45 protein-coding genes (1 of these 45 cut by a window edge) are annotated in these 44,723 nt (G+C 61.6%); 18 read left to right on the forward strand and 27 right to left on the reverse strand.

All coding sequences use genetic code 11. The annotated features are described in order from the left end of the window. From NKJ13_RS06170 to NKJ13_RS06185, 4 genes are all read left to right on the forward strand, one after another. Positions 1–1,241, forward strand: partial view of a peptide ABC transporter substrate-binding protein gene (locus tag NKJ13_RS06170; protein WP_352478671.1) — the 3' portion only. 430 nt of this gene lie to the left of the window's left edge; 1,241 of the gene's 1,671 nt are visible here — the last part of the coding sequence; its start codon lies off the left edge, out of view; it ends in the stop codon at positions 1,239–1,241. 82 nt (positions 1,242–1,323) lie between these two features. Then, positions 1,324–2,274, forward strand: a complete 951-nt coding sequence (locus NKJ13_RS06175) for an ABC transporter permease (protein WP_352777392.1) — start codon at positions 1,324–1,326, stop codon at positions 2,272–2,274. Positions 2,275–2,305: 31 nt separating this feature from the next. Further along, on the forward strand, positions 2,306–3,184 hold the full coding sequence (locus NKJ13_RS06180; RefSeq protein WP_352777394.1) for an ABC transporter permease: 879 nt from the start codon (positions 2,306–2,308) through the stop codon (positions 3,182–3,184). A 102-nt stretch (positions 3,185–3,286) separates the two neighbouring features. Then, on the forward strand, positions 3,287–4,537 hold the full coding sequence (locus tag NKJ13_RS06185) for an NAD(P)/FAD-dependent oxidoreductase (protein ID WP_502900457.1): 1,251 nt from the start codon (positions 3,287–3,289) through the stop codon (positions 4,535–4,537). A 143-nt stretch (positions 4,538–4,680) separates the two neighbouring features. Here NKJ13_RS06185 and NKJ13_RS06190 read toward each other — a convergent pair whose 3' ends face one another. Beyond that, on the reverse strand, positions 4,681–5,619 hold the full coding sequence (locus NKJ13_RS06190; RefSeq protein ID WP_352777397.1) for an ornithine cyclodeaminase family protein: 939 nt from the start codon (positions 5,617–5,619) through the stop codon (positions 4,681–4,683). Between the two features lie 54 nt (positions 5,620–5,673). Between NKJ13_RS06190 and NKJ13_RS06195 the strand changes: the two genes are divergently transcribed. The 6 genes from NKJ13_RS06195 (at position 5,674) to fghA (ending at position 12,402) form a co-directional block, all read left to right on the forward strand. Then, complete coding sequence (locus tag NKJ13_RS06195) at positions 5,674–6,711, forward strand: GNAT family N-acetyltransferase (protein WP_352507729.1); 1,038 nt, start codon at positions 5,674–5,676, stop codon at positions 6,709–6,711. A gap of 11 nt (positions 6,712–6,722) precedes the next feature. Further along, positions 6,723–7,901 carry an alanine racemase gene (locus NKJ13_RS06200; RefSeq protein WP_352507730.1) on the forward strand — a complete coding sequence of 393 codons (1,179 nt, stop codon included), beginning with the start codon at positions 6,723–6,725 and terminating at the stop codon, positions 7,899–7,901. A gap of 56 nt (positions 7,902–7,957) precedes the next feature. Beyond that, on the forward strand, positions 7,958–9,232 hold the full coding sequence (locus NKJ13_RS06205; RefSeq protein WP_352507731.1) for an NAD(P)/FAD-dependent oxidoreductase: 1,275 nt from the start codon (positions 7,958–7,960) through the stop codon (positions 9,230–9,232). Then, positions 9,229–10,683, forward strand: a complete 1,455-nt coding sequence (locus NKJ13_RS06210; RefSeq protein WP_352507732.1) for an aldehyde dehydrogenase family protein — start codon at positions 9,229–9,231, stop codon at positions 10,681–10,683. Before NKJ13_RS06205 ends, NKJ13_RS06210 begins: the two co-directional genes overlap by 4 nt. 279 nt (positions 10,684–10,962) lie before the next feature. Beyond that, positions 10,963–11,181 carry a hypothetical protein gene (locus NKJ13_RS06215; RefSeq protein WP_352507733.1) on the forward strand — a complete coding sequence of 73 codons (219 nt, stop codon included), beginning with the start codon at positions 10,963–10,965 and terminating at the stop codon, positions 11,179–11,181. A gap of 369 nt (positions 11,182–11,550) precedes the next feature. Further along, a complete protein-coding gene (gene fghA / locus NKJ13_RS06220) occupies positions 11,551–12,402 on the forward strand; it encodes an S-formylglutathione hydrolase (protein ID WP_352507768.1) in 852 nt (283 codons plus the stop codon). A gap of 22 nt (positions 12,403–12,424) precedes the next feature. On the opposite strand, the gene pqqE is transcribed toward fghA, so the two are convergent. The 7 genes from pqqE to NKJ13_RS06255 all read right to left on the reverse strand — a co-directional run bounded on the left by pqqE (position 12,425) and on the right by NKJ13_RS06255 (position 19,435). Next, positions 12,425–13,546: a pyrroloquinoline quinone biosynthesis protein PqqE gene (gene pqqE, locus NKJ13_RS06225; protein ID WP_352507735.1), complete on the reverse strand. Its 1,122-nt coding sequence runs from the start codon at positions 13,544–13,546 to the stop codon at positions 12,425–12,427. Next, a complete protein-coding gene (gene pqqD, locus NKJ13_RS06230; protein WP_352507736.1) occupies positions 13,543–13,839 on the reverse strand; it encodes a pyrroloquinoline quinone biosynthesis peptide chaperone PqqD in 297 nt (98 codons plus the stop codon). Before pqqD ends, pqqE begins: the two co-directional genes overlap by 4 nt. Beyond that, positions 13,836–14,591, reverse strand: coding sequence for a pyrroloquinoline-quinone synthase PqqC (pqqC, locus tag NKJ13_RS06235; RefSeq protein ID WP_352507737.1), 756 nt, complete (start codon positions 14,589–14,591; stop codon positions 13,836–13,838). The genes pqqD and pqqC overlap by 4 nt, the downstream gene beginning before the upstream one ends. Beyond that, positions 14,588–15,526 carry a pyrroloquinoline quinone biosynthesis protein PqqB gene (gene pqqB, locus NKJ13_RS06240; RefSeq protein ID WP_352507738.1) on the reverse strand — a complete coding sequence of 313 codons (939 nt, stop codon included), beginning with the start codon at positions 15,524–15,526 and terminating at the stop codon, positions 14,588–14,590. The genes pqqC and pqqB overlap by 4 nt, the downstream gene beginning before the upstream one ends. A gap of 463 nt (positions 15,527–15,989) precedes the next feature. Continuing rightward, positions 15,990–16,853 carry a substrate-binding domain-containing protein gene (locus NKJ13_RS06245; protein WP_352507739.1) on the reverse strand — a complete coding sequence of 288 codons (864 nt, stop codon included), beginning with the start codon at positions 16,851–16,853 and terminating at the stop codon, positions 15,990–15,992. A gap of 1 nt (position 16,854) precedes the next feature. Continuing rightward, positions 16,855–17,379, reverse strand: coding sequence for a c-type cytochrome, methanol metabolism-related (locus NKJ13_RS06250; RefSeq protein ID WP_352507740.1), 525 nt, complete (start codon positions 17,377–17,379; stop codon positions 16,855–16,857). Between the two features lie 154 nt (positions 17,380–17,533). Next, a complete protein-coding gene (locus tag NKJ13_RS06255) occupies positions 17,534–19,435 on the reverse strand; it encodes a methanol/ethanol family PQQ-dependent dehydrogenase (RefSeq protein WP_352507741.1) in 1,902 nt (633 codons plus the stop codon). A gap of 673 nt (positions 19,436–20,108) precedes the next feature. On the opposite strand from NKJ13_RS06255, the gene NKJ13_RS06260 reads away from it, so the two are divergent. After that, entirely contained in the window at positions 20,109–20,462 is a 354-nt protein-coding gene (locus NKJ13_RS06260; protein WP_352777398.1) for a hypothetical protein, read from the forward strand. Positions 20,463–20,564: 102 nt separating this feature from the next. On the opposite strand, the gene NKJ13_RS06265 is transcribed toward NKJ13_RS06260, so the two are convergent. The 3 genes from NKJ13_RS06265 to NKJ13_RS06275 are packed head-to-tail and all read right to left on the reverse strand — an operon-like array spanning position 20,565 to position 23,060. Next, positions 20,565–21,305: an ABC transporter ATP-binding protein gene (locus NKJ13_RS06265; protein ID WP_352777440.1), complete on the reverse strand. Its 741-nt coding sequence runs from the start codon at positions 21,303–21,305 to the stop codon at positions 20,565–20,567. Continuing rightward, entirely contained in the window at positions 21,274–22,071 is a 798-nt protein-coding gene (locus NKJ13_RS06270) for an ABC transporter permease (RefSeq protein WP_352777400.1), read from the reverse strand. Before NKJ13_RS06270 ends, NKJ13_RS06265 begins: the two co-directional genes overlap by 32 nt. Beyond that, positions 22,068–23,060: an ABC transporter substrate-binding protein gene (locus NKJ13_RS06275; RefSeq protein WP_352777402.1), complete on the reverse strand. Its 993-nt coding sequence runs from the start codon at positions 23,058–23,060 to the stop codon at positions 22,068–22,070. Before NKJ13_RS06275 ends, NKJ13_RS06270 begins: the two co-directional genes overlap by 4 nt. 619 nt (positions 23,061–23,679) lie before the next feature. On the opposite strand from NKJ13_RS06275, the gene NKJ13_RS06280 reads away from it, so the two are divergent. Then, positions 23,680–24,060, forward strand: a complete 381-nt coding sequence (locus NKJ13_RS06280; protein WP_352507745.1) for a c-type cytochrome — start codon at positions 23,680–23,682, stop codon at positions 24,058–24,060. 63 nt (positions 24,061–24,123) lie between these two features. On the opposite strand, the gene gph is transcribed toward NKJ13_RS06280, so the two are convergent. The 10 genes from gph to NKJ13_RS06330 form a co-directional block, all read right to left on the reverse strand. After that, positions 24,124–24,825 (reverse strand): phosphoglycolate phosphatase, encoded by a 702-nt coding sequence (gph, locus tag NKJ13_RS06285; protein WP_352777404.1) that lies wholly within the window; start codon positions 24,823–24,825, stop codon positions 24,124–24,126. Further along, positions 24,822–25,379, reverse strand: coding sequence for a thioredoxin family protein (locus tag NKJ13_RS06290; protein WP_352777405.1), 558 nt, complete (start codon positions 25,377–25,379; stop codon positions 24,822–24,824). Before NKJ13_RS06290 ends, gph begins: the two co-directional genes overlap by 4 nt. A gap of 22 nt (positions 25,380–25,401) precedes the next feature. Next, a complete protein-coding gene (rpe, locus tag NKJ13_RS06295) occupies positions 25,402–26,088 on the reverse strand; it encodes a ribulose-phosphate 3-epimerase (protein ID WP_352777407.1) in 687 nt (228 codons plus the stop codon). Positions 26,089–26,150: 62 nt separating this feature from the next. Further along, on the reverse strand, positions 26,151–27,089 hold the full coding sequence (cbbX, locus tag NKJ13_RS06300) for a CbbX protein (RefSeq protein WP_352777408.1): 939 nt from the start codon (positions 27,087–27,089) through the stop codon (positions 26,151–26,153). Positions 27,090–27,097: 8 nt separating this feature from the next. After that, on the reverse strand, positions 27,098–27,532 hold the full coding sequence (locus NKJ13_RS06305) for a ribulose bisphosphate carboxylase small subunit (RefSeq protein WP_254819809.1): 435 nt from the start codon (positions 27,530–27,532) through the stop codon (positions 27,098–27,100). 18 nt (positions 27,533–27,550) lie between these two features. Further along, a complete protein-coding gene (locus tag NKJ13_RS06310) occupies positions 27,551–29,044 on the reverse strand; it encodes a ribulose-bisphosphate carboxylase large subunit (RefSeq protein WP_502901885.1) in 1,494 nt (497 codons plus the stop codon). A 21-nt stretch (positions 29,045–29,065) separates the two neighbouring features. Then, positions 29,066–30,145: a class II fructose-bisphosphate aldolase gene (gene fba / locus NKJ13_RS06315; RefSeq protein ID WP_352701442.1), complete on the reverse strand. Its 1,080-nt coding sequence runs from the start codon at positions 30,143–30,145 to the stop codon at positions 29,066–29,068. An 11-nt stretch (positions 30,146–30,156) separates the two neighbouring features. Next, positions 30,157–32,163, reverse strand: a complete 2,007-nt coding sequence (gene tkt, locus NKJ13_RS06320) for a transketolase (protein ID WP_352777410.1) — start codon at positions 32,161–32,163, stop codon at positions 30,157–30,159. A 10-nt stretch (positions 32,164–32,173) separates the two neighbouring features. Continuing rightward, positions 32,174–33,046: a phosphoribulokinase gene (locus NKJ13_RS06325; RefSeq protein ID WP_352777411.1), complete on the reverse strand. Its 873-nt coding sequence runs from the start codon at positions 33,044–33,046 to the stop codon at positions 32,174–32,176. Positions 33,047–33,051: 5 nt separating this feature from the next. Then, positions 33,052–34,098, reverse strand: a complete 1,047-nt coding sequence (locus NKJ13_RS06330) for a class 1 fructose-bisphosphatase (protein ID WP_352777412.1) — start codon at positions 34,096–34,098, stop codon at positions 33,052–33,054. Positions 34,099–34,221: 123 nt separating this feature from the next. On the opposite strand from NKJ13_RS06330, the gene NKJ13_RS06335 reads away from it, so the two are divergent. Beyond that, complete coding sequence (locus NKJ13_RS06335) at positions 34,222–35,181, forward strand: LysR family transcriptional regulator (RefSeq protein WP_352690137.1); 960 nt, start codon at positions 34,222–34,224, stop codon at positions 35,179–35,181. A 128-nt stretch (positions 35,182–35,309) separates the two neighbouring features. On the opposite strand, the gene NKJ13_RS06340 is transcribed toward NKJ13_RS06335, so the two are convergent. After that, positions 35,310–35,672, reverse strand: a complete 363-nt coding sequence (locus NKJ13_RS06340) for a hypothetical protein (RefSeq protein ID WP_352701439.1) — start codon at positions 35,670–35,672, stop codon at positions 35,310–35,312. Between the two features lie 80 nt (positions 35,673–35,752). On the opposite strand from NKJ13_RS06340, the gene NKJ13_RS06345 reads away from it, so the two are divergent. The 4 genes from NKJ13_RS06345 to NKJ13_RS06360 all read left to right on the forward strand — a co-directional run bounded on the left by NKJ13_RS06345 (position 35,753) and on the right by NKJ13_RS06360 (position 39,034). Continuing rightward, positions 35,753–36,331, forward strand: coding sequence for a TetR/AcrR family transcriptional regulator (locus tag NKJ13_RS06345; RefSeq protein ID WP_352701438.1), 579 nt, complete (start codon positions 35,753–35,755; stop codon positions 36,329–36,331). 46 nt (positions 36,332–36,377) lie between these two features. Next, complete coding sequence (gene fabF, locus NKJ13_RS06350; protein ID WP_352777415.1) at positions 36,378–37,682, forward strand: beta-ketoacyl-ACP synthase II; 1,305 nt, start codon at positions 36,378–36,380, stop codon at positions 37,680–37,682. 67 nt (positions 37,683–37,749) lie between these two features. After that, positions 37,750–38,565 carry an oxidoreductase gene (locus tag NKJ13_RS06355; RefSeq protein ID WP_352702048.1) on the forward strand — a complete coding sequence of 272 codons (816 nt, stop codon included), beginning with the start codon at positions 37,750–37,752 and terminating at the stop codon, positions 38,563–38,565. Between the two features lie 268 nt (positions 38,566–38,833). Next, a complete protein-coding gene (locus NKJ13_RS06360) occupies positions 38,834–39,034 on the forward strand; it encodes a hypothetical protein (RefSeq protein WP_352507759.1) in 201 nt (66 codons plus the stop codon). A gap of 27 nt (positions 39,035–39,061) precedes the next feature. On the opposite strand, the gene NKJ13_RS06365 is transcribed toward NKJ13_RS06360, so the two are convergent. From NKJ13_RS06365 to NKJ13_RS06385, 5 genes are all read right to left on the reverse strand, one after another. Beyond that, positions 39,062–39,691: a hypothetical protein gene (locus tag NKJ13_RS06365; protein WP_352690143.1), complete on the reverse strand. Its 630-nt coding sequence runs from the start codon at positions 39,689–39,691 to the stop codon at positions 39,062–39,064. Then, positions 39,691–40,551 (reverse strand): lanthanide ABC transporter permease protein PedC, encoded by an 861-nt coding sequence (locus NKJ13_RS06370; protein WP_352690156.1) that lies wholly within the window; start codon positions 40,549–40,551, stop codon positions 39,691–39,693. The genes NKJ13_RS06365 and NKJ13_RS06370 overlap by 1 nt, the downstream gene beginning before the upstream one ends. 11 nt (positions 40,552–40,562) lie before the next feature. Then, complete coding sequence (locus NKJ13_RS06375) at positions 40,563–41,351, reverse strand: lanthanide ABC transporter ATP-binding protein PedB/LutE (RefSeq protein ID WP_352690145.1); 789 nt, start codon at positions 41,349–41,351, stop codon at positions 40,563–40,565. Positions 41,352–41,449: 98 nt separating this feature from the next. Beyond that, complete coding sequence (locus tag NKJ13_RS06380) at positions 41,450–42,421, reverse strand: YVTN family beta-propeller repeat protein (protein ID WP_352690147.1); 972 nt, start codon at positions 42,419–42,421, stop codon at positions 41,450–41,452. A 21-nt stretch (positions 42,422–42,442) separates the two neighbouring features. After that, positions 42,443–43,603, reverse strand: coding sequence for an ABC transporter substrate-binding protein (locus tag NKJ13_RS06385; protein ID WP_502899791.1), 1,161 nt, complete (start codon positions 43,601–43,603; stop codon positions 42,443–42,445). 344 nt (positions 43,604–43,947) lie between these two features. On the opposite strand from NKJ13_RS06385, the gene NKJ13_RS06390 reads away from it, so the two are divergent. Next, positions 43,948–44,723, forward strand: a 776-nt coding sequence (locus tag NKJ13_RS06390) for an alcohol dehydrogenase catalytic domain-containing protein (protein ID WP_352777417.1), incomplete at its 3' end; no start/stop codon positions are given.

Below are 44,723 nucleotides of genomic sequence, written 5' to 3' on the forward strand. Positions count from 1 at the left end.
CGAACCCGAAGTTTCGGGCTTGGCGCACGAGCGGCCATTCGCTCGTGCAGGACATCACAGTGGTTTCGCCCACCGAGATCACATGGCGGATGAAGGAGGCCTTCGCGCCCTATCTTTCGTTCTTGGCCGAAACCTTCATCGTGCCGAAGCACATTCTGGGGAAAGAAGCCGATCCGAACACAGCCGCGTTCAATCAGGCGCCGGTCGGCACCGGAGCATTCAAATGGGGCCAGCGTGTTGCGGGCGATCATATCGAGCTCGTCGCCAATCCTGAGTACGCCGGCGAAGGTCCCTATGTCGAGCAGCTCATCTTCAAATACATCCCCGACATGACCGTGCTCTACACTCAGTTCAAGAGCGGCGACGTGGACCTGGTCGATCAGTCGTTCATCACCGCCGACCATTATACTGAAGCCCGCGAACTACCGGACCGCGTGGTGACACTGGAGACAGGGGCATCCCTGGAGTCGATCTACCTCAATTTGGGCCGCCCGCAGTTCAAGGACCTGGCAGTGCGCCAGGCGCTCTACGCCGCGTTGGACAGGAAGGCGATTGTCGACACGATCTATTACGGCGTGGGTACCCTCACCGAGACCTTCATGCCGAAGGAGTCCTACTACTATGACCCGAACCTGCCGGTTCAGGAGTTCAATCTGGACCGGGCGCGCCAAATCCTCGATGAGGCCGGGTGGGTGCCGGGACCGGATGGAATCCGCGCCAAGGATGGGGTGCGACTGTCCTTCTCCAACTCGACAACTTCCGGCAACAACCTGCGGGAGCAGACGCAGCAGTTCCTGCAGCAGACGTTTGCCGAGATCGGCGTCGAGATGACGATCTCGAATTTGCCGGCTGCAGTCATGTGGGGCGAGTTCTGGCTGAAATCGCAATTCGACACCGCCATGGTGGGCGTCACCTATCTGATTGCCGCGGACCCCGACGCCACAAACCGGCTCCATACGAAGGCAATCGCCGCTCAAGGCGGACACGGTTCGAACACCGGGCAATATTCCAATCCTGAGGTCGATGCCCTGCTCGAAAAGGGTGCTCGCAGCTTCGATCCGGAAGAACGGCGCGCGATCTATAATCGTGTGCAGGAAGTCGTGCGCCACGATCTGCCCTTCCTGCCGCTGTTCGCGTACACAATCGTCCTCGGGCGCAAGAAGGGGCTGGACGGCTTCGAGCCCAACGCCAACACCCGCACCGCGTCGTGGAATGCCGCCGCCTGGAAGTGGAAGGCCTAGACGCAGTTGCCGCCGCCCAGCCCGATTCCGCCGCGGCGGCGGCAACAGACTAAAATCATCAACCCACAATGGAGGGACTCGAATGCGCGGCTTCCTGCTCAATCGCCTCTTGCAGAGCCTGGTGCTGCTTGTGATCGTTTCGATCATCGGCTTCGGCATTCTGAACCTCCTTCCCGGCGGCCCGCTGGCCCAATTCGGGCTTGATCCCGGAATGACCCAGCAGGATATCGAGCGTCTCAAGGGGCTGCTGGGCCTCGATCGCCCTATATGGATCCAATATCTGGACTGGGCATGGCGGCTGCTGCGGGGCGACTGGGGTCACTCCTTCCGCGACGGAGCGCCGGTCTTGGAGGTCATCGGCAGCCATCTCTTTGCCACGCTGCTGCTGATGGGTTCCTCAACCGTGATTGCAATCTCCATTGGCGCCTGGATTGGAATCCGAGGCGCCACGCGCCGCTACTCGCTGTTCGACTATGTCGCAACCGTCGGGGCCATGGTCGCATTGTCGGTCCCCACCTTCTGGTTCGGACTCGTCGGCATCTACGTCTTTTCCCTGAAGCTGGGCTGGCTGCCCGCGGGCAATATGTCCGAGATCGGCGATGCCTCGATCCTGGGCTATCTCCACCATCTGATCCTGCCAAGTATCGTGCTGTCGCTGGTCCATGTCGCGATCTGGAGCCGCTACATGCGGACGGCGACTCTCGACGCCATTAGCCAGGACTTCGTCAAGACGGCCCGGGCCAAAGGGTTGAGTGAACGCCGGATTCTGATGAAGCATGTCGTCGGCAACGCACTTTTGCCGATGATTACCTTGGCCGGGGTGCAGCTTCCCAGCGTCCTCACCGGCGCGCTCGTGACCGAAACCGTCTTTACCTGGCCAGGAATGGGACGGTTGTTCCTCGATAGCCTTGGTTACAGCGACTATCCGGTTGTGATGGGGCTGCTGATGTTCTCCGCCATCCTCGTTCTGCTTGGAAACCTGATCGCCGACATTGTCGTCGCTATTGTCGATCCGCGCATTCGCCTGGCGTGAGCGCGCAACTTCCCGACAGGAGACAGCCGATATGACCGCTCTCACCGCAAATGCAGCTCCAAGCCGATGGAGTAACAAGCGCGCGGCACGTCGTTTCATGCGTCATCGCTTGGCCCTGCTTGGGTTGGCGATGATCATCTTCCTGAGCCTCGCTTGCGTCCTCGGCCCCCATCTCCTGCCTTATGACTCACTGTATATCGATCTGCGGGCCCGCTTTGCCCCTCCGCTGACGGGCTACCACTTTCTAGGTACCGATCCGCTTGGCCGCGACGTGGCGGCAAGGCTTTTGATGGCGGGACGAATCTCGCTGCTGGTGGGTTTCTTTGCCATGGTTTTGTCGACGCTCATCGGCACGCTGGTCGGCGTAATTGCCGGCTATCGCGGGGGCTGGGTCGGGGCCACGCTGATGCGCACGGTCGATGGTTTCCTGTCATTCCCATCGATCTTTCTGCTGCTGGCGCTGGCTGCCGCACTGAAGCCCAGTCCTGTGATGATCACCGTCATTATCGCCCTCACCAGTTGGATGGAGGTTGCCCGCATAGTCGAAGCGGAAGTCCGCTCCTTACGCGAACGCGAGTTCGTCCTGGCCGGGCGAATGCTGGGATTGAGTGGCACCCACATCATGTTTCGCGAGATACTGCCCAACGCCATGGGGCCGATTATCGTTGCTTCCACCTTGACGGTCGCGCGCGCCATTCTCATGGAAGCCTACATCAGTTTCCTCGGCTACGGGATCCAGCCGCCACTGCCCAGCTGGGGCAACATGCTCAATGGCGCCCAGCAATATCTGGGCAGCGCACCCTGGCTGGCAATCATTCCCGGAGCTGCAATCACGATCGCGGTAACCAGTTTCAACTTCATCGGTGACGGGCTGCGTGATGCGCTCGACGTCCGAGACGACCACATCTGAAGTTTCACCGACCGTAGATCACCCCAGCGAGAAGTCAGCCCCGTGCAAGAGCCTCATATCGCCGACAAGAACACGCCCTACTGGTGGGAAGCAGCGCCCGTCATGCCGCTGCCGCGGCAGCCCCTCGCAAAGAAGCTTGACGTGGCAATCGTCGGCGCCGGTTATGCCGGTCTTTCGGCCGGGCTTTTGCTGGCGCGCGAAGGACGCTCGGTCGCAGCTTTTGATGCAATGAATCCGGGCGAGGGTGCTTCCACCCGCAACGGCGGGATTACGAGCGCGAGCATCCGGCCCGACTATGCCACGATCACCCGGCGCTTCGGGGAAGAGAAAGCCATGGCGATCGAGGCCGAGGGAAAGGTCGCACGCGAATTCCTCTACGACTTCATCAAGACCGAAGGGCTCGACTGCGACTTCCGACTGGTTGGCCAATTCAAGGGCGCTTTCGGATATGAACAGTATGAGAAGATGGCGCGCGGCGCCGAGACGCTGGCGAAGAAACTGGGGATCGAGTCCTACGCGGTTCCGCATGCCGAGCAGCGAAATTATATCGGCACCGACTTCTACCGCGGCGGAACCGTTCGGATGGACATTGGCGGGCTGCACCCCGCAAAATTCCATGCTGAGCTCCTGCGGGTGGCGCTCGCATCCGGGTTGACGGTCCATTCGCATACAGTGGTCAAGTCGATCGAGAGGAACGGTTCGGGGTTCCGCGTCGCGACTTCGGCGGGGACGGTGGACGCACGGCAGGTTCTGGTCTGTACCAACGGCTATACCGACGGCGCTGCTCCCTTCCTGCGCCGCCGCCTGGTTCCGGTCCGCAGCCGGATCATCGTCACCGAGGAACTTGCGCCCGATGTCATGGCGCAACTGATGCCGAAGCTGATGACGGTCACCGAGAACCGGCAACTCGGTTTCTATTATCGTCCCTCGCCCGACGGAAAACGTATCCTGCTGGGGGGCCGTGACAGTTCCCGCGTCGGCGATCCGGCGGCGCCGAAACTTCTCCTTCGCAAGGGCCTGGTGAACCTTTTCCCGGAGTTGGAGAACGTGCGCCTTTCGCATTGCTGGTTCGGCAATGTGGCGATGAACCGAGACATGCTGCCCCGCATCTTCGAGACGGACGGCGTGGTCTATGCAACGGGCTTCTGCGGTTCGGGCGTGGTCTGGGCGCCATGGATTGGCATGCGTGCGGCCCACAAGTTGATGGGGCATGGCGAGCAGTCGCGCACTGCGTTCGACTTTCGACCGCCTTCGGCCGTCCCCCTCTATCGTGGCAATCCGTGGTTCATGCCGGCGATTATCCAGGGCTATCGGTTGCAGGACCGCCTCGCCTTCTGGCGCGCCAGACGCTAGTCGCCGACATCGGGGGCGATCCGTGGTTCATGCGGGCAACTCTTTGGCGCGCCCGCCGCTGATACGACTGCAGGATCGCGCGCGGCCACCTTGTTGCCGTGTCGAAAAATCTGTCGGGACTGGGGCCTTGGTGCGAAAACTGATCAGCGGTGGGACGCCTTTGCGCGGATCAGCGCGTCGGCCATGTAGAGGTCCTGCAGGGAGATGCCGGAACTGTCGAAGACGGTGATCTCATTGTCGAAGTGGCGTCCGAGCGCACGCCTTTCAATAACGTCGCCGATTGGTGTTACCGCAAGCACGCCGGCGTCGATTTCGTCGCGCACGTGTTGGAACTCGCCGATCTGGACGGACTGGGAAAGCAGATCACAAAACAGACGTGCCTTGGGAAACAATTCGCTCGGCAATTCGCGTTTGCCCGGAGCATCCGACCCGATGCTGACGATATGGGTTCCGGGTCCCACCCAAGCGGCATCGAACAGCGGTTCGCGTGCGGGTGTCGCCGTCACCACGATGTCGGCCGTGCGCACGGCTTCTTCCGGCAAGGCAGCGCGCGCCTTCAGTCCCCTTTCGCCGATCTGATCGACAAAAGCGTCGCGCCGCGGCGAAGGCCGGGCCACGACCAGCACTGTTTCGATTGGGCGGATGCGTGCCAGCGCCATCACTTCGAAGCTCGCCTGGTTGCCGGCCCCGAAGATCGCCAGCACCTTGGCTTGCTTGCGCGCAAGAAGATCGGCCGCAACCGCGTCGGCGGCGGCCGTCCTGTAGGCGTTGACCTTCCCGGCCTCGACTACGGCACCGAGCCGACCTGTATGCTGATCGAGCAGCACGATGCTCGAGTTGTGGCGGGGAAGGCCACGTGCCGGGTTGCCCGACCAGAAGGAGCCAATTTTCACGCCGGTCAGCTCGCCCGACGAACCGGATTTGATTGAGAAGGTATTGGTCACCTCCTGTGTGCGCCCGAGAACAGCCGGAAAGACCCAGCTCTGCCGCGATGCTGCCGCCACGAGAGCCTCGCGCGCCGCCTCGAAAGCAAGTTCATGTGTGACGAGGGCGGCTGACTCCTCTTCGCTGATGTAGATCATCCAAAATTCCTCCTGGGCATCGCCGATCGGGCAACCACGAAGCTGCGATTCAAGGTGCCAGGTATTCCTCGCCCGATTTGCGCGATTTGGCATGCCGAGGAACTGCATAAAACGAATAATACCGCTGATTTGAAGGGGCAAAACAGCAGCGAAATCTGTCCGCCGGGCGCGACCCTAAGATCCGACGTCAATCCGACTCTGGATCAACTGACAGCGTTGCACCTTATGGCCTTTGAGCATGACAGAGATATCGTCAGCGCCCCGATCGAGCTGATGGAATTGGAAACCCGCCATTTGCCGGGCGCACTGAAGCTGTCGCAGGAGATGGCCTGGCCCTACCGTCAGGAGGATTGGGAATTTGCCCTGATGGTCGGCAATGGCCTGGTCCTTGAGCGGGCAGGACAGGTGATTGGCACGGCCATGTCCTGGAATTACGGACAGTCCTATGCCTCGGTCGGGATGATCATAGTTACTGGCTCCGCGCAAGGCGGTGGCAACGGCGCCCGGCTCTTTGATGGATTGCTTGAGGCGACACTCGGTCGCAACCTGCTGCTCAACTCAACCGAAGAGGGGCTGGCGCTCTACAAGCGACGCGGCTTCACTGCCTGGGGCACGGTGCTTCAGCACCAGGGCTCGCTGGCTGTCACCGTGACGCGGAGTACCCGCGACGACGTCCGTCAAGCGACAGCCTCTGACCTAGCGGCGATCCAGGCCTTCGACGAACGGGCCACAGGCATGCCCCGGCTGGCGATGGTGGCTGCGCTCGCCGATGTGGGCAACGCATTGGTCATCGAGCGTAGGGGACGGATTGCAGGCTACGCTGTCGCGAGGAGGTTTGGCCGCGGCTATGTCGTCGGCCCTTGTGCAGCCGAGAGCGACCACGACGCGCGGCTTCTGATCCTGGCCCAGCTTTCGAAGCTTCACAATCAATTCGTTCGCATCGACGTCTATGCCGAGGATGGATTGGGCGACTGGCTTGCGAGCCTTGGCCTGCAGCGGTCCGGCACTGCGACCGCCATGGTCAAAGGACAACGACCCGTCGCCGAGGGGCCAGCCCATATGTATGCGTTGGCAAACCAGTCGTTCACTTAGGAAACGAGATTATGAACAAGGTGGCCGCAAACCTGGCAGTGAGCGAGACGGCTAGGACGATCGACGCCTTGGTCACGCCGGCGCTGCTTCTCGACCGTGGGCGGCTCGGACGCAACATTCAGCGCTTGGCTGAGCGCGCCAGGAAGCTTGGCGTGGTGCTGCGCCCGCATATGAAGACGGCCAAGAGCATCGATGTCGCCCGATACCCGCTTCACCGCGAACCCGGACCGATCACGGTCTCGACCATCGCCGAGGCGGAGTATTTCGCGGGCCATGGCTTTCGAGACATGACCTATGCGGTCGGCATCTCGCCGGCCTCGGCCAAGCGGGCCATGGAGCTTTGTCGCCGCACCGGCGCTGGTGTGAAGCTGTTGCTCGATTCGGTCGAGCAGGCCGATGCCCTAGCCAGCGTCCGCGAAGCCACCGGTATGACCCCATCTGTTTTCATCGAACTGGACTGCGATGACCATCGCGGTGGCTTGAGGCCGGACGACCCGAAGTTGCTCGACGTGGCCGGCAGTGTCGTCGCGGCCAGTGCCAAACTCGTCGGCGTTCTCGCCCATGCAGGCGAATCCTATGGCTTGAACACGCCCGATGCGCTGGTCAAGGCAGGCGAGAACGAGCGTTCAGCCACGGTGCGCGCCGCTGAAATCCTGCGCGCCCATGGCCATGCCTGCCCGATCGTCAGCGTCGGCTCGACGCCGACAGCGCATTTCGCCAGCAATCTTGAGGGGGTCACGGAGCTGCGCGCCGGGGTCTACATGTTCTTCGACCTGGTCCAGCACGGCGTTGGGGTGTGCGAACTCGACGACATCGCGATTTCCGTATTGGCCACGGTGATCGGGTCCAAGCCGGAAAAGGGATGGGTGCTGGTCGACGCTGGATGGATGGCGCTTTCGCGCGACCGGGGAACCGCAAACCAGCAGATCGACCAGGGTTACGGCGTGGTCTGCGACGAAAAGGGGCGGGTGCTTGAAGATGTGATCGTGGCCCAGGCCAGCCAGGAACACGGTATCCTCGCCATTCGTGCCGGTTCTGGAAAGTCCATGCCCGAGCTGCCGCTCGGGACTCGGGTCCGGATTCTGCCCAACCATGCGTGTGCGACGGCCGCCCAGCATGATTTCTACAGCGTCGTCAACGGGGCCAGCCCCAAGATTGAAGCACGTTGGGAGCGGATGCGCGGCTGGTAGGCGCGCGACTAGGCTCGGATGTCGCCCCACTCAAATCAACACCGGTGGTCAAGAAAATGAAGTTTACCTCTTACTGGCTGGATACGTCTCAGCCGTTCAATGAAGGGTCGTCCAAACCGCTCGAAGGCCACTACGACGTGGCCATTGTGGGCGGCGGCTTGACCGGCTCCTCCGCCGCGCTGGCCCTTGCCAAAAAGGGCGCCCGGGTTGCCCTGTTGGAGGCCGAAACGATCGGCAATGCCGCGTCCGGCCGCAATGGCGGCATGTGCAACAACGGCTTTGCCCAGAACTATGCAATCATGGCTGGCAAGCACGGCAAGCCTGCCGCAAATGCGCTCTATAAGGCTTTCGACGCCGGCGTCGATATGGTCGAGCGGTTGGTGCAGGAAGAGAAGATCGACTGCAGCTTCTCCCGCGTCGGTAAGCTCAAGCTTGCCGCCAAGCCCGAGCACTACGACATGCTGGCGCGCAGCCAGGAACTACTGGCTGCCAATGTCGATCCCGACACCAGGATGATCGCGCGCGAGGACCTGCGAACCGAAGTCAGCACCAACCGCTACCATGGCGGGCTGCTCTTTCCCAAGAGCGCGGCCATGCATGTCGGCCGGTTCGTCCGGGGCCTCGCGACCGCCGCTGCCCGGCGTGGCGCAGAGGTCCATGAACGCTCGCCCGTCACTGCGATGCGAAAGGTTTCAGGCGGGCATGAGGTAACGACGCCAAAGGGCAAGATCGTCGCGCGGCAGGTCCTGTTGGCAAGCGGCATTTCCCAGGTTGGCCCGCTCGGCTGGATCCGCCGGCGCATGATCCCGGTCGGCGCATTTCTGATCGTGACCGAGCCGCTGTCGCCTTCGCAACTCGAGCGCCTCATGCCGACCCGTCGCAATGTCGTCGACACGCGCAATCTCGTTGTCTACTGGCGGCTCACGCCGGACAATCGCCTTCTGTTCGGCGGGAGGGCGCGCTTTGCCGTGTCCAACCCTCAATCCGACGAAAAAAGCGGCCGGATACTCAAGGCGGCGATGGTCGAGGTCTTTCCGGAACTGGCCGGCACCCGCATCGACTACTGCTGGGGCGGCATGGTCGATATGACCCGCGATCGTCTGCCGCGCGCCGGAGAGCGCGATGGCATCTATTACTCGATGGGCTATAGCGGACACGGGACCCAGATGTCGACGTTGATGGGCACCATCATGGCCGACGTCATGGACGGGCGCCCCGAGCTCAATCCCTGGAAGGATTTCGACTGGCCAGCGATCCCCGGTTATTTCGGGCGCCCCTGGTTCCTGCCGATTGTTGGCGCCTATTACCGCATGAAGGACCTTGTAGGGTGATGACGCCTCTCGAACACCTGGCCCGCAACGGCCACCTGGAGAAGTTCTTCATCGACGGTCAATGGGTTGAGCCGAGCGGCACCGCGACGGGCGTCGTCGTCAATCCCGCCACAGAAGAGGTTGTGAGCCAGTTTCCGCTTGGAAATGGCAAGGACGTTGACGCGGCCGTTGCAGCGGCCCGCCGGGCATTCGCCACCTGGAGTCGGACCACGCCAGAAGACCGCGCGGGTCTGCTCGGTCGCCTGCAAGCGCTGCTCGAGGCGCGCGGCGAACTGCTGGCTCAATGCCTGAGCCTCGAAATGGGCGCGGCGATCGGCTATGCGCGCAGCGCCCAGGTGCCGCTGGCGATCACGCATGTTAAGGTCGCTCGCGATGTGCTGACAGACTTTTGCTTCGTCAAGCAACGGGGGCAAACCGCCGTCACCCACGAACCGATCGGTGTCTGCGCCCTGATCACTCCGTGGAACTGGCCACTTTACCAGATCACCGCCAAGGTTTCGCCGGCGCTCGCTGCAGGCTGCACGATCGTGCTGAAGCCGAGTGAGCTTTCTCCCTTGGACGCCCTGCTATTCGCCGAGGCAATCGAGGAAGCCGGCTTCCCTGCCGGGGTTTTCAACCTCGTGCAAGGTGATGGTCCAGGCGTGGGTATGGGTCTCGCCTCCCATCCGGATGTCGACATGATCTCCATTACCGGGTCCACCCGCGCGGGCATTGCGGTGGCCCAGGCGGCAGCGACGACTGTCAAGCGCGTCGCGCAGGAGCTGGGCGGCAAGTCGCCCAACGTGATCCTGCCGGACGCAGATCTCGATCGCGCCGTTTCTCTGGGCGTATCCGCCGCCTTCCGCAATCTCGGCCAGTCATGCAGCGCCCCGACGCGCATGATCGTGCCACGCCCGCGGCTCTCCGAGATCGAGGCAATCGCCAAAAGGGCCGCAGCCCAGATTGTCATTGGCGATCCTCTTTGCGAAGCCACTACTCATGGTGCAATCGCAAACCGTGCCCAATTCGACCGCATCCAAACCATGATCGGCGTCGGCATTTCTGAGGGCGCCAGGCTCCTCACCGGTGGACCGGGCCGTGCGCACGATCTGAACGTCGGGTTCTATGTGAGGCCGACCATCTTTTCCGACGTGCGCACGACCATGCGCATTGCCCAGGACGAGGTCTTCGGGCCAGTTCTCTGCATCATCCCTTACGACACAATCGAGGAAGCCGTCACCATCGCCAACGACACGGTCTACGGTCTGGGGGCTCATGTGCAGGGCCAGGATGTGGACGCCGTCAGGGACGTGGCCTCGCGGATCCGCTCCGGCCAGGTACATCTCAACTACCCGGCCTGGGATCCGCACGCCCCGTTTGGCGGTTTCAAGCGGTCCGGAAACGGACGTGAATATGGGATCGAGGGCATGTTGGAGTATCTCGAGGTAAAATCCATCCTCGGCTATTTCTAGGCGACATCTTCGCCCAACGCAGGGGCGCCCGTGGGCCGAGCCGAGCTCCTGGACCGGCTCGCGTACGTACCTGGCAATTTGACATGGCTCTGCAGCGCTAGCCATCTGAGAAACCGGTCGAGGCCGCTAGCCAGGCTTGGTCGATCCCAAATGCCGTCGAAATTAGAGATGTCTGGCCGTAGCGGTTCAGCCGATCGAGTGTGTACGTTTTCGTACATCGAATTGGAACACAACCATGGATAGAGTACCATCACTATGGGCAGCTATGGGGAGGGTTGGATGAGTAAGGTGCAGAGGGTCAGTCCGGTAGTAGAGCAGGCAATCGCCGCAGTCCTCAATAGGGAGGATCGTGGTGACACCATCTCGGTCACGGCGACATTAAACGCAGCACGGCAAGCCGCCCCTTATCTGGTCGCATCCGACGAAGAGCTGACCGAGGCGATCGTCGAGGCAGCAACTGCCCTGGGCCTGTCCGTGGCTTTCGACGGTCGGAAATAGCGTCGGCTCACAGGGTGGCTAAGAGTCGGAAAGTTGGTGTCGTGCTTAGGAGCCCTCCTAAGAGGAGGTAACTATCACCCGCAACACTTTCTTGCTCGGTCCCTGGTCACGCATGCTGCGAACCCACGCGATGACCCGTGCGTGCTCGTCCGCCATAGCCGCGTCGAACCTGCTGTCGCCGCTGAAAAGCCACGGTGCATTTGCGCAGAGCTCGTCGTCCCGGAATCATTGCTGAGGTACTGGGCAGTGTTGGCCATCCCGGCTCCGATCAAGAGCCCTGCGCGCCAGCCAGCCCACCAAGGTTGCCGCGACCGCCCACGACGTCGTAGAGGCTATGGTCGGCGGTCAAAAATTGGTGGAGAAGAATATATGCCAGAGCACCTGAAACTCGTCTCGACTGCCAAGTCGCATGGCGGTGCCCAGCACGTTTACTCTCATCTGTCGACGAGCTGCTCGTGCGAAATGACGTTTGCCATTTTCGTGCCTCCGCAGGCGCGGGAAAGGCGTTGCCCCGTGGTGTGGTACCTCTCCGGACTCACCTGCACCCATGCGAATGTAATGGAAAAAGGCGAATACAGACGTATTGCCGCCAAACTTGGCTTCATCGTCGTGTGTCCCGACACCAGCCCGCGTGGTGCCGACATTCCAGATGAAAAGGACAATTGGCAGTTCGGCACCGGCGCCGGTTTCTACCTCGACGCCACGCAAGAGCCGTATGCCAAGAACTATCGCATGTATTCCTATATCGTCGAGGAACTGCCAGCCGTAATCGGGCGCGAATTTCCCGCCGATATGGCGCGCCAGTCGATCTTCGGCCATTCGATGGGCGGGCATGGCGCGCTGACGATCGCACTGAAAAATCCCGCGCGTTTCAGAAGTTGCTCGGCCTTCGCGCCGATCGTGCAACCAAGCACAGCCGGCTGGTCGAAGCCGGCTTTCCAAAAATATCTCGGCCTGGATGAGGCCTCGTGGCGGCGCTACGATGCCACTTCGCTCATCGAGGACGGATACCGTTTCCCGGAATTCCTCGTCGATCAGGGGACGTCAGACGGTTTCCTCAAGGAGGGCCTCAGGCCTTGGCTGCTCGAAGACGCGTGCTCCAAAGCAGGCATTCCGTTGAAATTGCGGATGCAGGATGACTACGATCACTCCTATTTTTTCATTTCGACATTCATGCAGGACCATATGACGTGGCATGCCGAACGGCTTTCACGAGGCTAAGTCCGTAGGAATAGGTCGGCAGTCAGGCCGGCTCGGTGACGACGCCGATACGCCGGTAGACGAACAGTTCGTCCTTCGAAGGAACCGTCGCAGCGCGCTGGGCTTCGTCGATCAGCATTGCCATGCGCGCATGGATCGGCGATTTCGCGCAAGCCGGGTCCGTCACGGCGGCGTCGCCGGCGATTGCCATCGCCTGGCAGCGGCAGCCGCCCCAGTCGATCTCGCGCCGCTCACAGTTGCGGCAGGGCTCCTGCATCCAGTCCGTGCCTCGAAAGGCATTAAATGCCGGGGAATCGGTCCAGATCGCGGCCAGGCTGCGAGGTCCAAAACGCTCGAAGCTGAGCGACGGGATGGTCTGGGCGGCATGGCATGGCAGTACGGTGCCGTCTGGCGTCACCATGAAGGCGTCGCGCGCCCAGCCGCCCATGCACGGCTTGGGATAGATGGCGAAATAATCCGGCGTGACGAAATCGATGTTCATGATGCCGGTGAGCCGTTCGCGCGCCTCCGCGACGATCTCCGCCTGCCGATCGACGGCAGCACGCTCGGGCATCAGCTGATCGCGATTGGTCAGCGCCCAGCCGGCGTACTGCACGTTGGCTATCTCGAGACGCTCCGCATCCAGCGAAAGGGCCAGATCGATGAATTCCGGTACCTCCTCGATATTGTGGCGATGGATCGGCGCGTTGATGGTAAGCGGCAAGCCGGCCGCGCGGGCGCGGCGTGCCGTTTCCAGCTTCTTTTCGTGGCTGCCCCTGTGATTGCCGATGCGCTCGGTGGTCGCCGGCCGTGCGCCTTGAAAGCTCAGTTGCAGATGGTCGAGCCCGGCTTCGGCAAATGCCTCGATACGGCCATCCGCAATGCCGACGCCGGCGGTGATCAGGTTGGTGTAGACGCCACGCGCCGAAAGCCCGGCGATCAATTGCTCAAGATCGCGACGCAGCGTCGGTTCACCGCCAGACAGATGCACCTGGAGAACGCCAAGATCGGCCGCCTGCGAGAACAAGTCGAGCCAGCTCTGCGTGTCGAGTTCGCGATTGGCCTTCAGCAATTCGAGCGGGTTGGAGCAATAGGGGCATTGCAGCGGGCAGCGATGCGTCAGTTCCGCCAGCATGCCGATCGGGGGGAGAGGGGGCTCGCTCATAGCTTCACCAGCAGCTTGTCCGACCATTCCTGCAGGAAGGCAATGACATCGGCCGCCACAGCCTCCTGTTCCGCATCATAATCTGCGGCAAGGCCGGCAACGATGTGGCCGACCGTGGACCGCCCATCGCAGCGGCGCAATATGTCGAGGCTGATGTCGTTTGGCCAGAACACCTTTTCAGGCGAAAGCACGGCGAACCCCTGGCGCACGGGGTCATACTGTATGCGCACGTGCTTCGGCAGCGATGGAACCGACTGCGGCGACACCATGGCTCTTTCGCGCAGTGCCATCATGGGGCCTCCGGACGGAAGGCGCCGGGCGGGATATTGCCCGGCTCGCCATAGGCGTGTTGAAGCGCGTCGAGCATGGCCCAGAGTATATCGCATTTGAACACGAGTGCATCGATCGCCCGCTGCTGGCGTTCCGCCGTGTCGGCATGTTCGAGCACATAGGCAAGAGCGAAGTCGGCGTCGCGTGAGGCCTGTTCGGGCCGTCGGCTGAAATAGGCCAGCGTATCCTCGGTGATGTAATCGTATCTGGCCAGCATCGCGGGTACCCGCTCGCCGATGATGAGCGGCGAGAACATCTCGGTCAGCGACGACGCGACCGCCTCCAGCAGGGTCCGGTTCGTGCAAAAGGAGAGGTAAGCGCCAACCGCAAAACGTGTCGCCGGCAGGGCCAGCCTCTCGCTCTTCACCGCGTCGGCATCCAGACCGAGCGAGGTCGCCAGGTGCAACCAGCGCGCAATACCGCCGCTCCAGCCGTCCTCGCCGTCATGATCCTCGATGCGTTTGCGCCAGGCGGCGCGAAACGCCGGATCCTCGGCATGCGCGAGGATCATGGCATCCTTGCGCGGAATGACAGCCTGATAGCAATAGCGGTTCAGCGCCCAGGCCTGCATCTCGGTCCTCGACAGCGCACCGGTGGTCATCCTGTGATGGAAAGGATGGCGGTTGTGATAGCGCTCGGCACCGACTTGCCGCAGCACGGCTTCGAGCTCTCCGGAGGACAGGCCGTTGCTGGCTGCGTGGTGGAAATCACTCAAAGGTCCATCTCCATCCCGTCGCGGGCCACTTCCCAGCCCGCCGCTTCGACTGCTGCATGCTCGGCAGAATTCTCGTCCAGAACAGGATTGGTGTTGTTGATATGGACGAAGACGCGGCGGCCGATCCTCACATCGGCCAAGCCGGCGATCGACCCCGCGTCTCCCGACATTGCCAGATGCCCCATGCGGGCACCGGTCTTTTCGCCGACGCCGGCAGCAATCATCTCGTCGTCGGTGAAGACCGTGCCGTCGAACAGAAGGCATGCGGCATCGGCTAGACGCGTGCGCAGGGTCGCATCGATGCGGGCGCAGGCGGGGATGTAGAAGACGGAGCCGCGACTGCCGGCACCGGCGATACGGACGCCGATCGTGTCGCCAGCGTCAGAGCTGAAATTCGCATCCGGCTGACCTCTTTCTTCGAGATAGAGGGCTATCTTCCCGGGCACGGGAAAGCTCTCGACAGCCACCCCGGTGTCGTGGCCGTCTGCGTCGCAGATCGCCAGTTCTTGCGCCGGCGGCAAGATGCGTCGCGGCACGAGCGCCGGATCGAGGACATTGAAAATCGAATTCGCCTCCAGCGTCGCCAGAACCTGTGTCGTTGCATAGATAGCGAAAGGCTGCCGCTCACGCAGGCTGAGCAGGCCGGCGACATGATCGACATCGGCATTGGTCAGCACCACCGCGCGAATGGGCGTCGAGCGCAGCGGCGCATCGTGCGCGGGCTGCAATTCAGGCGTTGCCGCGATCTGCTGGCGAATGTCGGGTGAGGCGTTGAACAGAACCCAGCCGACCCCATCCGCCGACGCGGCGACACTTGATTGGGTTCGCGAATACACGCCAGCCATCCCGGTGCGAGCCGCACGGCTCAGACGATAATTGCAGTTCCATTGCGGAAAGCCACCGCCGGCCGCCGATCCGATGATTCTCAAGCGCATGAAAACGCCCGCCTCGCGGCTTCTCTGACCAGCAGCCAATTTGCAGCCGCGAAAAACGTCCCGCTCGCTTTGCGTGCCTCAAAATCTTTCACGAAAATCCCATGCGGCAAGGGGATGCGTGCCCCTGTTGCCAGGGACACGCACCTCTGCGGCCTACTTCTTGGGAGTAATCTCAGCAGGCAGATACCGCGAAATTTCAAAGCCCGCAGCAACCTGACACATGGTCGGTTTTGTCCAGCTCTTCTTCATAACATTTCTCCTCTTCTACCAGCCCGAAGGGGCCGATCCGGTGGTTAGCCAACCATTGCAGGGCACCGAAGCAATGGCTCGTCCATCACGTCTCAAATGGACAAATGAAACACAAGGTTTTGAAAGGCCGAAAAACAAAACGATCGAAAGTAGCCGTAGTCTTTCTCTTCAATTTTTCATCGCGCAGGTTTGTCCTCCTCCTCACCCATCCCGACTATTGCGTAATCCGATTGTCGTGCTCGTCAATCAGCGGCACATTGTAACCCAGCAGGAGCTTGGTGATCTCCGCCTGGTTCTCCCTGATCACCCGGTTGAGCGTCCGCTTCCATTCCTGGTCGGACGGACGTACGCCCATGGTGATGCGGTAGGACATGCGCGAGCCTTTTTTTTCCTTCAGCAGCGGAACAATGGTGACATCGGCTCCGAGTTCCCTGGCATAGTAACCTGCCATCGGCCCCCACAGGACCGCCGCGTCAATCTTGCCGGCGAGCATGTCCTTGATCATGACCTCTCCCATAGAAGGAGTGACACGCGTATCCACCGCGAGTGGATAGATCTTGGCGGTCCGCAGAAGCTTGTTGGCGGCCATGTTGGCGGTTGGCGGCGTGCTTTCGACGACGCCGATTCTCTTGCCTGAAAGTTTCGGGTCTTCGATCGTCTCGATGCCTTCCATGCCGTTGCCTTTGGGGTATACGAGCACATAGGCGGAGCGATAGTAGGCGTTGGTGTTCTGCACCAGTTCGTCGCCTTGGGCGTAGCCCATGATGATGTCGCATCGGTTGGCCCCCAGCGTGTTGCGCACAAAGCCGGTGACAGTGGGAAACCATGTGTAGGCGACTGATTTCCGCCCCGTCTTCTTGGCAACCAGTTCAGCCAGCTTGTTTTCGAAGCCTTGGCCGTTCTTGTCGGTAAAGGGCATATTCGAGGGATCGGCGCAGACGCGCAGAATGTTGGGATCCACCAGTTCGCCCGCAGCGCCAAGCCCGGCATTTTGCGCCAGAACGTTCGATGGCAGCAAGGCGAGCGCGCCGAGGATCGGCAGAACGACGCGCAGCTTCGATGTAGTGCAGCCGGTCATATCATCCACCCATGCAGGATGCTTCGGCATCCTTGGCTGCCTGAGCCTTGTTTTCGTGCTTGGGCGGCCTGCCGCGGGGTGCCGCGCCATCGGCGCGCGCGCGCAGATAGACGTAAAGGTCGTCCAGGTAACAGTAGACGTTCTTGTTGTCGCCAAAGGCAGGCATGACGTTTTCCTTGCCGCCGCCGACATTCTTGCGGCCCTCGGCGACGATCGAGAGGAACGTGGCGTAATCCATGGTTTTCAGACTATTGACCAGGGCAGGCGCATAACTCGAACCCGTTGCGTCCTGTCCGTGACAGACATGGCAATCGGAGTGATACCGGCGGTACCCGCTGAACGTGTACCAATCGACGGTTCCGTTTTCGATCTTGTAGGTCGGATTTCCGTCCGCATCTAGATATTTGCCTCCTTCTTGCTTCACCGCCTTGGCTTTTTCCATGCTGTCTTCGGCCCGTGCCAGACTTGAGCTGGCCAGAGGCAGCAGGATCAGGGCGAGAGCGGAAACTGCAATGCGAACGATCATTCAGACTCTTCCTTCATTGGCCAGGGACACTGGCTGCCGTCGTGCTCGGCATTGATCGGTGCTTGGGTGCGCGGCGCAATCGAGAGCCCGGTTCCCGGCTTTCGGGTGACCCGGGCTCTCTTTTCGAACCTAGTCGTAAGGCTCTTCCCGGTTATCAGTCCGGGAGGCCGAAGACGGTGAGCTGGCCGCCCAGTGTCGTATAGTCGGCAAGTGCCGCGTAACCGCCGACGGCACCCAGACCGGCGGTTCCAACCACTGCGGCCTGGTCGCCCTGCGCACGGCCCTGATCAACGGCGCCATGCCAGGCAGCGGCGTTGTCGGGCGAAAGCAGCCCACCTGCCAGACCGATACCGGCCCATCCCCCCACGCCGGACAGAACGGCGATGTACTGCTTGCCGTCATGCTCGTAGGTCGTGATGTTGCCGATGATGCCGGAGGGGGTCTTGAACTTGTAGAGTTCCTTGCCGTCCTTATCGACCGCCTTGATGTAGCCTTCGAGGGTACCATAGAAGACGACGTCGCCATCTGTCGCCAATGCGCCCGACCACACCGAGAACTGCTCGGGCTTCGACCAGACGATCTCACCCTTGGCTGCATCCCAGGCAATGAAGTTGCCCATGTTGCCGTCACCGCCGGGCGCCGCATACATCGACACGGTGGCGCCCACATAGGGCTGACCGGCGGTGTAGCTCACTTTGTAAGGCTCATAGTCCATGCAGACATGGTTGGTCGGCACGTAGAACAACCCGGTCTTCGGCGAGTAGGCGGCCGGCTGCTGGTCCTTGGTTCCAAGCGCGGCCGGGCAGATACCGGTCGAGTTGGTGTCTTCGCCGTTCTGCTGGGTCGAATACTTGGCGACGACCTGCGGGCGGCCGTACTGGTCGCTCTTGGGATCCATGTTGACTTCCGTCGCCCAGTTCACTGCCGGATCGTATTTTTTGGCAACGAGAAGTTCGCCGGTAGCGCGATCCATTGTGTAGGCAAAGCCGTTGCGGTCGAAATGCACCAGCACGTCGTGCTTGGCGCCGTTGACCTCCATGCCATCGACGAGAATCATCTCGTTGATGCCGTCATAGTCCCACTCGTCATGCGGGGTCATCTGGTAGAGCCATTTGGCAACACCGGTATCGGCGTCGCGAGCCATGATTGTCATGGACCAGCGATTGTCGCCTGGGCGCTGGACCGGGTTCCACGTCGAGGGATTGCCGGTGCCGTAATAGACCAGGTTCAGCTTGGGATCATAGGAATACCATCCCCATGTCGTGCCGCCGCCCGTCTTCCACTGTTCGCCTTCCCAGGTGTTGGTGCCGGAATCCTTTCCGACGGGCTTGCCGAGATGGGTCGTCTTCTCGGCGTCGAGAAGGGTGTCTGCATCAGGACCTTCCGAATAGGCTTTCCAGGCAAGCTTGCCGTCTTTCAGATTGTAGGCGGCCAGCCAGCCGCGAACACCGAATTCAGCACCGGAGACGCCCACGAGCACCTTGTCCTTGATGACTACGGGTGCCGACGTGCCGGATTCGCCCTTTCCGCCGTCGGTCTGGTCGCCGTTCTTGACAGACCAGACGACCTTGCCGGTCTTGGCATCGAGCGCGACGACGGTGGTGTCGGCCTGGTTGAGAATGATCTTGCCGTCGCCATAGGCGACACCGCGATTGACCGTGTCGCAGCACATGATCGGAATGACGTTCGAGTCCTGCTTGGGCTCGTATTTCCACAGGATCTTGCCGTCGTTCTTGAGGTCGAGAGCATAGACGTTGTTTGGGAAAGGCGTGTGGACATACATCACATCGCCGATGATCAGCGGCCCGCCTTCGTGACCGCGCAGCACGCCGGTGGAAAAGCTCCATTTGACCTGCAGGTTCTTTACATTGTCCGCAGTGATTTGGTTGAGTTTGGAATAGCGGGTGTTGGCGTAGTCACCCGTCTGCATCGCCCAGTTCTTCGCATCCGATGCGAGCTTTGCAAGGTCTTCATTGGCCGAAGCCGTATAAGCAGCGCCGAGCGACAAAAAAGCCGCGGTCGTCAGTATGTAGGTAGTTTTCGCAAGTACACGCATCCGAAACCCTCCCGAGGTTCACAGTGACGAATCGACCGTCAAGCCCACAAGGGGCCTGCCCAAGCGATTCATGTGGGGAAGTAATTTCCGGCAGCTGTCACGACCTACCCCGACAAGCAGAGGGCACCGTTATTGCCCGCCCCACTTGGCCTTCGAAAGACTGCCACCGCTCCCTGACAATGGCGCTCTTGAAGCCGGAAACAGGGAAAAAGCTATGTCATCGCAAAAGGCGAAGCAAGCAAAAACCCTGAAGTGATGTTGCGGTGCAATATCGACTATGGTGCATGGCAATATAAAGATGCAAACAAGAGAAGTATCCTGAGTGGCACTATTGCGAGAATGACTGCCAGCGGCCGACATATATAATATCCATATTGTTATTGTATTATTGGCGCGATTCGTGTTGGAATTTATTTCCATGTAATTTACAAGGGCGCTTCTGGGTAAGTATGCGTGCGTCTGGTTGGTTGCCGATAGTGGGCGAGGCATGAAATGACCGCTGGAAGCGGGGTGCGCAGCGGGCCGTGAATCCACCTTTTGCCGGTCGACAGGGCATTCCTCCTTTGGTCCTATAAGCAGGCCATGGGAGCTTGACCGGCTTTGCGGTACGTCGCCAATTGGGGCGATGATCCTGTCCGGATACATTGTGTCCAGACCAACTGGAGGTTCCCTCATGATCAGATCTGTTGGGTCTTTTATCCTACCGCTGGTCTTTTCGGCGACACTGGCCTTTGCGAACCCGGCTAGCGCCGCGGGAGACTACCCGACGGCAACGATTGCCGATTACGTGCTCGGCTGCATGCAAACAAATGGCCAGACACGTCAGGCGCTTGAAAGCTGTTCCTGCTCGATCGATGTTATCGCCTCGATCCTCCCCTACGATCACTATGAGAGGGCGGAGACCTTCAAAAGTATGTCGTTGACGACAGGGGAGGCGGCAGGGTTGTTTCGCGAAAGCGCGCCAGCGAAGGCGGCGCGGGCGGACCTGAAACGCGCGCAGGCTGAAGCCGACGTACGTTGCTTTTAGTCAGGCGGAACAGGCACGCGTGGCGGTGCCTCACAGTGCCGCCATTTCTATTGGCCATTGGCTGCGAAATACCTTGCAATCCGCATTCGAGCCGTAAGGCGATCAGGCCGCGCCCGGAAATTTTTGGTGGAACGACAGCAAAAGGTCGCTCATCACCTGTGGGTTGCGATGTTGCCGCGGAAAGCCTACGTCGAACATGCCGAGCACATGGGCTGGGCGCTGCGCAAGCACGATGATGCGGTCCGACAGCATCAGTGCCTCGCGCAGATTGTGCGTTACCATCAAGGCGGTCGTGGGCCGCGCCGACCACACGGTCAAAAGCAGGCGCCGAAGCCGCTCGGCGGTCTGTTCGTCGAGGGAGGCAAAGGGTTCGTCCAGGAAAAGCACCGCCGGTTCGGCGGCGAAGGCCCTGGCAAGCGCTGCCCTGCGCGCAAGGCCGAGCGAAAGCTCCGCCGGATAGAGCGAGCGCATGCCGGCGAGTCCGAGTATGTCAAACAGCTCGTCGAGACTCTTCGCTCTTAGGCTTTTCGGCAGCGCCAGCCTGACATTCTGCTCTACGGTCCGCCACGGCAGCAAAACCGGCTCCTGGAACACGGCGGCGATGCGGTTCGAGCCGCCTTGCGGCAGTTGGAAAGAGCCGGAAAAGTCTTTGTCCAGTCCAAGCAGGATGCGCAACGTCGTGGTCTTGCCGCAGCCCGACGGCCCGAGCAGACAAGCGAATTCGCCCTGCCGGACCTCGAAGGACAGACCCTGAAGCGCCATGATCGAGACGCCTTGCGCGGACCTGAAAGTCTTTTCCGCGATGTCGACCCTAAGCGGGACGACCGCGCCAACGGGTTGCATGTCGTTCAATGGGCTGCACCAGGAGAAGTTCGATGACAAGCATCACCGCCACGAAAGCCAGGGTGTAGGCAAGGATGGCGGCGACGTCGAAGAGCTGAAAATAGAGATAGATCTGGAAGCCGACACCATTGGAACGGCCGAGCAGTTCCACCACCAGGACGATCTTCCAGATGAGGGCGATGCCGGACCGCGAGGCAGCGGCAAAATAGGGCTGCAGTTGCGGCAGCAGGACATGGCGGATGCGCTCGAGTGGGCCGAAGCGGTAGACGGCGGCCATTTCGCCATAACGCGGATCAAACGCTCTGGCGCCTTCACGCATCGTCACCACGACGTTCGGGATCTTGTTCACGGCAACTGCGCCAATCGCCGCCGCCTCGTTGAGGCCGAACCAAATATAGGCGAGCACGATGACCACCAGCGCGGGAATGTTGAGAAACAGGACCACCCACGGACTGAAGAACCGGTCCGCACTGCGGTAGCTGCCGAGGATGACGCCGATGACCGAGCCGATAACCATTGCGACGACATACGCCGCGGCAACCCGTCCGAGCGTCGCGCCTAGGTGATAAAAAAGGTCGCCGCTCGCCGCTTCCCTAAGCAGCACCTGCCAGACCTGCCCTGGTGGGGGGAAAGCACGGCTTTGCCACAGATTGGCCGCGAGGCTCCACAGCAGGCAAAGTCCCAGCAGGGAAACCGTTACCGTCAGCGCTGGTGTCAGCGCCGTCGCAAAGGCGGATCGACCCGACTTGTCTTCCGTTGGAGTCATTTCGCGAGTTCCGGCCAGAACGTGCCGGGCGCCATCTCGGGCGCCCTGCCAACCAGCTTCTCGCCACCTATCGCGGCCAGCACGTGATAGAGTTTGCCCGCATCGCCCGCTTCTTCGGCGACCGGCCGTCTGGGGATGCCCTGGCGATAGCGGTCGCGCAGTTTTTCCAGCTCCTTGCCTTCTGCGTGAATGAGCGGCGCCAGGCGCAGCCATTCATCATCCGATCTGGCCAGCAACTCCTTGGCTTGCTTGGAGGCGTTGACGAAGCCTCGGGCGGCATCCGGATTGTCGTTCGCCCATTGGTCGTGGAAGACGTAGCCGAGCGCCGATACGGGGCCCGAGGCACCAAGCGCTTTCGCCGCATCATCGGCGCCGATCAACCGACGAAAGCCGTTGGCCTCGAGCCGGGCGCAGAAATGCCAGAAATTGAGTACTGCATCGAGTTCGCCCTGCATCGCCTTTTCAGAAATCAGCGGCGGCGCGCCAAAGACGACGTCACAGGCTGCCGGCAGGTCGACGCCGTGATCGCGTCTGGCCAGCGCCTGGACCAGTAGCCAGCTCTTGTCGAGCGGCCCGCCGGCGACACCGATTTTCTTTTCCTTGAGGTCGGCGACCGTCCGGATCGGCGATTCCTCCTTCACCATGATTGCCCCCACGGCGGTCGAATAAGGGGCCAATGTAAGGTCGCCGCCCTCGGAGCGCTGGCGCGAGACCCACAGCCAGTCGGTCACGATCATGTCGATCGCGCCGGCGAGCAGCGCGACGTTGGTCGCATCCTCCCCGGCGAAGTAGACAATTTCCAGATCGATCCCGTTGGCCTCGTCGAGCTTGTGGCGTTTCAGCGTGTCGAGTTCCCAGCTCACGGTGCCGAACTTCAGGACACCAATTCGGACCTTAGCGGCGGCAAAGACGGCAACCGGCTTCGAGGCGAGGATGGCGGCTGTCCCCACAGCAGCCAAGCGCAGCGTCGCGCGCCGCGAAATCATCATGGCGTCTCTCCCTTTCAGGGCCGTCGACGAACCAGGAATGCCGATCAGATCGCTCGTTCCTTGCTCGGAAAGGCACATTTCCAGCGCACGACCTTGAGCCTCGGATGTTCCTGAGACCATTTTGCGATCTCGGCGGGAGCCAGGAACATGCATTGGAACAGAGAGCCGCGGCTCTCGAAATAGAGATGCTCATCTCGGCAATTGCCCGGATTGGCGCTAAGGCACACCGTTAATATGAGATCGACCATGTCCATTTGGCACTTAGCGTCGCCTGCGCGGCGAACTCTCCAGAGTTCGTCCTTTGAAGTTGCAGCGGATTCCTGAAGGTGCCCAAACAGCAAACCGGTTGGAGTGAGGCTACGCGTTCGGCCAATAGGCGTCAATGATGTGAACCGCGTGTCGCTACGCACTTCCCTTTCGCGCAGTCGGGAAACGAAACAGGACCTTTGTACGATTGACTTCCTTCATCGGCAGTCTAGCTTTTCGAGGCGTGCAGGTGCTGCCAGTCCGGGGAGGAAGGAGAATAGTTCGCTCTCCCGCACAAAAATGGATGCCGGCGGCCAAGGCATCGACACGCGTAAATTATCCAGGGCACTCACACGACCAATGAGGAAATGCCATGCGCGCAGTCGCGTTTTTCACCGCCGTGTCCGTTGCCACCTTTGTCACTACCCAGTCTCAGGCCCAGGATGCGGCGGCGGGTGAGAAGGTCTTCGCCAAATGCAAGGTCTGCCACGTCGCAGACAAGGACCAGAACAAGGTCGGTCCGTCGTTGAACGGCGTCATCGGCCGAACGGCCGGGACGCATCCGGGGTTCAGCTATTCCAAGGCCATGACCGAGGCCGGCAAGTCGGGCGTCAAATGGGACGAAGCCACACTGACGACCTACCTTCGCGATCCCAAGGCGATGGTCAAAGGAACGAAGATGGCGTTTGTCGGCCTCAAGAAAGACGAGGACATCGCCAATGTCATTGCCTACCTGAAGCAATTCTCCAAATAACGCGGTACCGCCGGCCATTTGGACTGCGCCCGGCCGGCGTTGGCCTGGGCTTTGCGCTTGGGCTCACGCAGCGTCTTGCAGCGTCTGCATCGCGGACGGCAGATCGAACAGGCTGTCGCAAACGAGGTCGGCGCCAAGCTCTTCAACGGGAATTTGGCTGTATCCGCCACGCAGCAGAATGACTGCCATGCCGGCCGCGCGGGCGGCGGCCACGTCGGCGCTGCTGTCTCCGACCATCAGCGTGTCACGAGGTTCGACCTGAAGCTGGTCGAGCGCCAGCAACAGCGCATCTGGCGCCGGCTTCAAGTATGTCACCGCGTCTCCGCCGACGATCGCGCCGAGATAGTCCGTCAGCCCAAAATGCAGCAGGATTTCGCGAGCCGCCAACTGCGGCTTGTTGGTCACCACGCCCATGGCTATTCCGCTCAAATGCAAGTGCGTGAGAACCTCCCTTACGCCAGGCATCAGCCTCGTGCGGCCGGTCAGATGCCTGCGATAGATCGGCGCCATGTCGCGGTTGGCCTCTTCGAACGCGCTGCCGAGGAGCGGCGTGCCGGAAGTCGCGAAGGCTCGTTCGACCAGTTTCCTGATGCCGCCGCCGATCATGGCCTTGACCTGATCCAGGCGCAGCGGCGGCAGATCGCGGCCGGCAAGCAATTCGTTGACGGCCGCCGTTATATCAGGCGCCGAATCGACCAGCGTACCGTCGAGATCGAACAGGATCGCCTTGGGCGATCGAAACGGCCTGCCTGCGCCGACGTTCATGCAGCATCCTTCCACTTGATCGAACAGCCGATCGAAGCGATCTGGTCCAGCGGTCCGTCGCCGGTTCGGGCAACCTGCTTCATCGCCTCGAACAGATCGCGCCTGAGCCCAGGCGGTCCAACGTCGCGTCGCGACGCGTCAAGCCGGCCGCGATATTGCAGCGTCAACTCATTGTTGAGCCCGAAGAAATCCGGAGTGCAAACGGCTCCGTAGGCACGCGCCACCCTCTGGTGCTCGTCGTGGAGGTAGGGGAAAGTGAAGCCGTTCGTCCTGGCGAAAAATTTCATGTTGTCGAAGGAATCATCAGGGTAGGCGTCGGCATCGTTGGAGTTGATCGCGACAAAGCCGATGCCTTCTGCCTTGAGGTCGTTGGCATCGCGCACCATGCGCGGAATCACCGCCCCCACATAGGGGCAGTGGTTGCAGATGAATGCCACCACCAAGCCGTTCGGGCCGGCGTGGCTGAAGATGGAATGCGATTTGCCGTCGACGCCGGGCAAAACGAAATCGACGGCTTGCCAGCCGAAATCACAGACAGGTGGGATTGCCCCCATGTTGCCCTCCGATGAGATGGTTCTACGCGGCTTTCTGGAGCGCCCCGTCGGCCGCCTGCCTGATGGCGCCGATATTGGCACGATAGGTAGCCTCGGTGCCACCCTTGAAGATGGCCGAGCCGGCGACCAGCACATTGGCGCCGGCCGCGGTGACCAGCGGAGCGCTCTCGGGCGTGACGCCGCCGTCGATCTCGATGTCGATCGGACGTTGGCCGATCAGCGCCTTGACCCGCCTGACCTTGTCGACGACAGCCGAAATGAATGCCTGGCCGCCGAATCCCGGATTGACCGTCATCAGAAGCACAAGATCGAGCCGGTCAAGCACATATTCGATCACGCTTTCCGGCGTTGACGGGTTCAGCGACACGCCGGCCTTCTTGCCGAGATTCCTGATTGCCTGCAGCGAACGGTCGAGATGCGGCCCGGCCTCGGCGTGCACCGTGATGATGTCGCAGCCGGCATCAGCGAAGGCGGCGAGATAGGCGTCGGCCGGCGCGATCATCAGGTGGCAGTCGAAGATCTTGTCTGTTCGATCACGGATCGCCTTGACCACCGGCGGACCGAACGTGATGTTGGGCACGAAATGGCCATCCATCACGTCGAGATGGATCCAGTCGGCACCCGCCCGGACGACCGCTTCAACCTCGTCGCCGAGCCGCGAGAAGTCCGCGGAAAGCACCGAGGGCGCGATGAATGTCTTGGTATTCATGGTCGTCGGCTCCCATTCTGTCGTCCGTTTCCGGTCACTGCACACCAACCGCCGTCATCTTGTCAGCGCGCCTTCGTCTCCGGTCCACCTTCGAGCTTACCTTCCGCGAATACGCGGCTGCCACGAATATCGGATTCCTCGATGGTGATAAGATCGGTTTTCGTCAACGCCCGGTCGCGCGACGCGAAAAGCCGGTTGGCCTGGCGAAGCCGCGCGCGGTCGAGCCCATTGCGGACCGATCGGGCGTTGGAGAAATGCGGCAGCCGCATGCGGATCGGGAGATACTCTTCGAGCGCCTTGGCCGCCGCTTCGCTGAGACGGTAATTCTGTTCCGCCAGCATGATCTCGGCGATCGATTTGAGTTCGCTGACGCCGTAGTCGGGAAAATCGAGGTGATGGGCAATGCGCGAGCGCATGCCGGGATTGCTGTCGAAGAAGCGGTCCATCTTGTCCTTGTAGCCTGCAAGAATCACAACCAGATCGTCACGGTTGTTTTCCATGCACTGCAGCAGGATTTCGATCGATTCCTGACCGTAGTCTCGTTCGTTCTCGGGCTTGTAGAGATAGTAGGCCTCGTCGATGAAAAGCACCCCGCCCATGGCGCGCTTGATCACTTCGCGGGTTTTGGGCGCGGTGTGGCCCACATATTGGCCGACGAGATCGTCGCGCGTCACCGCGACCATGTGCCCTTCGCGGACATAGCCGAGACGATGCAGGATTTCTGCCATTCTGAGCGCCACGGTGGTTTTTCCGGTACCGGGATTTCCCGTAAAGTTCATGTGCAGCGTCGGCGCGCCCGAGGTCAGACCGAACTTGCGGCGAAGCCGGTCGACCAAAAGCAGCGCCGCGATCTCGCGGATGCGGGTCTTGATGGGTTTTAGGCCAACGAGTTCGCGGTCGAGCTTATCCATCACCTCGTCGATGTTGGACGCCTCGAACTCGGCCTGGAGATCGACCGATTCGCCCTGCGCGGCAGCGCGCTTTGCTATCGCGTCCAGCATGGTTTCGCCTAGCTCCGTTCGCCTTCGGGCCTGTCGGTCGCATAAGGCACGATCGAATAACCCTGGCTGCGGCCGTCACGCTCCTGGCGCAGCAGCCGGAAGCCGGGTTCATTGGGTGGCCGGTTGACGATGAATGACATGCGCGGCGCTTCCCAGCCCTTGGTCGAATCGAAGGCGGTGACCCGGACATACATGTTGGGCATGGCTTTCCGGCAATTGTTGACTTCAAGCAGGATGCCCGCCGGGTCCCTCAGGTCGAACATCGGGTTGCCGTACATTTCCCAATAGGTGTTTCGCGGATGCGGATCGTCCGTGTATTCGACGCTGACCGCCCAGTGGTTTTTCAGCGCGTATTTGATCTGCGCCGAAATCTGCTCATCGGTCAGGTCGGGCAGGAACGAAAACTGTCCCTGCGTGACCTTGTTTCCCGGATTGGTCATCATGGCGACGGTTCCTTTCGTCTAGAAGCTCGGCGTTGCGGTCGGCACAAAATCGGCCGTGTCGGTCGATTCGTAGTTGAAGGTGACGTCCTTCCACGTCTCCAGGGCCGCCTTGAGCGGCGTGCAACATCTGGCCGCCTGTTCGAGGATCTTGGTGCCTTCGCGCAGATAGTCGCGGCCCTCGTTGCGGGCGAGGATCATCGCCTCCAGCGCGACGCGATTGGCCGTCGCCCCGGCCTGGATGCCGTCCGGATGGCCGATCGTGCCGCCGCCGAACTGCAGGATGACGTCCTCGCCGAGATAATGGATCAACTGGTGCATCTGGCCGGCATGGATGCCGCCCGAGGCGACGGGCATCACCTTGTTGAGCGAGGCCCAGTCCTGATCGAAGAACAGCCCGGTTTCGAGGTTCTGCGGCGTGCGCTCCTCGCGCAGCGTGTCGTAAAACCCCTTGATCATCAGCGGGTCGCCTTCCAGCTTGCCGACCACGGTGCCGGCATGGATGTGATCGACGCCGGCCATGCGCATCCATTTGCAGATGACACGAAAATTCATGCCGTGGTTCTTCTGGCGCGAATAGGTCGAGTTGCCGGCCCGGTGCAGGTGCAGGATCATGTCGTTGCGGCGTGCCCACTTGGCCATCGACTGGATCGCCGTATAGCCAATGACGAGGTCGATCATGACGATGCAGGAGCCAAGCTGTTTTGCGAATTCGGCGCGCTCGTACATCTCCTCCATCGTGCCGGCGGTGACGTTGAGATAATGGCCCTTGACTTCGCCGGTGGCGGCCGACGCCTTGTTCACAGCCTCCATGCAGTAGAGGAAACGGTCGCGCCAATGCATGAAGGGCTGCGAGTTGATGTTCTCGTCGTCCTTGACGAAGTCGAGGCCACCCTTCAGCGCCTCGTAGACGACGCGGCCGTAGTTGCGGCCTGACAGGCCAAGCTTCGGCTTGGTCGTCGCGCCGAGCAGCGGTCGGCCGAACTTGTCGAGCCGCTCGCGTTCCACCACGATGCCGGTCGCCGGGCCCTGGAAGGTCTTGAGGTAAGCCACCGGAATGCGCATGTCCTCGAGCCGCAAGGCCTTGACTGCCTTGAAGCCGAACACGTTGCCGATGATCGATGCAGTCAGGTTGGCGATTGAGCCTGGCTCGAACAGGTCGAGGTCGTAGGCGATATAGGCGAAGTACTGCTGCTCGATCCTGGTGCCGGGACCTGTGTTCGGCACCGGCTCGGATTTGAACGCCTTGGCGCGATAAAGCTCGCAGGCGGTGAGCCTGTCGGTCCACACCACGGTCCATGTCGCGGTAGAGGATTCGCCGGCGACGGCGGCGGCCGCCTCCTCGTGGTCGACGCCGGGCTGCGGCGTGATCCGAAACATGGCGATCAGGTCGGTCTCCTTGGGTCGGTAGTCCGGCTCCCAGTAGCCCATTTTCTTGTAGGGGATGACGCCCGACCTGTAGCGTTCGCTGCCTTCCTTGAGCGTGCCTGCTGACGGCATGTCGATCTTGTTCATGACAGGTCTCCTGTTTGCCGCTCAGGCGGCTTTCGCGGTTGCGATATGCGGGTCGAGCTTTCCTGCGGCGTAACGTTTCGCCATCTCATCCATGGCGATCACCCTGATCTTCGACGCGTGGCCTGCGGTGCCGAAGCGTTCGAAGCGATCGCGGCAAAGGTCGCGCAGCGCGTCCATGGCGGGTTTCAGGAATTTACGCGGATCGAATTCGCGCGGGTCCTGCGTCGCGACGCGGCGGAACTGCCCGGCCATGGCCATTCGGCAATCGGTGTCGATGTTGACCTTGCGCACGCCGGAGCGGATGCCGCGCTCGATTTCCTCGACCGGGACGCCAAAGGTCTGGGGCATCTCGCCGCCATAGTTGTTGATGATGTCCTGCAGTTCCTGCGGCACGGAGGAAGACCCATGCATGACCAGATGCGTGTTGGGCAGCTTTTCGTGGATCGCCTCGATCACCTGCATGGCCAGGATGCCGCCGTCAGGCTTGCGGCTGAATTTATAGGCACCGTGCGAGGTACCGCAGGCGATCGCCAGCGCGTCGACCCGGGTGGCGGTCACGAAGTCGACCGCCTGATCGGGATCGGTCAAAAGCTGGTCATGGGAAAGCGCACCTTCGGCGCCGTGCCCGTCCTCGGCCTCGCCCTGGCCGGTTTCCAGCGAGCCGAGCACGCCGAGCTCGCCTTCGACTGAAGCGCCGACCCAATGCGCCATGCGTGCGACACGTTCGGTGATGGCGACGTTGTACTCGTAGCTCGCCGGCGTCTTGGCGTCCGCCATCAATGACCCGTCCATCATCACCGAGGTGAAGCCGTGGCGGATCGCCGACAGGCAGGTGGCTTCGTTGTTGCCGTGATCCTGATGGATGCAGAGCGGAATGGCCGGATGGATTTCGGTCAAAGCCTCCATCATCTTGGCCAGCATGATGTCATTGGCATAGGAGCGGGCGCCGCGCGAGGCCTGGATGATGACCGGCGCGTCGCAGGCCCTGGCCGCCTCCATGATGGCGAGGCCCTGTTCCATGTTGTTGATATTGAATGCCGGCACCCCGTAGCCGTGCTCGGCGGCATGGTCGAGAAGCTGGCGAAGGGTGATGCGGGCCATGGGTCGTCCTCCTAGATGATGAGCTTCAGCGCCGCTGCCGCGACGGCTTCGGGCGTGATGTCGAAATGCCGGTAGAGATCCGGGGCAGGGGCGCTGGCGCCGAAACCAGCCATGCCGACGAAAGCGCCGGTGTCGCCGATCCAGCGGTCCCAGCCGAGCCGTGCTGCGGCTTCGATGGCGATGCGCGGCGCCGAGCCGAGGACGGCCTTGCGGTAGTCCGCGTCCTGTTCCTCAAAGAGCTCCCAGCACGGCATCGAGACGACCGCGGCGGCGATGCCGTGCTCGGTCTCCAGCCGTTCGGCGGCGGCAATAGCAATCTCGACCTCCGAGCCGGTGGCGATCAGCGTCACGGCGCGGTGCCGGGCTGGCTCGCGCAGGATGTAGCCGCCACGGCTCGACCGGTTCTCGTCGCCGTGCCCCTGGCGCAGCATCGGCAGGTTCTGGCGCGAGAGCACCAGCACGCTTGGCCGGTTCTCGCTTCTCAGTGCCAGTTCCCAGCATTCCGCCGTTTCGATGATGTCGGCCGGACGGAAGACGTTGAGGTTTGGCGTCGCCCGCAGCATCGCCAGGTGCTCGACCGGCTGGTGGGTCGGGCCGTCCTCGCCGAGACCAATGGAATCGTGCGTCATCACATAGATGACGCGCTGGCCCATGAGCGCCGAGAGCCGCATCGCGCCGCGCGCATAGTCGGCAAAGCACAGGAACGTGCCGCCATAAGGCACGAAGCCGCCATGCAGCGCGATGCCGTTCATGGCCGCGGCCATGCCGTGCTCACGGATGCCGTAGTGAATGTAGCGGCCGGCATAGTCATTAGGCGCTATGCGATCCATCCCCTTGGTGATCGTCAGGTTCGAATGCGTCAGATCGGCGGAGCCGCCGACGGTCAGTTCCGTTGCGGAGTTGATTGCAGCGAGCGCCATTTCCGAGGCTTTTCGCGTCGCAACCTTGGTCGCCTTTTCGACATGCTCCTTGCGGAAAACACCGAGCGCTTCGAAGATCGCCTCGGGCAGGGCGCCGGCGACCGCGATCTCGAAGGCCCCACGCTGCGGCGAGGCGGCAAGCCGCTGCTCCCAGGCGCGCCGCACCGCTTGACCGCGGCTGGCGATCTCGCGCCAGGCGAAAAGGATATCGTCCGGCACCTCGAACGGCGCGTAGGCCCAGCCGATGTTCTCGCGCGTCGCGGCGATCTCCGCATCGCCAAGCGGCGCGCCATGCGTCTTTTCCGAACCGCCCAGGTGGGGCGCCCCCTTGCCGATCACCGTGCGGCAGGCGATCAGAGACGGTTGGTCCGATTGCTGCGCCGCTTCGATTGCCGCCGCAACGGTTTCGATGTCGTGGCCGTTCACCGACTGGACATGCCATCCAGCGGCTTTGAACCGTACCGGCTGGTCCATCGATGTCGACAGCGAAGTCGGTCCGTCGATCGAGATCGCATTGTCGTCCCAGAAGACGATCAGCCGCGAAAGCTTCAGGTGACCGGCAAGATCGATCGCCTCGTGGCTGATGCCTTCCTGCAGGCAGCCGTCGCCGGCGATCACGTAGGTGAAATGGTCGACGAGATCGGCGCCGTGGCGGGCAGCAAGCATGCGCTCCGCCAGCGCCATGCCGACCGCGGTCGAAATGCCTTGTCCAAGCGGACCGGTCGTCGTCTCGATGCCGAGCGCATGGCCATATTCCGGATGTCCGGCGGTGCGGCTGCCCAGCTGGCGAAACCGCTGCAGCTCCTCGATCGGCATGTCCTCGTAGCCGAGCAGGTAATGCAGCGCATATTGCAGCATCGAGCCGTGCCCGGCCGACAGCACGAAGCGGTCGCGATCGGGCCAGTTGGGCGCCGACGGATCGATGTTGATGAAGCGGCTGAACAGCACCGTTGCGACATCGGCCATGCCCATCGGCATGCCCGGATGACCGGAATTGGCCTTTTGGACGCTGTCCATCGCCAATGCGCGAATGGCGTTCGCCATGTTGCGCTCCGAGACGGCGGCGACGGGCTTCAATGCTGCTGCCTGGCTGTTCATGGCGTCCTCCTCACGACACACGGTTCTTGCGTTCGATCAATTGCAGGATGAGCGGCGTCAGGATCAGCTGCATGGCAAGGTCGAGCTTGTTGCCGGGCACCACTATGGAATTCGGCCGCGACATGAACGAGTCGTGGATCATCGAAAGCAGGTAGGGGAAATCGATGCCGCGGGGATTGGCGAAGCGGATGACCAGCATCGATTCGTCGGGCGTCGGAATCCAGCGTGCGATGAACGGATTGGACGTGTCGACGATCGGCACGCGCTGGAAGTTGATGGCGGTCTGCGAAAACTGCGGGACGATGTAGCGGACATAGTCCGGCATGCGCCGCAAGATCACGTCCATCACCGCCTCTGTGGAATAGCCGCGCGTTGCGCGGTCGCGGTGGATCTTCTGGATCCATTCCAGATTTATGACTGGCACCACGCCGATCCTAAGGTCAGCGTGCCTGGCCAGGTTGATCTTGTCGGTGACGACGCAGCCATGCAGGCCCTCGTAGAAGAGCAGGTCGCTCGGCGGAAATTCGCGCCATTTGGTGAAATGTCCCGGCGGCGTGCCGTACTGCTTCTCCTCATCCTCGTCATGGATGTAGGTGCGGGTCTTTCCGGTTCCCCGGCGGCCATATTCCTCGAATACCTCTTCTAGGATTGCCAATTCATTGGCCTCGGCATGGAAGTGGGTGAAGTTCGGATTGCCCGCCTTTTCCTCCTCGGCCACCTTCGCCTTCATCGTGGCGCGGTCGTAGCGATGGAAAGCATCGCCTTCGATGAAGGCGGCCCCGATGTTCTCGCGCCGGAAGATCAGTTCGAAGATGCGCTTCACAGAGGTGGTGCCTGCGCCCGACGACCCGGTGATGGTAATGATGGGGTGCTTTGCCGACATGGTGTTCAGGCCCTGAAAAGGCCGCGGCGGCTGAACAGCGGCGCGCGTTCGCCGATGGCGCTCGGTTCGGTGTGGTAGCGGGTGACGCGCGCGACTTCGCGCGCCGATCCGAAAACCATGGGCACGCGCTGGTGAAGGTTCTCTGGTTCGATTTCGAGGATGCGGGTGATCGTATCGGTGGCGGCACCGCCCGCCTGTTCGACGAGATAGGCGATCGGGTTTGCCTCATAGACGAGGCGCAGTCGCCCCTGGCGGTGAGTCTTGCGCTTGTCGCCCGGATACAGGAATACGCCGCCGCGCATCAATATGCGGTAGCAGTCCGCGACCAGGGAGGCGATCCAGCGCATGTTGAAGTCCTTCTCGCGTGGGCCTTCGGTGCCTTCAAGGCAGTCGTCGATGTAGAGCCGCACCGCCTCGTCCCAATGCCGGTAGTTGGCGGCATTGATGGCGAACTCCTGGGTTCGCTGTGGGATGATCCGGCTCTCGTAGGCCTGGACGAAGGTGCCGAGCCGGGTCGAGAGAACGAAGACATGGGTGCCGCTGCCGAGCGACAGAACCAGCGCCAACTGCGGCCCGTAGATGAAGAAACCGGCGCCCAGCTGGTTCACGCCTGCCTGCAAAAACGAGGCGGCCGGATTCCTATCCGGCGCACCAATTGCAGGGAGGAGCGAGAAGACCGTTCCGATCGACACGTTGGTGTCGATGTTGGATGAGCCATCGAACGGGTCGATGGCGATGGCAAGAGCCGCTTGCCTGTCGAGCAGCACCGGCTGCTCCAGTTCCTCGGAAGCGTAGAGCGCGACCGGAGCGTGGCGCATGGCGTCGAGGAAGATGTCATCGGCAAAGACATCGAGATCCTTCTGGATGTCGCCGTCAGCATTGGCGCCGCGGGTTCCGGCAAAGGCCGTGCCGAGCACCCCTTGATTGATGGTGTTGCGGATCGTGGTGGCCGCCTGCGTCAGCTGACGGATGGTCGCTACGACCGCGGAGCGCGGTTCGTCCGGCTCGCCAAGATAGGAGTTCAGAAAAGCGTCGAGCGTTGCCGCTGGCATCGTAACCTCCCGATCCAGCCGCCTCTCCTGGGGTCGGCCGGATTGGGAAAGGAGAACAAACGACGCTGGATAAGTAAAATTCAATAACTTTACTCCGGCAGTAAAAAAATTTTAGTATGCCATATGAGAAACCTCACGCTTAAGCAATTCAAGACCGTTCAGGCAATCATCAGCCACGGAAAAATCGTCAGCGCGGCCAAGGCGTTAGGCCTGTCTCCTCCAGCGGTGACGATCCAGTTGCGGCAGGTGGAGGAGGAGTTCCAACTGGCCTTGTTCGACCGGACGTCGGATGGCATGCGTCCCACTGCCGCAGGTCTGGCCTTCGTCGAGACGGCACAGGCCATCGAGGAGCGGCTTCGTCTGCTCGAAGACAAGATGGATGCGATCAAGGGCGTGCGCGCCGGCAGCTTGCGGCTCGGCGTCGTTTCCACGGCCAAATATTTCGCGCCGCGGCTGATGGCCGCCTTCATGAAGGAACATCCCGATATCGACATGCACCTTGCCATCGGCAACCGCGCCGAGACGATTGACAATCTGAAGAACCACGACATCGATATCGCGCTGATGGGACGCCCGGCCAAGGAAGTCCCGGTGCGTGCTTCGGTCTTCGGCGATCACCCGCTGGTCATCATCGCACCACCCGACCACCCGCTGGCGTCGGCACGCGACATTTCCAAGGAGCGGATCGCCGAGGAGCATTTCCTCATTCGCGAGCCCGGCTCCGGAACGCGCATCTCACTGGAAATATTCCTGAGCGACGTGCCCGGCCGCATCGACGATCTCGGCGTCGAGATGGACTCGAACGAGACCATCAAGCAGGCGGTGATGGCCGGGCTCGGCATCGCGTTCATCTCTGCCCACACCATCGCTGCCGAAACCGAAGCCGGCCGGCTGGTTATCCTCGACGTTGTCGGCATGCCGATCCGCCGGCAATGGTTTTCGGTGATGCGCAGCGATCACGCGATCTCGCCGGCGATGGCGACCTTCCACGATTTTCTGATGCGCAAGGGCGCGATGTACCTGCCCCTGTTCGGCAAGCTCTATCCGCACGAGGAACCGAACACTGGAGGTCGCGCGAGTTAGGGCGCGCGGTGCAGGCAAAACGCTTGCCCCAAACTTATTAGATGGCGTGATCGAGGCACCGTGTGGCGACTCGCGCGGACGCGAGAGCCAACGGCCAGCAGCACGCAGGTTGCGGTCTGAACTTCGGCTCAGCGCATTGTCGCGTCGGCTCGCAGATGCATGTCGGTCCCGGTCGAGACCGTCACCTCATCCCCGGACCTTGAGAACGTGTAGAGCGAGCCCTGGTGACCCGGCATGGAAAAGGCCACGGAGTCGTCGTCGGCGAGACCCATTACGACGCGCAGCGGATCGCCCTCGGTCTTCGGCGCGAAGGTGGCGGTGACCTCCAAGAGGTCGCCGTCGGCCGGGACGTAGTAGACCACCATGTCAAGGTGTCCCTCGTGCAGGCTGCCGCCCTCGATCGGGCGTCCGATGGTGGCCTCCTCGGCAAAAGCCGGGGTCGCGAGAAACAGCGCGGCCAGGAGCGATGCGCTCAGGGTATTGCGGATCATCTCATATCTCCTTTTTTAGATTGCGTTCGACCTCTATATGATTTATAGATTACGAATGCAATCCAAAAAGGAAGCTAACGATGCGCGTAAGTCGTACCCAGGCCGCGGAAAACCGCGAAACCGTAATCAACGTGGCAAGCCGCCTTTTTCGGGAGCGCGGGTTTGATGGTATCGGCCTTAAGGATCTGATGAAGGGTGCCGGACTGACCCAAGGCGCGTTTTATAAGCAGTTCGCATCCAAGGACGACCTGGCGGCGCAGGCGTCCAGGCGGGCGATGGAGAGCGCCTCGCATCGATGGTCGGCCGCGACTGCGGCAAACCCTGATGATCCGCTTGGCGCGGTGATCGCGTTCTACCTCAGCATGGACCATCGCGGAGAAAAGATGGACGGCTGCCCGATCGTAGCGCTGGGTTCGGATGCCGGCAGACAGGGCAAGGACGTGAAAGCGCCGTTCGAAGCCGGGATCAAGGAGCATCTCAAGATCCTCGGCGGTTTCATAGCTGGGACCGGTGGCGGGGATTCCGATGGCAAGGCCATGGCCATTCTCTCGACGATGGTCGGTGCGTTGATGTTATCGCGCGTCGTCAACGATCCCGACCTCGCGCAGGCCTTTCTGGATGCGGCGACCGATCAGGTTCGCGAAGCAGCCGGCGCTTGAACGGCGTGGTAGCGCCGGCGGCGCACCCAAACTGATAGGAAAATAGATGCGACGGATTGTTGTAACAGGCATGGGCGCGGTCACGCCTCTTGCTGCCGATGTCGAAGCGTCCTGGTCGCGTCTCCTGGCCGGCCGCTCGGGCCTCCGGAGGCTTCCGGATGATGTGGTGGGAGACCTGCCGGCGAAGATCGGAGGGGTGGTTCCCTCGCTGGACGAGGATTCGGATGCTGGTTTCGATCCGGGTGCCGTCTTTCCGCCGAAGGATCAGCGCAAGGTAGATCGGTTCATTCTCTTTGCGCTGGCGGCTGCACAAGAGGCACTCGCCCAAGCAAGATGGGCACCCGTCTCGGAAGCAGGTCGCTTGCGCACGGCCACGATCATCGCCTCGGGCGTCGGCGGATTCCCGGCCATAACCGAGGCGGTGCGCACGGTCGACCGACGCGGCGTCCGCCGTCTATCACCTTTTACGGTGCCGTCGTTCCTGGTGAACCTCGCGGCAGGCCACATCTCGACCCGCTATGGCTTCAAAGGTCCGCTCGGTGCACCGGTGACGGCGTGCGCGGCCGCCATTCAGGCGATCGGCGATGCGGCTCGCCTAATTCGCGCCAACGAAGCCGATATTGCCGTGTGCGGCGGGACGGAAGCATGCATGAATATCGTGAGCCTCGGTGGGTTTGCCGCGGCACGCTCTCTTTCGACCTCCTTTAATCACCGTCCGGATGAGGCCTCCCGACCGTTCGACAAGTCGCGGGACGGCTTCGTCATGGGCGAAGGAGCCGGCATGCTGGTCATCGAAGAATTGAGCCACGCCCTGGCGCGCGGCGCAAGACCGCTGGCCGAGCTTGTCGGCTACGGCACGACGGCCGATGCTCATCACGTCACCTCCGGTCCCGAGGACGGCGACGGTGCGCGCCGGGCCATGGAGATCGCAATCGCCCAAGCAGGGATTTCGCCCCGCGAGGTTCGTCATCTCAATGCCCATGCGACCTCCACGCCGGTGGGCGACCTGGGTGAGATCGAAGCGATCAAGAGCGTGTTCGGGCGCGATTTCGCGATAGCTGTCAGTGCAACGAAATCGGCGACCGGACACCTGCTCGGAGCCGCTGGCGGGCTCGGAGCTATCTTCGCAATTCTGGCGCTCAGGGATCAGATGGCACCGCCGAGCCTCAATCTGAGCGCTCCCGATCCGGCCGGCGACGGGATCGACTTCGTCGCAAACCAGGCCCGGCCGATGGCGATGGACTACGCAATCTCCAATGGCTTCGGCTTCGGAGGCGTTAATGCCAGTGCGCTGTTCCGGCGCTGGACGGATGATCTGGCCGGCGCGAGCACCGGAGGCGCTCATGATTGACGCCTTCCGCTCCGACCTTTCGCGCTTCTCCCCCGCCGGTCCAAACACGAAGAAGGATGTGACCTCCATGAACAAGACCAATCTAGGCGTCGCCCTGGTGACCGGGGCATCCAGCGGCATCGGGCACACAACGGCCAAAGCCCTGAAGAACGCGGGTTTTCGCGTGTTCGGAACCAGCCGTCGCGCAGTCGCCGAACGATCCGACGGCATTACCATGCTGACCGGCGACGTGACCGATGACGCGTCCGTGGCGAAACTTGTACAGGACGTGCTGGCCGAGACCGGGCGCATCGACCTGCTCGTCAACAATGCCGGCGTTGGCCTGCTTGGTGGCGCGGAGGAGTCTTCGATGGCCCAGGCCAAGTCGCTGTTTGACGTGAACGTCTTTGGCATTATGCGAGTAACCAAAGCGGTCCTGCCGACAATGCGCCGTCAAGGCAAGGGCAGAATCGTCAATTTGAGCTCGGTGCAGGGGTTCATCCCAGCTCCCTATTTCGCGCTTTATTCGTCGACCAAGCATGCCGTTGAAGGCTATTCCGAATCGCTCGACCACGAACTGCGTCCTTTCGGTATTCGCGTCGTCTTGGTGGAGCCCGCCTATACCCGCACCTCATTTGAAGAAAATCTCGCCAGGCCGGATCAGTTGCTTGATATCTATGACTCTGCGCGCGCCGGCATGAATGCAGCTGTGCGCAAAGCGATGGAAAAAGGCGATGCGCCGGAAGTGGTGGCCAGGACCGTTTTGGCGGCTGCGACCGATCCCGCTCCGAAGAGGCGCTATGCGGCTGGAACAATGGCGCGCCAGGTCAGTTTCCTGCGCCGTTTCGTCCCCGCATCCGCATTCGACAACAGCCTGCGAAAGCAACTCGGGCTGCCGGTTTGATGACCTCGACGAAATCCCGTGAAGCTCGGAATCATCGACGTTGGACCATCGTCACCACATTGGCGCGGCGCAACCTGACGCGATTGCTCTGGAGAACGCCCTGCGGTCGTTGGCGTTAGATTAGCGGTATGTTATGTTGCGGCGCGAAAGAGCGGGGGCCACGTCCTTTCACACCCGTAAGCGATCTGTATGTGCGACCTCTGCAGACGGGTCGGTATCACGGAAACCTCCCGGCATGGAGTTCGGGATTCGATGGGGACAAGGGGCAATGCTTTACACGCTCGTTATGATGGTCTGCCTGACGGCTGTGCCGCAGACCTGTGAACAACGCGAACAGATGGTGGACGGCCTGGCGATGAATCCCGGGACCGCGTTCATGCAGGCGCAGCCGCTGGTGGCTCAGTGGATCGAGACGCATCCCGGTTATTTCGTGCAGCGCTGGCGCGTGCTGCCCGGCCGGGGTTCGTGATATCCGCCGCGACGATCGAATGGGGTTCTATTTCTTCGCGCCGAGCGCTTCCGAGACGACCTTGGACAATTGATAAAGCCGCTGCTCGATTATCGTCGGCACTTCACAGACGTAAGTCAGTGATTGGACGCGTTCATTGAAAATTCGCGTTGCGAATTTCAGCTCTTCGGTTCGCCGATCGATCTCTTCGGGATCTGCATCCGGCTTGGCCCGCAACGCATCGACATCGGACCCTTCCTTGCGCAACGCGGCGGCCATTTCGAGCTGCTTGTGGGCGTAGCGGGAAATGCCCGAAATCACCTGCGAGCGCTCGGCGTCCAGGTGATCGAACATGCCTTGCACCAGCATCGCCATTTTGGGTGCAAGCTGTTCTGCCGGCAAGGAAGCCGCGAAATCCCTGATCTTCTTTTGAGCTTCCGCAATCGGCATCCGGCGAGCTGCCACTTCCTCGATCAGGGCGGAGATGGTGGGGTCCTTCGACCAGTCCTTCGCCGCTGAAGGAAGGTCCCGTCCGTTCCAGATCTGGCCGAGCGAGAGTTGCGGCACCTTGCGCTGCATGCAGGGCCAGTCCGGATCGGGGTTCGCCGCCATGGCGTTGATGCCCGGCGCGAGCATGGCAACCAGAGCCAGGCCGCGAACAAGGCTCATTCGTGCCATCAGGTATTTCCTCCCGTGTCCTGTTTGCGGGTCATCAGGCCGCGCGAAGGGTCGTAGGCGATGATGGCGGCGGCAAGGAACAGCAGCGTGCAGCTGGCAACGACGGCTAGCGACAGCCACTCAACCTGGCCGTAGAAGGCGAAGCGGATCAGTTCGACGGCGTAAGTAAAAGGATTGGCGAGGCAGATCTTGTAGAGCAGGGGGCTAGCCTCCTGGATACGCCACAAGGGATAGAGTGCCGGAGAAGCGAAATAGCCGGGAAAGATGACGAAGTTCATGATGCCAGCGAAGTTTTCGAGCTGCTTGATCATCGAGGACAAAAGCATGCCGAGCGCGCACAGCATCATGCCTGACAGGAACAGCGCAGGCAGTACGGTGAGATAGCCAAGCGGCGGCGCCTTGACGCCCCAGAACCAGGCAACGATAAGGAACGCGTAAACCTGCGCGATCGACACGGCGACACCGGCGAGCATCTTCGAGATCAGTAAAAACCAACGCGGGAAGGGGCTGACCAGCAGGGTGCGCATGTTGCCCATTTCGCGGTCATAGACCATCGACAGCGAAGACTGCATGCCCGAAAACAGCAGAATCATGCCGCACAGGCCCGGCGTGATGTAGACCTCGTAGAGCACGTAGGTCTTGTAGGGCGGGATGATCGATACGCCGAGCACCTGCCGGAATCCGGCGGCAAAGATGAACAGCCAGACGAGCGGCCGAACCAGCGAGGAAATGAAGCGCTCGCGCTGATGCAGGAAGCGCAGGCACTCCCGCACGACGATCCCTTTGAGGCAAATGAGGTAGTGACGGAGCCCAAATTGTTCGAAACTCACCGGCGTGAGGGTCGCGACTTTTGCGGGCATTGCGGGAGCGCTCACGGCGACATCTCCGCGATGCCGCTTGTTTCGATGCGGTTGAGCTTGGAAAAGGCGTCGCGGATCGAACTGGCACCGCTCGTCGCAACGACGTCGGCCACCTTACCCTTGGCCACCAGGTCGCCCTGCCGCAGCACGACGACATGGTCGCCGTCGTCGACCTCATCGATCAGATGCGTCGCCCACAGCACGCCGATGCCCTCGGTTTCGACGAGCTTGCGGATGGTGCCCAGAATGCCCGCACGCGACTGGATGTCGAGACCGACCGTCGCCTCGTCGAGCAGCAGCAGGGAAGGGCGGTGGAGCAGCGCCCGCGCGATCTCGATGCGCCGCATTTGGCCGCCGGAAAGACTGCGTGCCTTGTCATGCTGACGGCCCTGCATGTTGACTGTATCCAGCAGCGCGGCAATGCGCTGCCGGGCATGGTGTCCGCCGATGCCATGCAATGAGGCGTGGTAGGAGAGGTTCTGGTGGACGCTGAGGTCGAGGTCGAGCGTGCGTGCCTGGAACACGATGCCGACACGCCTGAGCGCTTCGCCCGAAGCGCGGCTGACGTCATGGCCGAAGATGCGGATCGATCCGCGGCGGGTGCCGTAAAGATGGCTGATCAGTGAAAACAAAGTTGTCTTGCCGGCGCCGTTGAGGCCGAGCAGAACGGTGAAAGTTCCCGGCGCGATCGAGAATGAGACATCGTTGAGCGCCCGCTTCGGACCATAGGAATGGCTGACGCCGGCAACATCGAGCGCCGCCACCTCGTCTCCAGCTCCGCTTGTCCTCACATGCTGCATGCCGCTGGCTCCTTCGGGGCGCGCTGGTTATCTAGTGCACGTGCAACATCCCCGCGGCAAATATTCATCACGTCGGCCTCCCTGATCATTGCTGCGGTCTAGTGGGGCGATATGGCCACGCCCCAAGGCTGCTGGCCCACCGTAACCGATTGAACCGGCTCGTCCGTCGCCGTGTCGATGAAGGTGATGTCATTGGAATTGCCGTTGGTGGTGATCAGCGTCTTCTGATCGGGGGTGAAGTCGAGATGCCAGACGCGCTGGCCGACCAGGATGTATTTTTCCACCTCGTAGGTTTCGGTATTGATGACGGCGACATGATTCGCCGGGCCGAGCGCGACATAGGCTTTCTTGCCGTCGGCGCTGATCGCGATGCCCACCGGCTGGATGGTTTCGGGCCGCAGTCCCGCAATCGCGAACTGGATCTTCTTCACCACCTCGCGCTTGAGACTATCGATGACGCTGACGGTGCCGCCGATTTCGGCGCTGACCCAGATCTGTGATCCGTCGGGCTTGAATTGCGCAAAGCGCGGACGCGTGTCGACCAGGACATTGTCGGTCACCTCATGGCTGTCGGTGTCGATAAAATGCGCCATGCTGGTGGTTTCGGAGGTGTTGACCATGGTTTTGCCATCGGGACTGATAGCCATGCCTTCAGGCTCCACCCCAACGGGAATCTCGGTCATGACCTGCTTGCTCTCGATGTTGATCGCGGTGACGAGATTGTCGTCCTCGTTGGCGACGTAGAGCGTGGTCCCGTCGGGCGAAAGCACGAACAGTTCGGGATCCGGGCCGGATGGCAGCGTGCCCACAATTTGCAGCGTCTCGCTATCGATGATTTCGATCGTATCGTCATCGCTGGCGCACAAATAGATGAACTTGCCGTCATGCGAGATGGTGATACCGCGCGGCCTCTGGCCGACTTCGACGGTCTTCACCACTTGCATCGTCGCCGTGTCGACGACCGTTATCGTATTGTCTTTCTCGTTGGAGACATAAACGGTGTAAGCCCACGCCGGATTGGCCATGACGCCGGTTGCGAGAATGGCGAGTGCGCAAGCTCGTCTCTGCACGAAGATTCCTCCCGATTGGTTCTACTTAAGTACGCATTTCGTTTCCGGCTGATCGATACCGAGCGTATCGAGCTCGGAGATTTGGTGGAGATAACCCTCCTGTGGCGATGTCGAGATGACGGATTTGGTGTCGCCGAGCAGGATTGGCTGGCGAAGCTGATGGTTCCACTTGCGGAAGGTCAGCTTCTGTCCCTTGAAGGCGGCGACCGAGAAATCGTCCGAGCGGATGTAGTCGCCGATCTTCTTCGGATCGTCGCCATTGGTCCGCGTGCTGGCTTCGCCCACCACCCGCACCGCCGTCCAGGCCGACATGTCCTTGGACAGCATTCGCCGACCGGTCGTCCTCAGGAAACGGCTCTGCATCTGGATGCCGCCCCATTGCTCGCTCGCGGGATGCCAGGACGACGCGACAAGGCCCGCCGTGCCGGCGACCAGCCGCGGTGTCCAGGTGCGGTAGGGCACATAAGTTCCGAACACCTCGCTCTCATCGGCGACAAGCACCACGTCATGCTCCGGCAGATCCTGCGTGAACACGGAAATCTGCTGCTGTATCTGCGTGGCGCCGGTGTCGGTGCGGCGCGCCGTGCCGGTGTCTTTGAACTCCTTCTCGGCGACGATCTGACCGCCGAAGCGGGCCGCCGCGCGGCGCAACGCGTCCGCGTAGAGATGATCCTGCTCATGCGAACCGTAGAGCAGCACCCAATTCGGCCATTTCTTTACCACGAGATACTGGGCCAGCGCGTCAGCCAGCATGCTTCGCGTCGGCGCGATATGGAAAATATTTATGCGGCAGTCTTCCTCGCGCAGGCTGTCGTCGGTGGCACCGACATTGAAGACCAGAACGCCCTTGTCGCGGGCGATGTCTGCGATCGACAGCAATTGCCTAGCCGAGAGGTCCGCGACAACATAGCGGTCACCTTTGGCAATCAGATCGTTGAAGGCTTGTACCGCGTCGGCGTCCGGCTTGATCTCGGTTATGTCGAGGCTGAATTTCTGGCTGAGGAACTTTCCTGTCGTATTGTTGTCGCCGATCGCCACATTGGCGCCGGCAACACCTTGGTCGCGTGGCGGCAGGTCCAGCAGGGAAAGCGCCAGTTGCGGCGCGTAGGCCCGCAAATAACCTATTCTGATTTCGGTTATCTTTCTTTCCGGCCTGTCGGTTGCGACCGGTTGCTTGCCCATCACTTCCTGGGCCATCACGTCCGCAATGTCGGCGGTCTGGAAAAATAGGTACAAAAAGGCCGCGAGTGTGCCTGGCACCGCGCTCGTCATCGATAAAACTGCCTGTTCTTGCACTAAAGTCCGATTGTTCCCGGACCAGCGCGAATTCAAGGTGCCCGCAATGAGCTTAGCGGACCCCACAAGATTTATCAAAGCCCTGCAAGTGGACTTGCGTGTCTGCTTTAGTCCTATGCCTTTTCGTGGGAATACGGCGGTGAATGAGCGTGTTGCGGTCTTCGACTCCGAGATGATCCGCAGCAATGCCGAATGTGAAACTCTATGGGTTGTCTTGGGAGGATTGCCTGATGAAAACGCGCGCCGCTGTTGCTGTCGCCGCCGGAAAGCCGCTGGAGATCATGGAGGTCGACCTCGAGGGTCCTCGCGATGGCGAGGTGCTGGTCGAGATCAAGGCAACCGGCATCTGCCACACCGACGAGTTCACGCTGTCGGGCGCCGACCCCGAAGGCCTGTTTCCGGCGATCCTCGGCCATGAGGGCGCCGGCATCGTCGTCGACGTCGGCAAGGCCGTCACCTCGGTCAGGAAGGGCGACCATGTCATCCCGCTCTATACGCCGGAATGCCGGCAGTGCCCGTCCTGCCTGTCGCGCAAGACCAATCTGTGCACCGCCATCCGTGCCACGCAGGGACAGGGCCTGATGCCCGACGGCACCTCGCGCTTCTCGATCGGCAAGGACAGGCTGTTCCACTATATGGGCTGCTCGACCTTTTCCAACTTCACCGTGCTGCCCGAGATCGCGGTGGCCAAGGTCGATGCCGACGCGCCCTTCGACAAGATCTGCTACATCGGCTGCGGCGTCACCACCGGCATCGGTGCTGTGATCAACACGGCCAAGGTCGAGCAAGGCGCGACGGCGATCGTCTTCGGCCTCGGCGGCATCGGCCTCAACGTCATCCAGGGCCTGCGCCTTGCCGGCGCCGACATGATCATCGGCGTCGATGTGAACAACGACAGACGAGAATGGGGCGAGAAATTCGGCATGACGCATTTCGTCAATCCGAAGGAGATCGACGGCGACATCGTGGCCCATCTCGTCAATATGACCAAGCGCGGCGCCGACCA

It is taken from the genome of Mesorhizobium sp. M0174 (assembly GCF_040322275.1).
Lineage (GTDB): Bacteria > Pseudomonadota > Alphaproteobacteria > Rhizobiales > Rhizobiaceae > Mesorhizobium.

What these genes read in the sequence shown, in the direction of transcription:
- pqqE (WP_352507735.1), bottom strand. Translation starts at nt 13,546, where the DNA reads ATGAGCGAGCCCCCTCTCCCCCCGATCGGCATGCTGGCGGAACTGACG.
- fabF (WP_352777415.1), top strand. Translation starts at nt 36,378, where the DNA reads ATGCGACGGATTGTTGTAACAGGCATGGGCGCGGTCACGCCTCTTGCT.
- NKJ13_RS06275 (WP_352777402.1), bottom strand. Translation starts at nt 23,060, where the DNA reads ATGATGATTTCGCGGCGCGCGACGCTGCGCTTGGCTGCTGTGGGGACA.
- fghA (WP_352507768.1), top strand. Translation starts at nt 11,551, where the DNA reads ATGCCAGAGCACCTGAAACTCGTCTCGACTGCCAAGTCGCATGGCGGT.
- gph (WP_352777404.1), bottom strand. Translation starts at nt 24,825, where the DNA reads ATGAACGTCGGCGCAGGCAGGCCGTTTCGATCGCCCAAGGCGATCCTG.
- tkt (WP_352777410.1), bottom strand. Translation starts at nt 32,163, where the DNA reads ATGAACAGCCAGGCAGCAGCATTGAAGCCCGTCGCCGCCGTCTCGGAG.
- NKJ13_RS06305 (WP_254819809.1), bottom strand. Translation starts at nt 27,532, where the DNA reads ATGATGACCAATCCGGGAAACAAGGTCACGCAGGGACAGTTTTCGTTC.
- NKJ13_RS06365 (WP_352690143.1), bottom strand. Translation starts at nt 39,691, where the DNA reads ATGGCACGAATGAGCCTTGTTCGCGGCCTGGCTCTGGTTGCCATGCTC.
- cbbX (WP_352777408.1), bottom strand. Translation starts at nt 27,089, where the DNA reads ATGCTGGACGCGATAGCAAAGCGCGCTGCCGCGCAGGGCGAATCGGTC.
- NKJ13_RS06255 (WP_352507741.1), bottom strand. Translation starts at nt 19,435, where the DNA reads ATGCGTGTACTTGCGAAAACTACCTACATACTGACGACCGCGGCTTTT.
- NKJ13_RS06375 (WP_352690145.1), bottom strand. Translation starts at nt 41,351, where the DNA reads ATGCAGCATGTGAGGACAAGCGGAGCTGGAGACGAGGTGGCGGCGCTC.
- NKJ13_RS06360 (WP_352507759.1), top strand. Translation starts at nt 38,834, where the DNA reads ATGCTTTACACGCTCGTTATGATGGTCTGCCTGACGGCTGTGCCGCAG.
- NKJ13_RS06175 (WP_352777392.1), top strand. Translation starts at nt 1,324, where the DNA reads ATGCGCGGCTTCCTGCTCAATCGCCTCTTGCAGAGCCTGGTGCTGCTT.
- NKJ13_RS06325 (WP_352777411.1), bottom strand. Translation starts at nt 33,046, where the DNA reads ATGTCGGCAAAGCACCCCATCATTACCATCACCGGGTCGTCGGGCGCA.
- NKJ13_RS06310 (WP_502901885.1), bottom strand. Translation starts at nt 29,044, where the DNA reads ATGAACAAGATCGACATGCCGTCAGCAGGCACGCTCAAGGAAGGCAGC.
- NKJ13_RS06270 (WP_352777400.1), bottom strand. Translation starts at nt 22,071, where the DNA reads ATGACTCCAACGGAAGACAAGTCGGGTCGATCCGCCTTTGCGACGGCG.
- NKJ13_RS06345 (WP_352701438.1), top strand. Translation starts at nt 35,753, where the DNA reads ATGCGCGTAAGTCGTACCCAGGCCGCGGAAAACCGCGAAACCGTAATC.
- NKJ13_RS06245 (WP_352507739.1), bottom strand. Translation starts at nt 16,853, where the DNA reads ATGACCGGCTGCACTACATCGAAGCTGCGCGTCGTTCTGCCGATCCTC.
- NKJ13_RS06260 (WP_352777398.1), top strand. Translation starts at nt 20,109, where the DNA reads ATGATCAGATCTGTTGGGTCTTTTATCCTACCGCTGGTCTTTTCGGCG.
- NKJ13_RS06355 (WP_352702048.1), top strand. Translation starts at nt 37,750, where the DNA reads ATGAACAAGACCAATCTAGGCGTCGCCCTGGTGACCGGGGCATCCAGC.
- NKJ13_RS06330 (WP_352777412.1), bottom strand. Translation starts at nt 34,098, where the DNA reads ATGCCAGCGGCAACGCTCGACGCTTTTCTGAACTCCTATCTTGGCGAG.
- NKJ13_RS06265 (WP_352777440.1), bottom strand. Translation starts at nt 21,305, where the DNA reads ATGCAACCCGTTGGCGCGGTCGTCCCGCTTAGGGTCGACATCGCGGAA.
- rpe (WP_352777407.1), bottom strand. Translation starts at nt 26,088, where the DNA reads ATGAATACCAAGACATTCATCGCGCCCTCGGTGCTTTCCGCGGACTTC.
- NKJ13_RS06205 (WP_352507731.1), top strand. Translation starts at nt 7,958, where the DNA reads ATGAAGTTTACCTCTTACTGGCTGGATACGTCTCAGCCGTTCAATGAA.
- NKJ13_RS06215 (WP_352507733.1), top strand. Translation starts at nt 10,963, where the DNA reads ATGAGTAAGGTGCAGAGGGTCAGTCCGGTAGTAGAGCAGGCAATCGCC.
- NKJ13_RS06335 (WP_352690137.1), top strand. Translation starts at nt 34,222, where the DNA reads ATGAGAAACCTCACGCTTAAGCAATTCAAGACCGTTCAGGCAATCATC.
- pqqD (WP_352507736.1), bottom strand. Translation starts at nt 13,839, where the DNA reads ATGATGGCACTGCGCGAAAGAGCCATGGTGTCGCCGCAGTCGGTTCCA.
- NKJ13_RS06190 (WP_352777397.1), bottom strand. Translation starts at nt 5,619, where the DNA reads ATGATCTACATCAGCGAAGAGGAGTCAGCCGCCCTCGTCACACATGAA.
- NKJ13_RS06280 (WP_352507745.1), top strand. Translation starts at nt 23,680, where the DNA reads ATGCGCGCAGTCGCGTTTTTCACCGCCGTGTCCGTTGCCACCTTTGTC.
- NKJ13_RS06250 (WP_352507740.1), bottom strand. Translation starts at nt 17,379, where the DNA reads ATGATCGTTCGCATTGCAGTTTCCGCTCTCGCCCTGATCCTGCTGCCT.
- fba (WP_352701442.1), bottom strand. Translation starts at nt 30,145, where the DNA reads ATGGCCCGCATCACCCTTCGCCAGCTTCTCGACCATGCCGCCGAGCAC.
- NKJ13_RS06180 (WP_352777394.1), top strand. Translation starts at nt 2,306, where the DNA reads ATGACCGCTCTCACCGCAAATGCAGCTCCAAGCCGATGGAGTAACAAG.
- NKJ13_RS06370 (WP_352690156.1), bottom strand. Translation starts at nt 40,551, where the DNA reads ATGCCCGCAAAAGTCGCGACCCTCACGCCGGTGAGTTTCGAACAATTT.
- NKJ13_RS06385 (WP_502899791.1), bottom strand. Translation starts at nt 43,603, where the DNA reads ATGGGCAAGCAACCGGTCGCAACCGACAGGCCGGAAAGAAAGATAACC.
- NKJ13_RS06185 (WP_502900457.1), top strand. Translation starts at nt 3,287, where the DNA reads ATGCCGCTGCCGCGGCAGCCCCTCGCAAAGAAGCTTGACGTGGCAATC.
- NKJ13_RS06290 (WP_352777405.1), bottom strand. Translation starts at nt 25,379, where the DNA reads ATGGGGGCAATCCCACCTGTCTGTGATTTCGGCTGGCAAGCCGTCGAT.
- pqqB (WP_352507738.1), bottom strand. Translation starts at nt 15,526, where the DNA reads ATGCGCTTGAGAATCATCGGATCGGCGGCCGGCGGTGGCTTTCCGCAA.
- NKJ13_RS06200 (WP_352507730.1), top strand. Translation starts at nt 6,723, where the DNA reads ATGAACAAGGTGGCCGCAAACCTGGCAGTGAGCGAGACGGCTAGGACG.
- NKJ13_RS06340 (WP_352701439.1), bottom strand. Translation starts at nt 35,672, where the DNA reads ATGATCCGCAATACCCTGAGCGCATCGCTCCTGGCCGCGCTGTTTCTC.